This window comes from Paracoccus versutus, from assembly GCF_000763885.1.
GTDB classification, from domain to species: Bacteria; Pseudomonadota; Alphaproteobacteria; order Rhodobacterales; family Rhodobacteraceae; genus Paracoccus; species Paracoccus versutus.
In genome coordinates this window covers 1-55,741 of the sequence record NZ_JRKO01000004.1, presented here as the reverse complement: position 1 = coordinate 55,741, position 55,741 = coordinate 1, and the positions used below count along the sequence as shown (strand labels likewise).

General features: G+C 68.5%; 51 protein-coding genes. 34 read left to right on the top strand and 17 right to left on the bottom strand.

The window, feature by feature from the left end:
* Positions 1-92: 92 nt before the first annotated feature.
* Together IT40_RS28260 and IT40_RS02645 are read left to right on the top strand one after the other, a co-directional pair.
* Positions 93-254, top strand: a complete 162-nt coding sequence (locus tag IT40_RS28260) for a hypothetical protein (RefSeq protein ID WP_157034046.1) — start codon at positions 93-95, stop codon at positions 252-254.
* Between the two features lie 200 nt (positions 255-454).
* A complete protein-coding gene (locus tag IT40_RS02645; protein WP_036750223.1) occupies positions 455-1,288 on the top strand; it encodes an urea carboxylase-associated family protein in 834 nt (277 codons plus the stop codon).
* Here the strand turns inward: IT40_RS02645 and IT40_RS02640 are convergent.
* On the bottom strand, positions 1,285-1,977 hold the full coding sequence (locus tag IT40_RS02640; protein WP_036750220.1) for a metal-dependent hydrolase: 693 nt from the start codon (positions 1,975-1,977) through the stop codon (positions 1,285-1,287). The two genes, IT40_RS02645 and IT40_RS02640, sit on opposite strands and share 4 nt — an antisense overlap.
* Before the next feature lie 143 nt (positions 1,978-2,120).
* On the opposite strand from IT40_RS02640, the gene gatC reads away from it, so the two are divergent.
* Genes gatC through IT40_RS02620 form a run of 4 tightly spaced genes read left to right on the top strand, consistent with a single transcriptional unit; the run spans position 2,121 to position 5,195 of the window.
* Entirely contained in the window at positions 2,121-2,408 is a 288-nt protein-coding gene (gene gatC, locus IT40_RS02635; protein ID WP_010393062.1) for an Asp-tRNA(Asn)/Glu-tRNA(Gln) amidotransferase subunit GatC, read from the top strand.
* A complete protein-coding gene (gatA, locus tag IT40_RS02630) occupies positions 2,405-3,886 on the top strand; it encodes an Asp-tRNA(Asn)/Glu-tRNA(Gln) amidotransferase subunit GatA (protein ID WP_036750216.1) in 1,482 nt (493 codons plus the stop codon). The genes gatC and gatA overlap by 4 nt, the downstream gene beginning before the upstream one ends.
* 20 nt (positions 3,887-3,906) lie before the next feature.
* Complete coding sequence (locus IT40_RS02625; RefSeq protein WP_243700098.1) at positions 3,907-4,476, top strand: hypothetical protein; 570 nt, start codon at positions 3,907-3,909, stop codon at positions 4,474-4,476.
* On the top strand, positions 4,473-5,195 hold the full coding sequence (locus IT40_RS02620; protein WP_084196795.1) for an N-acetylmuramoyl-L-alanine amidase: 723 nt from the start codon (positions 4,473-4,475) through the stop codon (positions 5,193-5,195). Before IT40_RS02625 ends, IT40_RS02620 begins: the two co-directional genes overlap by 4 nt.
* On the opposite strand, the gene IT40_RS02615 is transcribed toward IT40_RS02620, so the two are convergent.
* Both IT40_RS02615 and IT40_RS02610 read right to left on the bottom strand, forming a co-directional pair.
* Positions 5,192-5,959 carry a 23S rRNA (adenine(2030)-N(6))-methyltransferase RlmJ gene (locus IT40_RS02615; protein WP_036750214.1) on the bottom strand — a complete coding sequence of 256 codons (768 nt, stop codon included), beginning with the start codon at positions 5,957-5,959 and terminating at the stop codon, positions 5,192-5,194. The genes IT40_RS02620 and IT40_RS02615 overlap by 4 nt on opposite strands.
* Positions 5,960-6,504: 545 nt before the next feature.
* Positions 6,505-6,735, bottom strand: a complete 231-nt coding sequence (locus IT40_RS02610) for a DUF1127 domain-containing protein (protein WP_036750211.1) — start codon at positions 6,733-6,735, stop codon at positions 6,505-6,507.
* Between the two features lie 328 nt (positions 6,736-7,063).
* On the opposite strand from IT40_RS02610, the gene IT40_RS02605 reads away from it, so the two are divergent.
* The 9 genes from IT40_RS02605 to murD all read left to right on the top strand — a co-directional run bounded on the left by IT40_RS02605 (position 7,064) and on the right by murD (position 17,924).
* Positions 7,064-8,167 carry an Mrp/NBP35 family ATP-binding protein gene (locus IT40_RS02605; protein ID WP_036750208.1) on the top strand — a complete coding sequence of 368 codons (1,104 nt, stop codon included), beginning with the start codon at positions 7,064-7,066 and terminating at the stop codon, positions 8,165-8,167.
* Between the two features lie 639 nt (positions 8,168-8,806).
* Positions 8,807-9,316: a division/cell wall cluster transcriptional repressor MraZ gene (gene mraZ / locus IT40_RS02600; RefSeq protein ID WP_036750205.1), complete on the top strand. Its 510-nt coding sequence runs from the start codon at positions 8,807-8,809 to the stop codon at positions 9,314-9,316.
* Between the two features lie 3 nt (positions 9,317-9,319).
* Positions 9,320-10,288, top strand: a complete 969-nt coding sequence (rsmH, locus tag IT40_RS02595) for a 16S rRNA (cytosine(1402)-N(4))-methyltransferase RsmH (RefSeq protein WP_036750203.1) — start codon at positions 9,320-9,322, stop codon at positions 10,286-10,288.
* On the top strand, positions 10,288-10,677 hold the full coding sequence (gene ftsL / locus IT40_RS02590; RefSeq protein ID WP_036750200.1) for a cell division protein FtsL: 390 nt from the start codon (positions 10,288-10,290) through the stop codon (positions 10,675-10,677). The genes rsmH and ftsL overlap by 1 nt, the downstream gene beginning before the upstream one ends.
* Entirely contained in the window at positions 10,674-12,479 is a 1,806-nt protein-coding gene (locus IT40_RS02585) for a peptidoglycan D,D-transpeptidase FtsI family protein (RefSeq protein WP_036750197.1), read from the top strand. Before ftsL ends, IT40_RS02585 begins: the two co-directional genes overlap by 4 nt.
* The gene (locus tag IT40_RS02580; RefSeq protein ID WP_240540277.1) at positions 12,479-13,978 is read left to right on the top strand and encodes a UDP-N-acetylmuramoyl-L-alanyl-D-glutamate--2,6-diaminopimelate ligase; all 1,500 of its coding nucleotides are present in this window, start codon (positions 12,479-12,481) and stop codon (positions 13,976-13,978) included. The genes IT40_RS02585 and IT40_RS02580 overlap by 1 nt, the downstream gene beginning before the upstream one ends.
* Complete coding sequence (locus IT40_RS02575; RefSeq protein WP_036750194.1) at positions 13,975-15,360, top strand: UDP-N-acetylmuramoyl-tripeptide--D-alanyl-D-alanine ligase; 1,386 nt, start codon at positions 13,975-13,977, stop codon at positions 15,358-15,360. Before IT40_RS02580 ends, IT40_RS02575 begins: the two co-directional genes overlap by 4 nt.
* Positions 15,360-16,442, top strand: coding sequence for a phospho-N-acetylmuramoyl-pentapeptide-transferase (gene mraY / locus IT40_RS02570; protein WP_036750191.1), 1,083 nt, complete (start codon positions 15,360-15,362; stop codon positions 16,440-16,442). Before IT40_RS02575 ends, mraY begins: the two co-directional genes overlap by 1 nt.
* Positions 16,443-16,523: 81 nt before the next feature.
* Complete coding sequence (gene murD, locus IT40_RS02565; RefSeq protein WP_036750188.1) at positions 16,524-17,924, top strand: UDP-N-acetylmuramoyl-L-alanine--D-glutamate ligase; 1,401 nt, start codon at positions 16,524-16,526, stop codon at positions 17,922-17,924.
* A 137-nt stretch (positions 17,925-18,061) separates the two neighbouring features.
* Here murD and IT40_RS02560 read toward each other — a convergent pair whose 3' ends face one another.
* Entirely contained in the window at positions 18,062-19,210 is a 1,149-nt protein-coding gene (locus IT40_RS02560) for an OmpP1/FadL family transporter (protein ID WP_036750186.1), read from the bottom strand.
* 169 nt (positions 19,211-19,379) lie between these two features.
* Between IT40_RS02560 and IT40_RS02555 the strand changes: the two genes are divergently transcribed.
* From IT40_RS02555 to IT40_RS02535, 5 genes are all read left to right on the top strand, one after another.
* Positions 19,380-20,351 (top strand): TDT family transporter, encoded by a 972-nt coding sequence (locus IT40_RS02555; RefSeq protein ID WP_036750183.1) that lies wholly within the window; start codon positions 19,380-19,382, stop codon positions 20,349-20,351.
* A gap of 69 nt (positions 20,352-20,420) precedes the next feature.
* Positions 20,421-21,869 carry an IMP dehydrogenase gene (guaB, locus tag IT40_RS02550; protein WP_036750180.1) on the top strand — a complete coding sequence of 483 codons (1,449 nt, stop codon included), beginning with the start codon at positions 20,421-20,423 and terminating at the stop codon, positions 21,867-21,869.
* A 96-nt stretch (positions 21,870-21,965) separates the two neighbouring features.
* On the top strand, positions 21,966-22,772 hold the full coding sequence (locus IT40_RS02545) for a lysozyme family protein (protein ID WP_036750178.1): 807 nt from the start codon (positions 21,966-21,968) through the stop codon (positions 22,770-22,772).
* A gap of 66 nt (positions 22,773-22,838) precedes the next feature.
* On the top strand, positions 22,839-23,990 hold the full coding sequence (locus IT40_RS02540) for an RsmB/NOP family class I SAM-dependent RNA methyltransferase (RefSeq protein WP_036750175.1): 1,152 nt from the start codon (positions 22,839-22,841) through the stop codon (positions 23,988-23,990).
* A 57-nt stretch (positions 23,991-24,047) separates the two neighbouring features.
* Positions 24,048-26,090 carry a PAS domain-containing hybrid sensor histidine kinase/response regulator gene (locus tag IT40_RS02535; protein ID WP_036750172.1) on the top strand — a complete coding sequence of 681 codons (2,043 nt, stop codon included), beginning with the start codon at positions 24,048-24,050 and terminating at the stop codon, positions 26,088-26,090.
* A 21-nt stretch (positions 26,091-26,111) separates the two neighbouring features.
* Here IT40_RS02535 and IT40_RS02530 read toward each other — a convergent pair whose 3' ends face one another.
* Positions 26,112-26,696, bottom strand: a complete 585-nt coding sequence (locus IT40_RS02530) for a hypothetical protein (RefSeq protein ID WP_036750169.1) — start codon at positions 26,694-26,696, stop codon at positions 26,112-26,114.
* 242 nt (positions 26,697-26,938) lie between these two features.
* On the opposite strand from IT40_RS02530, the gene recA reads away from it, so the two are divergent.
* The 4 genes from recA to IT40_RS28255 all read left to right on the top strand — a co-directional run bounded on the left by recA (position 26,939) and on the right by IT40_RS28255 (position 32,081).
* Positions 26,939-28,009, top strand: a complete 1,071-nt coding sequence (recA, locus tag IT40_RS02525; protein WP_036750166.1) for a recombinase RecA — start codon at positions 26,939-26,941, stop codon at positions 28,007-28,009.
* A 227-nt stretch (positions 28,010-28,236) separates the two neighbouring features.
* On the top strand, positions 28,237-30,894 hold the full coding sequence (gene alaS, locus IT40_RS02520; protein WP_036750164.1) for an alanine--tRNA ligase: 2,658 nt from the start codon (positions 28,237-28,239) through the stop codon (positions 30,892-30,894).
* Positions 30,891-31,181 (top strand): DUF1330 domain-containing protein, encoded by a 291-nt coding sequence (locus IT40_RS02515; RefSeq protein ID WP_036750161.1) that lies wholly within the window; start codon positions 30,891-30,893, stop codon positions 31,179-31,181. Before alaS ends, IT40_RS02515 begins: the two co-directional genes overlap by 4 nt.
* 678 nt (positions 31,182-31,859) lie before the next feature.
* The gene (locus tag IT40_RS28255) at positions 31,860-32,081 is read left to right on the top strand and encodes a hypothetical protein (RefSeq protein ID WP_147307240.1); all 222 of its coding nucleotides are present in this window, start codon (positions 31,860-31,862) and stop codon (positions 32,079-32,081) included.
* Positions 32,082-32,647: 566 nt separating this feature from the next.
* On the opposite strand, the gene glmS is transcribed toward IT40_RS28255, so the two are convergent.
* Both glmS and glmU read right to left on the bottom strand, forming a co-directional pair.
* Entirely contained in the window at positions 32,648-34,465 is a 1,818-nt protein-coding gene (gene glmS, locus IT40_RS02505) for a glutamine--fructose-6-phosphate transaminase (isomerizing) (RefSeq protein WP_036750155.1), read from the bottom strand.
* Between the two features lies 1 nt (position 34,466).
* Positions 34,467-35,807 carry a bifunctional UDP-N-acetylglucosamine diphosphorylase/glucosamine-1-phosphate N-acetyltransferase GlmU gene (gene glmU / locus IT40_RS02500; protein ID WP_036750152.1) on the bottom strand — a complete coding sequence of 447 codons (1,341 nt, stop codon included), beginning with the start codon at positions 35,805-35,807 and terminating at the stop codon, positions 34,467-34,469.
* A gap of 104 nt (positions 35,808-35,911) precedes the next feature.
* On the opposite strand from glmU, the gene IT40_RS02495 reads away from it, so the two are divergent.
* On the top strand, positions 35,912-36,586 hold the full coding sequence (locus tag IT40_RS02495; protein ID WP_036750150.1) for an HAD-IA family hydrolase: 675 nt from the start codon (positions 35,912-35,914) through the stop codon (positions 36,584-36,586).
* 43 nt (positions 36,587-36,629) lie between these two features.
* On the opposite strand, the gene bfr is transcribed toward IT40_RS02495, so the two are convergent.
* On the bottom strand, positions 36,630-37,115 hold the full coding sequence (gene bfr, locus IT40_RS02490; protein ID WP_036750146.1) for a bacterioferritin: 486 nt from the start codon (positions 37,113-37,115) through the stop codon (positions 36,630-36,632).
* Positions 37,063-37,353, bottom strand: a complete 291-nt coding sequence (locus IT40_RS27245) for a (2Fe-2S)-binding protein (protein WP_072461009.1) — start codon at positions 37,351-37,353, stop codon at positions 37,063-37,065. The genes bfr and IT40_RS27245 overlap by 53 nt, the downstream gene beginning before the upstream one ends.
* 120 nt (positions 37,354-37,473) lie before the next feature.
* Here IT40_RS27245 and queA point away from each other — a divergent pair, with 120 nt between their 5' ends.
* The 4 genes from queA to lpdA are packed head-to-tail and all read left to right on the top strand — an operon-like array spanning position 37,474 to position 41,849.
* The gene (queA, locus tag IT40_RS02485) at positions 37,474-38,529 is read left to right on the top strand and encodes a tRNA preQ1(34) S-adenosylmethionine ribosyltransferase-isomerase QueA (protein ID WP_036750143.1); all 1,056 of its coding nucleotides are present in this window, start codon (positions 37,474-37,476) and stop codon (positions 38,527-38,529) included.
* Positions 38,529-39,773 (top strand): MFS transporter, encoded by a 1,245-nt coding sequence (locus tag IT40_RS02480; RefSeq protein ID WP_036750140.1) that lies wholly within the window; start codon positions 38,529-38,531, stop codon positions 39,771-39,773. The genes queA and IT40_RS02480 overlap by 1 nt, the downstream gene beginning before the upstream one ends.
* Positions 39,774-39,830: 57 nt before the next feature.
* Complete coding sequence (locus IT40_RS02475) at positions 39,831-40,412, top strand: DUF924 family protein (protein WP_036750138.1); 582 nt, start codon at positions 39,831-39,833, stop codon at positions 40,410-40,412.
* Positions 40,413-40,457: 45 nt separating this feature from the next.
* Positions 40,458-41,849 carry a dihydrolipoyl dehydrogenase gene (gene lpdA / locus IT40_RS02470; RefSeq protein WP_036750134.1) on the top strand — a complete coding sequence of 464 codons (1,392 nt, stop codon included), beginning with the start codon at positions 40,458-40,460 and terminating at the stop codon, positions 41,847-41,849.
* An 88-nt stretch (positions 41,850-41,937) separates the two neighbouring features.
* Here lpdA and IT40_RS02465 read toward each other — a convergent pair whose 3' ends face one another.
* The 5 genes from IT40_RS02465 to IT40_RS02445 all read right to left on the bottom strand — a co-directional run bounded on the left by IT40_RS02465 (position 41,938) and on the right by IT40_RS02445 (position 48,115).
* A complete protein-coding gene (locus IT40_RS02465) occupies positions 41,938-43,107 on the bottom strand; it encodes a M20 aminoacylase family protein (RefSeq protein WP_036750131.1) in 1,170 nt (389 codons plus the stop codon).
* 173 nt (positions 43,108-43,280) lie between these two features.
* Positions 43,281-45,476: a TonB-dependent siderophore receptor gene (locus IT40_RS02460; RefSeq protein WP_036750128.1), complete on the bottom strand. Its 2,196-nt coding sequence runs from the start codon at positions 45,474-45,476 to the stop codon at positions 43,281-43,283.
* A gap of 483 nt (positions 45,477-45,959) precedes the next feature.
* Complete coding sequence (locus IT40_RS02455) at positions 45,960-46,601, bottom strand: thiamine diphosphokinase (protein WP_036750125.1); 642 nt, start codon at positions 46,599-46,601, stop codon at positions 45,960-45,962.
* A complete protein-coding gene (locus IT40_RS02450; protein WP_036750123.1) occupies positions 46,598-46,810 on the bottom strand; it encodes a DUF2842 domain-containing protein in 213 nt (70 codons plus the stop codon). Before IT40_RS02450 ends, IT40_RS02455 begins: the two co-directional genes overlap by 4 nt.
* 12 nt (positions 46,811-46,822) lie before the next feature.
* Positions 46,823-48,115: an adenylosuccinate synthase gene (locus IT40_RS02445; protein WP_036750121.1), complete on the bottom strand. Its 1,293-nt coding sequence runs from the start codon at positions 48,113-48,115 to the stop codon at positions 46,823-46,825.
* Between the two features lie 291 nt (positions 48,116-48,406).
* Between IT40_RS02445 and IT40_RS02440 the strand changes: the two genes are divergently transcribed.
* Complete coding sequence (locus IT40_RS02440; RefSeq protein WP_036750118.1) at positions 48,407-48,628, top strand: hypothetical protein; 222 nt, start codon at positions 48,407-48,409, stop codon at positions 48,626-48,628.
* A 62-nt stretch (positions 48,629-48,690) separates the two neighbouring features.
* Here IT40_RS02440 and IT40_RS02435 read toward each other — a convergent pair whose 3' ends face one another.
* Complete coding sequence (locus IT40_RS02435; RefSeq protein ID WP_036750115.1) at positions 48,691-49,674, bottom strand: P1 family peptidase; 984 nt, start codon at positions 49,672-49,674, stop codon at positions 48,691-48,693.
* 139 nt (positions 49,675-49,813) lie between these two features.
* Here IT40_RS02435 and msrA point away from each other — a divergent pair, with 139 nt between their 5' ends.
* The gene (msrA, locus tag IT40_RS02430) at positions 49,814-50,398 is read left to right on the top strand and encodes a peptide-methionine (S)-S-oxide reductase MsrA (protein WP_072461000.1); all 585 of its coding nucleotides are present in this window, start codon (positions 49,814-49,816) and stop codon (positions 50,396-50,398) included.
* Positions 50,399-51,268, top strand: coding sequence for a 50S ribosomal protein L11 methyltransferase (locus IT40_RS02425; RefSeq protein WP_036750109.1), 870 nt, complete (start codon positions 50,399-50,401; stop codon positions 51,266-51,268).
* A 126-nt stretch (positions 51,269-51,394) separates the two neighbouring features.
* Here the strand turns inward: IT40_RS02425 and IT40_RS02420 are convergent, their stop codons facing one another.
* Positions 51,395-51,589: a DUF1127 domain-containing protein gene (locus IT40_RS02420; protein ID WP_036750106.1), complete on the bottom strand. Its 195-nt coding sequence runs from the start codon at positions 51,587-51,589 to the stop codon at positions 51,395-51,397.
* A 239-nt stretch (positions 51,590-51,828) separates the two neighbouring features.
* Complete coding sequence (locus IT40_RS02415; RefSeq protein ID WP_036750104.1) at positions 51,829-52,548, bottom strand: 16S rRNA (uracil(1498)-N(3))-methyltransferase; 720 nt, start codon at positions 52,546-52,548, stop codon at positions 51,829-51,831.
* Positions 52,549-52,564: 16 nt separating this feature from the next.
* On the opposite strand from IT40_RS02415, the gene ubiA reads away from it, so the two are divergent.
* A complete protein-coding gene (gene ubiA / locus IT40_RS02410; RefSeq protein WP_036750101.1) occupies positions 52,565-53,536 on the top strand; it encodes a 4-hydroxybenzoate octaprenyltransferase in 972 nt (323 codons plus the stop codon).
* Positions 53,537-53,598: 62 nt separating this feature from the next.
* Positions 53,599-55,741: OmpA family protein (locus IT40_RS02405; protein ID WP_244273984.1), on the top strand; the 2,143-nt coding region annotated here is incomplete at its 3' end.

Sequence of the window (55,741 nt, the reverse complement as noted above, 5' to 3'; positions counted from 1 at the left end):
TTTGACGCCGCGTCGCAGAGGTAGATTTTTCTGCGGCGCGGCATTATCTTTTTCGGTGGGGAAGAGCATCACTTCGACCCGGAGACCTTCGGATGAAAACCCTTGCCGAGACCCAAAAAACCAGCGCCAACCTGGCCGTGCTGAAGCCGGCCAAGTCGGCGGATCGCGCGGCCCTGGCCGTGCTGGAGCAGATGTACGGCTATTTCAGCTTCGATCCGATGCCGATGGAAGCCGACATTCGCCAGGCCGCCTGAAGCGCGGCCACCTTGTCCGCACGCGCGGGCCTTCCAGCGCGGCTTCCCGGCCGCGCTCTTGTTTTTCGGGTATTTGGGAAGCGGTGAAAGGCTGGCCGTTTTTCCGTTTCCCAAATACCCATGCGGCAGGGCCGGCAGGCGCGCTGTGCAAGGTGTGCGCAAGCCTTGCGATGCCGAGGACGCGCGCATAGCATCGCGCCATGATCCGAACCATTCCCGAAGATGCCGCCGAGCGCCGGGCCATTCGCCCGGTCATCTGCTATCCGAACCATACCCTTCCCGATCCGGACCTGCCCGGCTTGCAGGCCGTTCGCCTGACGGCGCGCAAATCCGGGGAATGCCTGGTGCCCCCGCGCGAGGCGCGTTGCTTTCACGTGCCGGCCGGGCATTTCTTTCGCATCACCAGCGTCGAGGGGCCGCAGGTCGGCGACCTGAACCTGTGGTCCGCCGCCGATCCGCGCGAACGGTTCTATTCCGGCAAGACCCGCGCGCTGCACGGCACCCATCTGACGCGCGGCCATCGCATGTGGTCCAGCTTTCCGCATCTGCGCCCGATGGCCACCGTGACCGAGGATACGCTGGAATGGTATGGCATCGACGAATACGGCGGCTCGGTCCACGACGTGATCGGCACGCGCTGCGACCCCTATACCCATCGCCTGCTGAGCGGGCAGGACTATCACCATTGCTGCCATTCCAACCTGGTCAACGCGCTGATGGCCGAGATGGGCCTGTCGCGCGAGGCGGCCGAGCCCCTGGTGCATGACGTGCTGAACGTCTTCATGTGCACGGGCTTCACCCGCGACACCGGGGAATATTTCATGAAGGCAAGCCCGGTGCGCCCCGGCGACCATATCGAGTTCTTTGCCGAGATCGACCTGATCGGCGGGCTTTCGGCCTGTCCGGGCGGCGATTGCGGCAGCGCGCATTCCAGCGACGCCGCCGCCTGCCATCCGCTGCTGGTCGAGATCTTCGCGCCGGCCCGGCCCGCGGGACGGGCAGAGCCGGGGCCGAGCGCCTATCGCTGGCCCTAAAGCGAGATCGGCAGCATCACCTCGGGCTCGATCACCTGCACGCCCGGCAGGCCGGCCTTCAGCACCTCGGCATCCTGCGCCAGCAGCGGGAAGGTCTTGTAATGGCAGGGGATCACGGTCTTGAAGTCGAAATACTTCCGCGCCGCCCAGGCCGCCCGGTCCATGTCCATGGTGAAATGCCCGCCGGCGCAGAGGATGCCGATGTCGGGCCGGTGATATTCGCCCATCCACGCCATGTCGGCCATGATGTCGGTATCGCCCGAGACATAGATCACATGGCCTTCGCCCGCGATCATGAAGCCCGACTCGTGGCCGGCATAGACAGGCCCCTCGGCGCCCTCGAAGGACGAGGAATGGCTGGCATTCACCATCGTCACCCTGGCCCCGCCCAGATCGACCGTGCCGCCCTTGTTGAAGCCGATGCCCTCGATGCCCTCGTGCTTCATCCAGGTCGAGACCATGTCGTAGATGCCGACGGCGGGAATCCCCAGTTCCTTGGCGATCGAGACGGTGTCGCCGGTATGGTCGCCGTGGCCATGCGTCACCAGGATATGGGTGGCGCCGGCGATGGCCTCGTCGCGGCTGTCCTCGGGGAACATCGGATTGCCCGAAAGCCAGGGGTCGATCAGGATCACCGCCTGTTCGATCTCCAGCCGGAAGCCGGAATGGCCAAGCCAGGTCAGTTTCATGGAAGGGCTCCTTTTCTTGCGCTGCCGCATCCTGCCAAGCCGGGCGGCGCCCGTAAAGTTCCGCCGCAAGGTTCCGCCTGCGCGGGTGCTTGCCCCGCCCCGGCCGCCCCGGTAAAACCCGGCGCAAGCGAAAGGAGCCTCCCATGGCGATCACCGAGGACGAAGCCCGCAAGGTCGCGCATCTGGCGCGGATTGCGGTCAAGGACGCCGACCTGCCCGCGCTGGCGCAGGAGCTGAACGGCATCCTGCATTTCATGGAACAGCTGAACGAGGTCGATGTCGAGGGCGTCGAGCCGATGACCGGGGTCGAGCCGATGCGCCTCAAGCGCCGCCAGGACGTCGTCACCGATGGCGAGATGCAGGATCTGATCCTGAAGAACGCGCCCGATGCGCGCGAGGGCTTCTTTGCCGTGCCGAAGGTGGTGGAATGAGCGACCTGAACAAACTGACCATCGCCCAGGCCCGCGACGGGCTGCGCAAGGGCGATTTCACCAGCACCGAGCTGACCGAGGCCTGCCTCGGCGCCATCGACGCCGCCGGCGCGCTGAACGCCTATTCTCACAAGACCCCGGAAAAGGCCCGCGAAATGGCGGCGGCGGCCGACAAGCGCATCGCCGCGGGCGACGCGCCCGCCATGTGCGGCATCCCGCTGGGCATCAAGGATCTGTTCTGCACCCGCGACGTGCCGTCCCAGGCCGCGAGCCGGATCCTGGAAGGCTTCCTGCCGCAATATGAATCGACGGTGACGCAGAACCTGTGGGATGCGGGTGCGGTCATGCTGGGCAAGCTCAGCATGGACGAATTCGCCATGGGCTCGTCCAACGAAAGCGCCTGCTATGGCCCGGTGGTCAACCCGTGGAAGGTGGACGACCGGCAGCTGACGCCCGGCGGCTCCTCGGGCGGTTCGGCGGCGGCGGTGGCGGCGGACCTGTGCCTGGCCGCGACCGGCACCGATACCGGCGGCTCGATCCGCCAGCCGGCGGCCTTTACCGGCACCGTCGGGCTGAAGCCGACCTATGGCCGGGTCAGCCGCTGGGGGGTGATCGCCTTTGCCAGCTCGCTGGACCAGGCCGGGCCGATGACCAAGTCGGTCCGCGACGCCGCGATCATGCTGGGCGCCATGGCCTCGGTCGATGCCAAGGATTCGACCAGCGCCGAACGCCCGGTGCCGGATTACGAGGCCGCTCTGACCGGCGACATCCGCGGCCGTCGCATCGGCATTCCGCGCGAATACCGCATGGAGGGCATGTCGGACGAGATCGACGCGCTCTGGCACAAGGCGGCCGAGATGCTGCGCGACGCCGGTGCCGAGGTGGTGGACATCACCCTGCCGCATACGAAATACGCGCTGCCGGCTTACTATGTGATCGCGCCGGCCGAGGCGTCGTCGAACCTCGCGCGCTATGACGGGGTGCGCTATGGCCGCCGCGCCAGGCTGGGCGCCGGCGACGGCGTGGTCGAGATGTATGAAAAGACCCGCGCCGAGGGCTTCGGCCCCGAGGTGCAGCGCCGGGTGATGATCGGCACCTATGTGCTGTCGGCGGGCTTCTACGACGCCTATTACAACCGCGCCCGCAAGGTCCGCGCGCTGATCAAGCGCGACTTCGACCAGGTCTTTGCCGATGGCATCGACGCGATCCTGACGCCGGCCACCCCCAGCGCCGCCTTTGGCCTGGGCGAGATGTCGGGCAAGGATCCGGTCGAGATGTATCTCAACGACGTCTTTACCGTCACGGTGAACCTGGCCGGGCTGCCGGGGATTTCGGTGCCGGTGGGGCTGGATCGGCAGGGCCTGCCGCTGGGAATGCAGCTGATTGGCCGGCCCTGGGACGAAGGCGGGCTCTTGAACCTTGCGCAGAGCCTCGAATCTGCGGCAGGATTTGCGGCGAAACCCTCGCGCTGGTGGTGAGCGGCCTCAAACCGGAGAGAATGATGCGGAACCTGGCGATCCTGGCCCTGCTTGGCCCCGTTCTTGCCCTGGCCGGCTGCGGCGAGAATACGGGCTGGAACCCGAATTACAGCGCCATGCACAATGGTTCGCCCTATGCGGAATACCTGCAAGCGCGCGAGGTCGCGCTGCATGGCAAGGGCCCGGTGCCCAAGGTGATCCCGATCGCCCTGCCGGCGCAGGCGCCCACCGCAGCCCAGATCGCCGGCACGGCGGCAAAGCCGCGGGCCCAGGCAGCCGCCCAAGCCGCGCCTGCCGCGGCAACAGCGCCGCCGGTGCGGGCACCGGCGGCGACGCAGGCCGCGACGCCCTCGCTGGTGCGTTATGCGCAGCAGGAAACCCAGGCGCCGGGCACGCGGAAATACCAGCGCAGCGGCAGTTCCGAATCGGCGGCGGCGCGGGCCTGCCGCAGCTATGCCAGCGCGGATGTGGCGCAAAGCGCCTTCCTCGCGGCGGGCGGGCCGGTGATCGACCCGCGCGGGCTCGACCCGGACGGCGATGGTTTCGCCTGCGGCTGGGATCCGCGCCCGCTGCGCCAATCCGGGCTTTGAGCCCTTCGCCCAATCACGGCGACCGGCGCGGGCAACAGCCTTCGCTGGTCGTGATCCATTACACCGGCATGGCGGACGGCCCCTCGGCCCGCGCCCGGCTCTGCGATCCCGGCGCCGAGGTCAGCGCGCATTGGCTGGTCCACGAGGACGGGACGACCGAGGCGCTGGTGCCCGAGGACCGCCGCGCCTGGCACGCGGGCGCCGGTGCGTGGCAAGGGCGCGAGGACGTGAATTCGCGCAGCATCGGCATCGAACTGGTCAATCCCGGCGACCGGCCCTTCCCCGAGCCGCAGATGGCGGCGCTCGAGGCGCTGCTCGGCGCCATCATGGCGCGCTGGTCCATCCCGCCCCAGGGCGTGATCGCCCATTCCGACATGGCGCCGGGGCGCAAGATCGACCCCGGCCCGCGTTTCGACTGGCGCCGGCTGGCCTTGCAGGGGCTTGCAGTCTGGCCCGAGGGGCCGGGCCCCGACCTGCCGCTGGCCGACAGCCTGGCCCGCATCGGCTATCCCGAGGATCCGGCGCGCCTCGCCGCCTTCCGCCTGCACTTCCGCCCCTGGGCCGATGGTCCCGAGGACGAAACCGACCGCCGGCTGGCCGCGGCGCTGGCTTATCGCGAGCTTCTTTCGTGCCCAAATATCCCGCAGGGGGAGGCCGCCGCGGCAGCGGCGGACGGGGGACGCGAAGTCCCCCCGCAACGATCCAACAAGCGGTCCTAGAAAAGCGCCTCGATTCGCCGGGCCTCGGTCTCCAGCCCATAGGGCGCATTCAGCACCACCATGCCCGAGCCGACCATGCCATGGCCGGGCCGCGCCGGCGGGAATCGCACCTCCGAGACCAGCGCCTCGGGATGGTTGCGGCGCAGCGCCTCGACCATGGGCGCATGGCGGCTGTCGGCCAGGATCGGATACCACAGCGCGATCACGCCGACGTTCCACTTGCGCGCCAGCTTGGCGACATGGCGCGGGATGGCGTCGTAATCGGCCTTGACCTCATAGCTGGGGTCAATCAGCAGCAATCCGCGCCGCGGCGTGGGCGGGCAGATCGCCTGCGCCATCTGGAACCCGTCCTGCCGGTGCAGATGCGCAAAGCCTGCGACCTCGGCCAGCGCCTGGTGCTCGGCCGGGTGCAGCTCGGCCAGATGCGCCACGTCGCCAGGGCGCAGGAAATGCCGCGCGATCAGCGGCGAGCCGGGATAGGCGGTCGCGCCATGACGGGCGCGCACCGCCTCCAGCGCAAGGCGCAGCGGGTGATCCGTGGGCAGCCAGTTTTCGGAAAGCGCGCGGGTGATGCCGGCGGCCGCCTCGCCGGTCTTTTCCGCCTCGGGCGCCGACAGGTCGTAAAGGCCGCGCCCGGCATGGGTTTCCAGATAACTCAGCGGCTTCGGCTTGGCGGTCAGATAGGCCAGCACCCAAGCCAGCAGCGCGTGCTTGTGCAGGTCGGCCAGGTTCCCGGCGTGATAGGCGTGCTGATAGGACAACATGTCCCGCGATTAACCCGATGGCCCGGAAATGAAAAGCGGCGGCGCCCAGGGAGGAGGAGGGGGCACCGCCGCGCAACGCTGGCCCAGGGAGGAGGAGGGGCCGCGTATGGGGTGCGGCAATGGCAGGGAGGAGGAGGCCATTACCGCTAGCTGACGGTCCCAGGGAGGAGGAGAGGACCGTCGCATTCCGTTCCGCCTTGCGGCGGTGTTTTGGCGGCGCCCTCCAGGGAGGAGGAGGGGAGGGCGCCGCGCAGAACGGGAAGCCCAGGGAGGAGGAGGGGCTTCGCCGTGTCGGTTTGGCGGCGCCTCCGGGAGGAGGAAAGAGGCTGCCGCCGGACCGCGAGACCCAGGGAGGAGGAGGGGTCTCGCCGTATGGGGTGGCGGCATCCCCAGGGAGGAGGAGGGGGAGCCGCCGGAACCGTGAAGCCCAGGGAGGAGGAGGGGCTTCACCGTATCTGAGCGGCGGCATCCTCAGGGAGGAGGAGGGAGGATGCCGCCTGAACCCGGACCCAAGGGAGGAGGAGTGGGTCGGGTGTTCTATTCGTTTACTTCGTGCCCCAGGCGGCTTCGTAAGCCACGCTGCGGATGTTGCCGCGGTTCAGGCCCAGGTCGGCCAGTTCGCGGTTGGACAGGTCGCCCAGTTCGCGCAGGGTCTGGCGATAGACCGCCCGGCGGGCCATATGGTCACGGACATTGGCCACGAATTTCGCGATCGCGCCGTTGCCGGCGATGTCGTTGCGGTGCATACCGCCATGGATCAGATCGAGAACAGCCATTTCATTCACTCTTTCGTCTTGCGGATGGCGCGGTCGGTTTTCCCTGTCGCGCTGTTGAGACGAACATGGTCCCTTTTCTGCATCTGCACAATGGCCGCGGGCGAGATGCTGCTATGCAGAATCTACATGGCTGTTTCTGGGACACTGTTACAAAGCGTTAATAATCCGTGAATTTTTCAGCCTTTTTACAAGCTGGATCAAGTTTCCCTAGCAGATCGGTCGTATTTTACGCGGGGTCACAGGGGGTTAGCGGTATCAGCCCGCAAGCCCGGCTTGCCCATCCCCGCGCGAATTGCGATGCTGCGGGCGCTTTGATGCGGGGGTAGCCATGACCATCTCACGGGAACGTGTGCTTCAGGAACTTGCCCAGATCGCGGTTCCGGGGGGCGGCAACCTGGTTTCGGCCGATCTGGTGCGCGCGCTCAACGTCGAATCGGGCGCGGTGCGATTCGTCATCGAGGCGGCCGATGCGGCCTCTGCCCGCGCGCTGGTCCCGGTCGAGGCCGAGGCGCAGCGCCGGCTGTCCGCCCTGCCGGGGGTGGAGAAGGTGCAGATCGTCACCACCGCCCCGACCGCGCCGCGCGGCGGTGCCCCGCAGGTCGCGGCCCGTTCGGGCGGCGAGGCACCGCCCAGCCTGAAGATCGGCCGCCACCCCACGCCCCAGGCCGGCCCCGCGCCGGTCAGCGGCGTGGCGCGAATCCTGGCCGTCGGCTCGGGCAAGGGCGGGGTCGGGAAATCGACGCTGACCTCGAACCTGGCGGTGGCGCTGGCGCGCAAGGGGCGGCGGGTCGGCTTGCTGGACGCCGACATATACGGTCCCTCGCAGCCGCGCATGCTGGGCCTGACCGGGCAGCGCCCCACCAGCGACGGCCAGATGATCGAGCCGCTGCACGCCCATGGCGTCACCGTCATGTCGCTGGGCCTGATGATGAAGGAAGGCGAGGCGGTGGTCTGGCGCGGCCCGATGCTGATGGGCGCGCTGCAGCAGATGCTGAACCAGGTGAAATGGGGCGAGCTGGACGTGCTGCTGGTCGACCTGCCACCCGGCACGGGCGACGTGCAGCTGTCGCTGTGCCAGAAGGCGCAGGTCAGCGGGGCGATCATCGTCTCGACCCCGCAGGACGTGGCGCTGATCGACGCCCGCCGCGCCATCGACATGTTCGACAAGCTCAAGACCCCGGTGCTGGGGCTGGTCGAGAACATGTCCACCTATATCTGCCCCAATTGCGGCCACGAGGCGCATCTGTTCGGCCATGGCGGCGTCGCCGCCGAGGCCGCGGCGCTGGACCTGCCCTTCCTGGGCGAAATCCCGTTGAACCTGGACCTGCGGCTTGCGGGCGATGCCGGCACGCCGATCGCGGCCGGCGACGGGCCGGTGGCGCAATCCTTCGTCCGGCTGGCCGAGCGGCTGATCGCCGGCGGCATGGCCTGACCCGGCCTTTCGCACCCGGCCGGGAAAACACGGGAAGCGGGTCCGGGAAATCATGGGAACGGCCCCTGGATTCCGAATCACCGCGGCGTGATTGCCCGTGAAGGCCGGTCGAATCGGCAAGCTTTCCCCTTTTTCGACGAAAGAATCGCCCCTTCACCCGGTCGCGTGGGACGATTCTGGGAAATGGTGGGATTTATTTGCCACATCGGCGCTCCATACTACATCTAGTGGCTGTTCTATCCCTGCATCCGATACCTTCCCCTGTGATCGCGCCGGTGTGAATTTGTTCGCGCCGCGTTCGCCGGCAATAGCCCGCCTGCGCCCAGGTTCCGACCAAACAAATCCATTGCGTCCCATGAATTCCCATGGCATCCCTTGGCTCACGGAACGGGCTCGAGGGGCGCCAAGACCCCAAAAGGCGACAAGCAGCTTTCATACAGGCAACCCGTTTCCGAATGACCTCTGCGGCGCGCGAGCAGCACCTCCCCCAGGTGGCGCGAAACGCAGGGCGCGATCCCCGAAACTACGGGGCCCAGAGATGGGAACGAGGGCGGCGGATCGGGCAGTGGCAGCAGCCCGGTCCGCCTTTCCTTTTCGGGCAAACCGGAAAGGTCGGGACAGTGAAAGGAGGGCGCGCCGTTGGCACGCCGTTTCAGAGGGTCGGAAGAGGTCAAGGTGGACGCGAAGGGTCGCGTTTCCATCCCGGCCAAGTTCCGCCGGGTCTTTGAAGCCTCCGATCCCGACTGGCAGGCCGGCAAGCGCGCACAGCTGGTCATCGTCTACGGCACCCGCGACTGGAACTGGCTGCAGCTTTTCACCATCGAGGCGATGGAAGAGATCGAGGACGGCATCGCCCGCATGCCGCGCGGCTCGGCCGCCCGCAACCTTCTGGAAAACATCTACCAGGGTCACGCCGACGAGGCCGAGATCGACGGCGACGGCCGCCTGGTCCTGCCGCAGAAGCTGCGCGAGAAGATCGGCCTGACCGACAGCGCCTTCTTCATCTCGGCCGGCGACAGCCTGAAGGTCTGGACCCCCGAGGCCTATGCCGAGGAAGAGCGCGCGCTGGAAGCCCGCGTGCCGGAACTGGAGCCGGGCGCCGATCCGCTGTCGCTGCTGGCCCCCGCCGCGGCGAAGGACGAGGGCTAGGGCATGGTCGAGGCTCCGCATATCCCCGTCCTGCTTGGCCCGCTGTTGCGGGCCGTTCAGCCTGTGACGGGCACCTGGGTCGACGGCACCTTCGGCGCCGGCGGCTATGCCCGCGGCCTGCTGGAACAGGGCGCCGACCGGGTGATCGGTATCGACCGCGACCCGGCGGTCTTTCGCATGGCCGAAGCCTGGGCGGGCGAATATGGCGACCGGCTGCGGTTGGTCCAGGGTACGTTCTCGGATCTCGACAGGCTGGCCGGCGGGCCGGTCGACGGCGTGGTGCTGGACCTTGGCGTCAGCTCGATGCAACTCGACCAGCCCGAGCGCGGCTTTTCCTTTTTGCGCGACGGGCCCTTGGACATGCGCATGGGCGGCGAGGGGCCGACGGCGGCCGACCTGCTGAACAGAGCCCCCGAATCGGTCATCGCCGACGTGCTCTATCTCTACGGCGAGGAGCGCGCCTCGCGCCGCATCGCCAAGGCCATCGTCGCTGCCCGGCCGCTGAGCCGCACCGGCCAGCTTTCCGACATCGTCGCCGGCTGCCTGCCGCGCGCGAAGCCGGGGCAGAGCCATCCCTCGACCCGCGCCTTCCAGGCGATCCGCATCTGGGTGAACGACGAATTCGGCCAGCTGGTCGCCGGGCTTGCGGCGGCCGAACGGGCGCTGCGGCCGGGCGGCAAGCTGGCCGTGGTCAGCTTCCATTCGCTCGAGGACCGGATCGTCAAGCGGTTCATGCAGGCGCGCTCGAACAGCGCCGGCGGCGGCAGCCGTTATGCGCCCGAGGCCGCGCGCGAAGAGCCGGCCTTCACGCTGCCCTTCCGCCGCGCCATCGGCGCGGACGAGGCCGAGCTGGCGGCGAATCCGCGCGCCCGCTCGGCGTTGTTGCGGGTCGGCATCCGCACCGCGGCGCCGGCCGGCCGGGTCGATCCGGCGGGGCTGGGCCTGCCGCTGCTGTCGGAAAGGGGGGCGTGATGCGTTCGGTGCTTTACCTTCTGACCGCGCTTTCGGTGATGGGGCTGGCCTTCTGGGCCTATCGCGAGAATTACCGCACTCAGGCTGCCATCAGCGAGATGAGCGACATCCAGCGCCAGATCGGCCGCCTGCGCGAGGATCTGGGCGTTCTGCGCGCGGAATGGGCCTATCTGAACCGCCCCGAGCGCCTGCGCCAGCTGGTCGACCTGAATTTCGAGCGGCTGAAGCTGGTGCCCTTCGGTTCCGACCAGTTCGTGGACGTGGGGCAGGTGGCCTTCCCGGCGCCCCGGTCGCCCGAGCCCGCCCCCGGTTCCGCTGCCGATGCCGATCTGCCGGTCGAACGTCCCGCCGGCTTCCCGCCCCGCAGACCACAGGAGAGCACGCCATGATCCGCACCCCGCTGCGCCCGCTGGCCCGCATCCTTCGCGCCCGCGAAACAGGCGAGAACCCCGATGCCATCGAGGCCGAGAACCGCGCCCAAAGGCATGCCGCGATCCAGGAAAGGGCGCGCGGCAGCGCCCGGACCCGGCTGTTCTTCATGTCCTGCGCCTTTGCGCTGGCCTTTGGCACCGTGGGCGCCAAGATGGGCGTGCTGGCCGCCAGCCAGCCCAGCGAGCCGCGGGTCCAGACCACCGGCGCGCAGATCATCTCGCAGCGCGCCGACATCACCGACCGGCAGGGGCGGGTGCTGGCCACCAACCTGCTGACCCATTCGCTTTACGCCCATCCCCAGCAGATGGTCGAGCCCGAGCGCGCGGCGCGCGAACTGGTCCGCATCTTCCCCGACCTGGAGATCGAGCGGCTGCAAAAGGACTTTACCGGCAAGCGCACCTTCGTCTGGATCAAGAAGAAGATCAGCCCCGAACAGATGCAGGCCGTGCATGACATCGGCGAGCCGGGGCTGCTGTTCGGCCCGCGCGAGATGCGGCTTTACCCGAATGGCCATATCGCCGCGCATATCCTGGGCGGCGCCACCTTCGGCAAGGAAGACGTGGCCAGCGCCGAGGTCGTCGGCGTCGCCGGCGTCGAAAAGGCCTTCGACCACTGGCTGCGCGATCCGGCCAATGACGGCGCGCCGCTGGCGCTTTCGCTGGACCTGACCGTCCAGGCCGCCATGGAGGAGGTGCTGGGCAACGGCATGAAGGTCATGAACGCCAAAGGCGCCACCGGCATCCTGATGGAGGTCAAGACCGGCGAGATCCTGGCCATGGCCAGCCTGCCCGATTTCGACCCCAACGACCGGCCGCGACCGCTGCTCAAGGGCGATCCCTCGGACAGCCCGCTGTTCAACCGCGCGGTGCAGGGACAGTATGAATTGGGCTCGACCTTCAAGATCTTCCCGGTGGCGCAGGCCATCGACCTCAAGCTGGTCAGCCCGGCCACGATGATCAACGCCAAGGCGCCGATGAAGATCGGCAAATACCTGATCAACGAGTTCCGGGGCCACAATTACGGCACGCTTTCGGTGACGGACATCATCGTGAAGTCGTCGAACGTCGGCACCGTCCGGGTGGCCCAGCTGCTGGGCGCCGAGCGGCAGAGGGATTTCCTGCAGAAGCTGGGCTTCTTCGAGCCGACGCCGATCGAGATGAGCGAGGCGCCGACCGGCAAGCCGCTGGTGCCCAAGCGCTGGCCCGCCGTGACCTCGGCCACCGTGGCCTTCGGGCACGGGCTGGCGGCCAGCCCGCTGCATCTGGCCGCGGCCTATGCGACGGTCGCGAACGGCGGCAAGCGGGTGATGCCGACGCTGATCCACGACCGCCGCCCGCGCGGCGGCGAGCAGGTGCTGTCGCCCGAGGCCGCGCAGATCGCCGTGCAGATGCTGCGCCAGGTGGTGGTCCGCGGCAGCGGCCGCAGCGCCAATGTCGAGGGCTACGAGGTCGCGGGCAAGACCGGCACCGCCGACAAGCCGCGCCCGACGGGGGGCTATTACGGCAACAAGGTGGTCTCGACCTTCGCCTCGGTATTCCCGGCCAGCGATCCGCAATATGTGCTGGTGCTGTCGCTGGACGAGCCCTCGACCATCGGCCCCGGCGGCGAAAGCCGCACCGCGGGCGCGACCTCGGCGCCGGTGGCGGCCGAGGTGATCCGCCGCGTCGCACCGCTCTTGGGCCTGCGCCCGGCCACCGAATCGCAATTGCCGATGGTTGAACGGCCTTTGCCCGATGGGCTAAAGCTCGTCTCGAACTGATGAGCGGAGGCTTCGTGACCGAGCGGGCGATGCGGCTGTCCCTTCTGGGGCTGAGGGGGGACAAGGGGCGCGACCCCGAGATAACGGGCCTTGCCGTGGATTCGCGGCAGGTCAGGCCCGGCCATCTGTTCGCGGCCCTGCCGGGTTCGGCCGCGCATGGGGGCGAGTTCATCCAATATGCGCTGCGCCAGGGCGCGGCCGCGATCCTGACCGACCGCAAGGGCGCCGAGATCGCCGCCGAGGTGCTGGCCGGCGCCGATGCCGCGCTGGTGGTGGCCGAGGATCCTCGCGCCGCGCTGGCGGGCGCGAGCGCCCTGTGGTTTGCCGCCCAGCCCGAGACGATGGTCGCCGTCACCGGCACCTCGGGCAAGACCTCGGTCGCCACCTTCACCCGGCAGATCTGGCAGGCGTTGGGCCACAAGGCGATCAGCCTGGGCACCATGGGCGTGCAGGGCGACTACCAGGCCAAGCTGGCCCATACCACGCCCGAGCCGATCACCCTGCACCGGGTGCTGGCCGAGGCGGCGGCTGCTGGCGTCACCCATGCGGCGATGGAGGCCAGCTCGCACGGGCTCGACCAGCGCCGGCTGGACGGGGTGCGGCTGAAGGCCGGCGCCTTCACCAATTTCAGCCAGGACCACCTGGATTATCACAAGGACTTCGACGAATATTTTGCCGCCAAGGCGCTGCTTTTCGATCATCTGCTGGACGAGGGCGCCGGGGCGGTCGTCAATATCGACGACCCGCGCGGCCGGCAGATGGCGGGGATCGCGCGCGAACGCGGCCTCGATCTGACGACCATCGGCAAGGACGCGGCGGCCGACCTGCGCATCCTGGGCCAGCGCTATGACGCGACCGGGCAGGACTTGCGCTTCAGCCTGCATGGCCAGGCGCATCTGGTGCGGCTGGCGCTGATCGGCGGCTTCCAGGCGGAAAACGTGCTGGCCGCCGCCGGCCTGGCCATTGCCGCCGGCGACGAGGCGCCCCGTGTGATCGAGACCCTGCCGGGGCTGACCACCGTGCGCGGCCGCATGGAACTGGCGGCGATGCGGGAAAACGGTGCTGCGGTCTTCGTCGACTACAGCCACAAGCCGGGCGCGCTGGCCTCGGCCCTGCAAAGCCTGCGCCCGCATGTCATGGGCCGCATCGTCGTGGTCTTTGGCGCCGGCGGCGACCGCGACCGGCTCAAGCGCCCGCTGATGGGCGAGGCGGCGCGGCAATTCGCCGACCTGGTCTATGTGACCGACGACAACCCGCGCAGCGAAGACCCGGCCGCGATCCGCGCCGAAGTGCTGGCCGGCGCCGGCCCCGAGGCCATCGAGGTCGGCGACCGCGCCGAGGCGATCCTGCGCGCTGTCGATGCCTTGCAGCCGGGCGACGCGCTGCTGATCGCCGGCAAGGGCCACGAGACCGGCCAGATCATCGGCAACGACGTTTATCCCTTCGACGATGCCGAGCAGGCCTCGGTGGCCGTCGCGGCGCTGGATGGCAAGATATGACGCTGTGGACCTCGCAGGATGCCGCCGCCGCGACCGGCGGCCGCGCCACCCGTGACTTTGCTGTCGGCGGCGTCTCCATCGACACCCGCACCATCCGGCCGGGCGACCTGTTCGTTGCCCTGCAGGCCGCCCGCGACGGCCACGACTTCGTCGCCCAGGCCCTGGAAAAGGGCGCCGGCGCCGCGCTGGTGAGCCGCATCCCCGAGGGCGTGGCCCCGGATGCGCCGCTGCTGGTCGTCCCCGACGTCCTGCAGGCGCTGGAGGCGCTTGGCCGCGCCGGCCGCGCCCGGATGGGCGGCAAGGTCATCGCCATCACCGGCTCGGTCGGCAAGACCTCGACCAAGGAGATGGCGCGCATCGCGCTTGCCGGGCAGGGCAGCATCCACGCGGCCGAGGCCAGCTACAACAACCATTGGGGCGTGCCCCTGACGCTGGCGCGCATGCCCCAGGACACCGATTTCGCCATCATCGAGATCGGCATGAACCATCCGGGCGAGATCGAGCCGCTGGCCCGCCTCGCCCGCCCGCATGTGGCCATGATCACCACCGTCGCCGCCGCCCACCTGGAGGCTTTCGGCACCATCGAGGGCATCGCCCGCGAAAAGGGCGCGATCTTTCGCGGTCTCATGCAGCCCGGCAGCGCCATCCTGCCCGAGGATCTGCCGGTCACGCAATTGCTGCGCGACTGCGCCGACGAGGCCGGCGCCATCGTCATCGGCTTCGGCCAGCAGGGCATGGCCCGGCCGCTGAAGGCCGAGACGGTGGACGGCATCACCCAGGTCCGCGCCCGCGTGCTGGGCGATGTGGTGGATTTCACCCTGGCGACTCCGGGCACGCATTTCGTCATGAACGCGGTCGGCGTGCTGGCGGCGCTGTCGGCCGCGGGGGCCGACGTGGCCCAGGCGGCGGCGCGCCTTTCCGACTGGCGCCCGCCGCTGGGCCGCGGCGCGGTCGAGGATCTGGGCGGCATCCGGCTGATCGACGATGCCTATAACTCCAACCCCACCTCGCTTTCGGCCGGGCTTGCGACGCTGGCGCGGCTGACCGGCGGGCGCCGGGTGGCGATCCTGGGCGACATGCTGGAACTCGGCCCGGACGAGATCGCGCTCCATGCCGGCATGGCCGCCGATCCCGCGATGCCGGCCGTCGACCTGGTCCATACCGCCGGCCCGCGCATGCGCGCCCTGCACGAGGCGCTGCCCCAGGCCCGCCGCGGGCGCCATGCCGAAACCGCCGCAGAACTGGCCGAGAGCGTGGCCGAACTGGTCGCGCCCGGCGATATCGTGCTCGTGAAGGGTTCGAAGTCCTCCAGGGTCTCGACGGTGGTTGACGCGCTGCGGCGGACGCGCCAAAGCACGCCCCCTGGCGAAAGGACAGCGTAATGCTCTATTGGCTCACGAACCTCTCCGACGGCGGGGATTTCTTCAACCTTTTCCGATATATCACCTTCCGGGCCGGGGGCGCCTTCTTCACCGCGCTGCTCTTCGGCTTCTTCTTCGGCCGGCCGCTGATCGACCTGCTGCGCCGCAAGCAGAAAAAGGGCCAGCCGATCCGCGACGACGGGCCGCAGAACCATTTCTCCAAGGCCGGCACCCCGACCATGGGCGGGCTGCTGATCCTCGCCGCGCTCAGCATCGGCACGCTGCTCTGGGCGCGGCTCGACAACGGCTATGTCTGGATCGTGCTTTTGGTCACGCTGGGCTTCGCCGCCATCGGCTTTGCCGACGACTATGCCAAGGTCACGAAGCAGCATCACGCGGGGCTCTCGGGCAAGGTGCGGCTGCTGATCGGGCTCTGCATCGCCGCCGCCGCCGGCGCCGCGGCCGCCTGGCTGCACCCGGCGGCGCTCAGCGGCGAGCTGGCGCTGCCCTTCTTCAAGGATGCGCTGATCAACCTGGGCCTGCTCTACGTGCCCTTCGCCGTGCTGGTGATCCTGGGCGCGGCCAATGCGGTGAACCTGACCGACGGGCTCGACGGGCTGGCGATCATGCCGGTGATGATCGCGGCCGGCAGCTTCGCGGTGATCGCCTATATGGTCGGCAACGCGAATTTCGCCAATTACCTCGGCGTGCATTTCGTGCCCGGCACCGGGGAGCTTGCGGTCTTCGTCGCGGCGCTGATCGGCGGCGGCCTGGGCTTCCTGTGGTATAACGCGCCCCCCGCCGCCGTCTTCATGGGCGATACCGGCAGCCTCGCGCTCGGCGGTGCCCTGGGCGCCATCGCGGTCGTCACCAAGCACGAGATCGTCCTGGCCATCGTCGGCGGGCTTTTCGTGGTCGAGGCGCTGTCGGTCATCATCCAGGTGCTCTATTTCAAGCGCACCGGCAAGCGGGTGTTCCTGATGGCCCCGATCCACCACCATTTCGAAAAGAAGGGCTGGGGCGAGGCGCAGATCGTGATCCGTTTCTGGATCATCGCGCTGATCCTGGCGCTGATCGGGCTTGCCACCCTGAAGCTGCGCTGACAGGCTTTCTCCGTTTTGCAAATACTCTCGGGGGGTCCGGGGGGCGAAGCGCCCCCGGCCTGCAACAGCGAAGGAAACAGCATGATCCCGGTCCAGGGCGTCCAGAACCAGACCATCGCCGTGCTCGGCCTCGGCCGCTCGGGCCGCGCCACCGCCGCCGCGCTCGCCGCGGGCGGCGCTCGGGTCGTGGTCTGGGACGACGGGCTGGACACCCGCGAACAGGCGGCGGCCGACGGCATGACCGTCCTCGACCTGACCCGCGACGCCAATTGGGACGGCATCTCGGCGCTGATCACCAGCCCCGGCATCCCGCATCTCTACCCCAAGCCGCACCCGGTCATCGCGAAAGCCTATGAACTCGGCGTGCCGGTCGACAACGACATCGGCCTGTTCTTCCGCAGCTTCGCCACGGCGGAATGGGAACGGTTCGACACCACCCCGCGCGTCATCGCCGTGACCGGCTCGAACGGCAAATCCACCACCACCGCGCTGATCCACCATATCCTGAAGGAAGCCGGCCGCCCGACCCAGATCGGCGGCAATATCGGCACCGGCGTGCTGTCGCTGGAACCCGCCCATGACGGCGAGGTGGTGGTGCTGGAACTCTCCAGCTACCAGACCGACCTGGCCCGCGCCCTGACCCCGGATGTCGCCGTCTTCACGAATCTTTCGCCCGACCATCTCGACCGCCATGGCGGCCTGGGCGGCTATTTCGCCGCCAAGCGCCGGCTTTTCGCCGAGGGCGGGCCGGACCGCGCCGTGATCGGCGTCGATGAGCCCGAGGGCCGCTATCTTGCCGGCCAGCTTGCCATGGCCCCTTCGGACGACCGGGTGATCCGCATCTCCTCGGGGCAGAAGCTCGATCATTTCGGCTGGTCGGTCTTTGCCCGCAAGGGCTTCCTTTCGGAATACCGCAAGGGCCGCCAGGCCGGTTCGATCGACCTGCGCGAGGTCAAGGGGCTGCCAGGCGAGCACAACCACCAGAACGCCTGCGCCGCCTATGCCGCGACCCGCGCCGTCGGCATCGCCCCGCGCGAGATCGAGCGCGCCTTCCACAGCTTCCAGGGCCTGCCGCATCGCAGCCAGACCGTGGCCGAGATCGGCGGCGTGGCCTGGGTCAACGACAGCAAGGCCACCAATGTCGATGCCGCCGCCAAGGCGCTGGCCGCCTTCCCGCGCATCCGCTGGATCGCCGGCGGCATGGGCAAGGACGGCGGCATCGAGGCGCTGGCCCCCTTCCTCGGCAATGTCACCAAGGCCTATCTGATCGGCCATTCCGCCCGCGACTTCGCGCTCCAGATCGGCCAGACCCCGCATGAGATCGCCGAGACCATGGAGCAGGCCGTCGCCCGCGCCGCGGCCGAGGCCCAGCCGGGCGAGACGGTGCTGCTTGCCCCCGCCGCCGCCAGCTTCGACCAATACCCGAATTTCGAAAAGCGCGGCGAGCATTTCACCGCCCTGGTCCAGGCCTTGCGCGGCTGATCTTCTCCTCGATCTTCTCTGTTCTGCAAATACTCATGCGACGGCGCCCGCCGGCGATGTTCCATGGGTATTTAAGCAACGAAGAAGCTGTGAAAATGGCCCCGGCGCGAGCCGGGGCCTTCAAGCTTTCGCCAATCTTAGAAGGAATAGCCGATGCGGACCCCGATGCCCCAGGCGTCGCCGTCATCCATCCTGGCGACCTCGCGCTTGTTGCCGCTGGGCCCGACGCCAAGGGTCGCGTCGCCCAGCTTGGTATAGTTGATGCCGGTGGTGATCTTGATGTTGTCCATGGTATAGACCGCCGCCAGCGTCACGCCCTTGCGGCCGTTGACCGGGGCCAACGGCGACACGGTGTCGCCTTCGCTCGGCTCATACAGGAACGAGATCGACCCCGACCAGTTCTCGGTGAACTTGCGTCCCACGCCGATGGTGTAGGTGGTCGTGTCCTCGACCTCGACCAGCGGCACGTCGCCCAGCGGGGTGGGCCGCGGGAAAACCAGGTTCTCCACCTTGAACTCGGACCACTTCACCCAGCGGATCGAGCCGAACAGCAGCGTGTCGGCAGCAATTCCCGTCTGGCCCTCCAGCGTCCAGCTGCGCGGAGTCTTCACTTCATAATCGTCGGCCGCGATTTCGGTGCCGCTGAACCCCTCGTGCATCTTGAAGTCGTGGGTGATCGGCGAATTGTAGGTCAGCGAGACCCGCGCGGCGATCTCTGGCATCTCATAAGCCACTCCCGCGACCCAGCCCATGCCCCAGGCGCCGTCCAGGTCGAGATCATATCCGCTTACGCCTGCCGGCGGGGCGCCGCCATATCCCGTGCCGCGCAGCCGAACCTTACCGTCGGCGTGCGAACCGCGAATGCCGCCATGCACCGAAAAGTTGTTGTCGAACTTGTAGCGCAGCAGCGCGGTGTAGGTGGTCGAATTGACCTCGACCGCCGTGCCGTCCAGCACATCCATCAACGGCGATGGAGCGGCGAGCATGGGATAGCGCACATCCGCGCCGAAGGGCTGCTCGACGATGATCGCGCCGGACAGGTTGTCGGTGAACTGGTGCTTGTAGGCGAGACCGAAGAAGCCGTAGCCCTGCGCCACGTCACCCGTCCCGAAGCCCGCGGCATCCGTGCCCTGCACGTCCGGGTTCACCCCGCCGAAGCTCAGTTCGGCGTAGTTTCCCTGCTCGAACAGCGGCGCCAGCGATTGCGGCGCGCGCTCGATCCCGCCGGCCAGAACGGGCGCGGCGCTTGCCAGCAGGGCGCCGATGCCGGTGACGATCCTTTTCATGGTTTTCCTCCCTAGCCAGGTTCGTGACGAACCCCTTGGTTCAACCTGCGGCAGCCTGCCCGCTTGCGTCAATCGCCGGCGCCCGGTAACGCGGCGTTCTGACGCATCCGGCCGCTCTGGCGTGGCCTGCCGGCAACGCTATGACATGAAGGATCAAGGGAGGTCCGTCATGCGCTTCGCCCCACCCCGGCTCAACCCGCCCGGCCTCTGGCGCCGGGTTCCGCCCGCGATCTTTCCGCCGCTGCTGGGCGCGCTGGGGCTTGCCCTGGCCTGGCGCGCGGCGACGGCGCGCTTCGGCCTGCCGCCGGGGCTTTCGGGGATGATGGTGGGCATGGTCGTCGCGGCCTGGGGCTTTGCGGTCCTGGCCTATGGCAGCAAGCTGTTTCGCCGCCCCGCCGTGCTGGTCGAGGAATTGCGCGTCCTGCCCGGCCGCGCCGGCATCGCGGCGGCGCTGGTCGGCATCTATGTCGCGGCGCAGCTGCTTGCCCCCTTTGCGCCGGCCCTGGCCCAGGGGGTGCTGGTCGCCGGCATGGCGGCGCATCTGGCCTTCTGGGCCGTGGCGATCCCGGTCATGGTCCGCATGCCGGGGCAGGGGCGGGTGACGCCGGTCTGGCAGCTGACCTTCGTCGGGCCCATCGTCGCCGCGCAGGCGGCCGCCGGCTTCGGCTGGACGGCGCTGGCCGAGGCGCTGTGGTGGCCGATGGCGGCCATGGCGGGCTTTGTCTGGGCCGTCAGCCTGTATCAGGCCCTGACCGAACGGCTGCCGGCGCCTTTGCGCCCGCTGCTGATGATCCACCTGGCCCCCATCGCCATGCTGGGCAATGTCGCCGCCGCGCTTGGCTGGCAGCAGGTGGCGCTGGGGCTGGCCTGGGCGGCGGCCGCGGCGCTGGTCCTGGCCGCCCTGCGCCTGCGCTGGCTGGTCGAGGCGGGGTTCTCGCCGCTTTGGGGCGCCTTCACCTTCCCGCTGGCGGCGACGGCGGGGCTGTGGACTGCGGTCTCGGGCTTTACGCCGGGCTGGGCGCTGCCGGCGCAGATCCTGCTGGTGACGGCAAGCCTGGTGGTGCTGCCGATCCTGTTCCGGGTCTGGCGCGCCTGGGCCAGCGGCGGGCTGGCCATGAAAACCAACGCGGCCATCGCCTGACGGTCTGGACATTCCCGCCGACGCGTGAAATGGGAAACTGCCAAACGAACCCCTGACAAGGATGCTCCCATGCAGATTCGTGAGGCTTTGACCTTCGACGATGTTCTCCTCGTTCCTGCGGCGTCCTCGGTGATGCCCTCGACCGCCGACGTGACGACCTATGTCACCAAGCAGATCCGCATGAACATCCCGCTGCTGTCCAGCGCCATGGATACCGTCACCGAAAGCCGCATGGCCATCGCCATGGCTCAGGCCGGCGGCATCGGCGTGATCCACCGCAACCTGACCGCCGAGCAGCAGGCCGACGAGGTCCGCCGGGTGAAGCGTTTCGAATCGGGCATCGTCTACGACCCGATCACCCTGACCCCCGACCAGACCATCGCCGACGCGAAGGCCCTGCAGGAGCGCTACAACGTCACCGGCTTTCCGGTGGTGGACGCGGCCGGGCGCGTGGTCGGCATCATCACCAACCGCGACATGCGCTTTGCCAACAGCGACGACATGCCCGTGCGGGCGGTGATGACCTCGGGCAACCTCGCCATCCTGCGCGAGCCGGCCGACCGGGCCGAGGCCATCGACCTGATGAAGGCCCGCCGTATCGAGAAGCTGCTGATCACCAATGCCGAAGGCAAGCTGACCGGCCTGCTGACGCTGAAGGATACCGAGAAATCGGTGCTGAACCCCCTGGCCTGCAAGGACGAGCTGGGCCGGCTGCGCGTCGCCGCCGCCTCGACCGTCGGCGACGAGGGCTACGAGCGCAGCCTGGCGCTGGTCGAGGCCGGGGTGGACCTGGTGGTGATCGACACCGCGCATGGCCATTCCGAAGGCGTGGCGCGCGCCGTTTCCCGCATCAAGGCGCATTCGAACGCGGTGCAGGTCATCGCCGGCAACGTGGCCACGGCCGATGCCGCGCGGGCGCTGGTCGATGCCGGGGCGGATGCGATCAAGGTCGGCATCGGGCCGGGCTCGATCTGCACCACGCGCATCGTCGCGGGCGTCGGCGTGCCGCAGCTGACCGCGATCATGGACGCGGCGCGCGGCGCGGGCGAGGTGCCGGTGATCGCGGATGGCGGCATCAAGTTCTCGGGCGATTTCGCCAAGGCCATCGCGGCGGGGGCGTCCTGCGCCATGGTCGGCTCGGCCATCGCCGGCACCGACGAAAGCCCCGGCGAGGTGATCCTGTACCAGGGCCGCAGCTTCAAGTCCTATCGCGGCATGGGCTCGCTGGGCGCCATGGCGCGCGGCTCGGCCGACCGCTATTTCCAGAAGGACGCGGCCAGCGACAAGCTGGTGCCCGAGGGGATCGAGGGGCAGGTGCCCTACAAGGGTTCGGCCGCCGCGGTGATCCATCAGCTGGTCGGCGGCCTGCGTGCCGCCATGGGCTATACCGGCAACGCCACCGTGGCCGAGATGCGCGGCGGCTGCCAGTTCGTGCGCATCACCGGCGCCGGGTTGAAGGAAAGCCACGTCCACGACGTGCAGATCACCCGCGAAAGCCCGAACTATCGGCTGGGCTGATCCGGCCTGCGGCGGGGCCGGCCACGGGCCCCGCTTACCGAATCTTAACCGCCCCGCGCTAGAGACGGCCAGAGAGTCCTTGTCTGTGGCCGTTTCATGTTCCGTCTTGTTGCAATTCTATATGTTCTGGCGCTGGTCCTGGCGCCCATCCGCGCGCTGGCGCTGCCCTCGGCCGATGTGTGCGAATGGGCCGCGCAGCAAGCCGCCGCGGAAAGCGGGGTTCCCGCCGACATCCTGGGCGCGCTGACGCTGACCGAGACCGGGCGCCGCCTGGACGGGCTGGTGCGCCCCTGGGCCTGGAGCGCCAATGCCGAGGGCGAGGGCACCTGGTTCGACGATCCCGCCAGCGCCGTCGCCTTTGCCCAGGATCGTCTGGCGCAGGGGCGCACCAATCTCGACATCGGCTGCTTCCAGCTGAACTATCGCTGGCACGGCGCGCATTTCTCGTCGGTGGCGCAGATGTTCGATCCGCTGGAAAACGCCCGCTATGCCGCCCGCTTCCTGCGCCAGCTGCATGACGAGACGGGCGATTGGCGGCAGGCGGCGGGGGCGTTCCATTCCCGCACCCCGGTCCATGCGCAGCGCTACCTGGCCCGTTTCGACACGCTGCTTCAGATGCTGCGCGAACGGGGATTTTCGGGCATGGCGGATTCGCCCGAGACCTATAACAGCTTCGCCGCGATCGGCACCGCCCGTCGCAGCCGGGTGCGCGAGCGGGTGATGCTGCTTGGCGCGCCCCTTGGCAGCGATGTGACGGGGCGGCCCGGCTCGTTGGCGGTGCTGGCCGCGGGACGTTCGCCCCTGGCGGCGGGGGGTGGGCCGATGATTGCGATCCGCCTGGCCGGGGCCGATGACGAAGGCGCCTTGCTCTGGCAGCCGGGGGCGGTGGCCCGGCGGGATTGACAAAGCCTCGCCGGCACCTTTTCTGGACCCCATCCGCCACCTTCCGCGCCTGGGACGCTGCCTGACATGACGCCCGCCGCCCGTGCCGCCGCGGCCATCGCCATCCTTGACCGCATCCTTGACGGGCAGGCCGCCGAAGCGGCGCTGATCCGCTGGGCGCGCGCCAGCCGCTTTGCCGGCTCGGGCGACCGCGCCGCGGTGCGGGATCTGGTCTTCGACGCCCTGCGCCGGCTGCGGTCGCGCGCCGCCCTGGGCGGGGCGCTGTCCGGGCGCGGGCTGCTGCTTGGCATGTGCCGCGACGAGGGGCTGGACCCGGACGCGCTTTTCACCGGCGAAGGCCACGGGCCGCCGCTGCTTTCGGATGCCGAGCGGGTGGCGGGGCACGCGCCCACGCCGGACGAGGCACTGGACCTGCCCGACTGGCTGCTGCCGCTGTGGCGCAAGGCGCTTGGCCCGGATGCCGAGCCCGTGGCGCTGGCCATGCGCGAGCGTGCGCCGGTCTGGCTGCGGGTCAACCTGCGCCGCGCCGATCCCGCCCGAGCCGTCGCCGCGTTGGCCGGGGAGGGCATCGCGGCCGTGCCCCATCCCGACCTGCCGACGGCGCTGCGCATCACCAAGGGCGCCCGGCGCCTGGCCGCCAGCCGCGCCTATCGCGAAGGGCTGGTCGAGTTGCAGGATCTGTCGCCGCAGATGGCCTGCGCGGCCCTGCCGGCGCGGGGCAGCCTGCTGGATTTCTGCGCCGGCGGCGGCGGCAAGGCGCTGGCGCTGGCGGCGCGGGGCGCAAGCCCGGTCGTCGCGCATGACATCGACGCGGCGCGCATGGCCGACCTGCCCGCGCGCGCCGAACGGGCGGGGGTGCGCATCCGTCTGGCGGCGCCCGGCCAGGTGGCGGGCCGCTTCGACACGGTCGTCGCGGACGTGCCCTGTTCGGGCAGCGGAACCTGGCGGCGCAGCCCGGATGCCAAATGGCGCCTGACCCGCGACGATCTGGATCGGCTTGCAAGCCGGCAAGCCTTGATCCTGGAGCAGGCGGCGGGCTTCGTCGCCGAAGGCGGGCACCTGGCCTATATGACCTGCTCAGTCCTGGCCGTCGAAAACGACGAGCAGGTGCAGGGTTTCCTGGCGCGCGATCCCCGGTTCGAGCAGATCCTGGCACGGCATTTTTCCCCGCTTTCGGCCTCGGACGGCTTTTATCTGGCGCTGATGCGCCGCCGTTAACCCTCTGTTAACGCGCATGCGCTATGCAGCGGAAAAATGCGGGTTGCGAGGGGCTGGATGAATTCGGAACGGGCGGAATCCCTGCGTGCGGCGCAAATCCTGTTGCCTTTCCTGACGCTGCCTGCGGTGGTCGGGGCGCTTTGGCTGGCCTTGCAGCCCCAGCATGCCGCGGGGGGCGCGACCTTCCTGGCGGTGGGGGCGGCCGTGACCGCCTGGTATCTGCTGGGGGGCGCGCTCTCGGTCCGCCATCTCTGGCGCGGGCTGGCGGTGCGGCGTGACCTGAACCAGGTGCTGCCGGCCGTCCTGGACCATGACCTGCCGGCCTTTGCCGTCGGGCCTGACGGCCTGGTCCTGGCGCAGAACCAGGTGGGGCTGGACAGGATCGGCGACCTGGTCGGCCGGCATGTGCAGGATGCGCTGGGCCGGCGCCATGCCGATCCGAAGACGCTTTGGAGCGACCTTGGCCTTGGGCTGGCGCGCAGCGGCAGGGTGCGCGCCGATCTGGGCGATGCCGGCGAATATCTGGTGACGCGGCGGGCCGGCTCGGCCATCCAGCTGTGGCAGGCGGCCGCGCCCGAGCGCCCGGCACCGCCCCCCGCCCCGCCGCCGCGGGCGGATGGGGACGATTTCGACCTGCTTCCCGTCTCGCTGCTGATCCTTGATCCGGCCGCCAATATCGTTCGCGCCAATGCTGCCGCCTGCGCCTTGCTGGGGGGGCCGGTGCTGGGCCAGAACCTGGCGACGCTACTGGACGGGCTGGGGCGGGAACTGGCGGGCTGGATCTCGGATGTCAGCGCCGGCCGCACGGTCGGCGGCAGCGAGGTGCTGCATGTCAGGGCCGAGGGCCCGGACCGTTTCGTGCAGCTGTCGCTGACCCGCGGCCGGGACGAACATGTGACCGCCGTGCTTTCCGATGCCAGCGCGCTCAAGACGCTCGAGGCGCAATTCGTGCAAAGCCAGAAGATGCAGGCCATCGGCCAGCTTGCCGGCGGCATTGCCCATGATTTCAACAACCTGTTGACCGCGATCACTGGGCATTGCGACCTGCTGATGCTGCGCCACGACAAGGCCGATCCCGATTATGCCGACCTGGACCAGATCAGCCAGAACGCGAACCGGGCGGCGGCGCTGGTCCGGCAATTGCTGGCGTTTTCGCGCAAGCAGACGCTCAAGCCGCAGATCATGGACCTGCGCGACACGCTTTCGGAGCTGACGCATCTGCTCAACCGGCTGGTGGGCGAGCGGATCGTGCTGACCTTCGACCATGATCCGGCCCTGCGGATGATCCATGCCGACCGCCGCCAGCTGGAGCAGGTGATCATGAACCTGGTGGTGAATGCCCGCGATGCCATGCCCGAGGGCGGCGACATCGCCATCTGCACCGACAATCTCCGGCTGGAGGCCAGGACCGAATTCGGCCGCGCCACCCTGCCGGCCGGGGACTATGTCCGCGTCCAGGTCTGCGACCAGGGCTGCGGCATCGCCGCCGATGACCTGGCCAAGATCTTCGAGCCCTTCTTCACCACCAAGCGCACCGGCGAGGGGACGGGGCTTGGCTTGTCCACCGCCTATGGCATCGTGAAGCAGACCGGCGGCTATATCTTCTGCGACAGCACGCCGGGCGAGGGCAGCTGCTTTTCCCTGTTCTTCCCGGCCCATGACCGCGGCAACCCCGAAGAGGTGCAGGCCCCGGCCCCCTCCGGGCCGATTCGCGCGCGCCGCGACGTCGAGGCGACGGTCCTGCTGGTCGAGGACGAGGCGCCGGTGCGGGCCTTTGCCAGCCGGGCGCTCAAGTTGCAGGGCTTTGACGTGCTCGAGGCCGCCTGTGCCGAAGATGCCTTGTCGCTGCTGGCCGACCGGCGGCTTGTGGTCGACGTCTTCGTGACCGACGTGGTGATGCCCGGCATGGACGGGCCGGCCTGGGTGCGCACCGCGCTGCGCGACCGGCCCGGCACGAAGGTCATCTTCATGTCGGGCTATGCCGAGGACATCTTTTCCGAGGGACGGCCGCCGGTGCCGGGTGCGGCCTTCCTTGCAAAGCCGTTCTCGCTTTCGGACCTGACCGCGCTGGTGGCGCGACAATTGGAGGGCGGTGGCTAGACCCCCTCGGGTGCGGGTGGATCAAAGCGTATCGTAAAGCGCGAAATCCCGCGCCATGACCTTGCGCAGCAGGGATTCCTGCTGGGCATTCAGGCTGACATCGACCGCCGGAGGCACGTTGACGCGGGGCAGGCTGATCGCGCAATCCAGCCGATCCTCGAGGAAATGGGTGAAGGCCTCCATGTCCTCGTAGCGAAAGATGCGATCGATGCGATCCGCTTCCGCGGTCAGGAAATCCGCCTGGGCGCCGACGCGGGCGATGTCGGGCCCTGCGGGATCGGCATAGGCCTGCGCGAAATCCGCGAAGTTGAGGCCGATCATGGCATGGTTCGGGTCTTCGCCGTCGTCGCGCAGGCGAAAGCGATACCAGCTGCGCAGCCATCCGATCGGTTCGCGCATCAGGGCGATGGTGGTGAATTTCTCGCCGGTGACGGAATGCAGCCAGGGCTCGATATGGCGGCGATAGGTGCGCAGATCGGCGTGCTTCAGCTCGGCCGGGCGCTGGACGGCGACATTGGCGAGGGGCTCGAGCGCGGTCTCGACCGCGGTGGATCCTGCTTTCGGCGTGGCCAGGAAAACCAGCCGTCTTTCCCAGAATATCAGCATTTCCTGCAAACTTTCAGCCATTGCGGCACGGCGCGGGATAGCCATTCGCCCTGGGAGTGTAAACCGTTTCTTAATCCTTTTGCGGCATCCTGGCCCAGGAAGGAGAGAGAGATCTTCCGATTCGCGAAGCAGGACTTGCATTTCCGCGCAATGATGCGCAAATAGGAACATCCCGTGAACAAAAGGGCGGGCGGGCGCTGATTGCCCCGGATGGCGGGGTGTGAAATAAGCATGAGGACCGCATGGCAGGGGCAACACTTTTCGACATGAACGACAAGCGATCCGCAGACAAGCAGAAGGCGCTGGACAGCGCGCTGGCCCAGATCGAACGGCAGTTCGGCAAGGGCTCGATCATGAAGCTGGGCGCCGACAACCCGGTGGCCGAGATCGAGGCCACTTCGACCGGCTCGCTGGGGCTCGACATCGCGCTGGGGATCGGCGGCCTGCCCAAGGGCCGGATCATCGAGATCTTCGGGCCGGAAAGCTCGGGCAAGACCACGCTGACGCTGCATGTCGTGGCCGAGGAGCAGAAGAAGGGCGGCGTCTGCGCCTTCGTCGATGCCGAACACGCGCTGGACCCGCAATACGCCAAAAGGCTGGGCGTCAACCTGGACGAGCTGCTGATCAGCCAGCCCGACACGGGCGAGCAGGCGCTGGAGATCGTCGATACGCTGGTGCGCTCGGGCGCGGTCAGCCTGGTCGTGGTCGATTCGGTGGCGGCGCTGACGCCGAAATCCGAGATCGAGGGCGACATGGGCGACATGCAGATGGGCAGCCAGGCCCGGCTGATGAGCCAGGCGATGCGCAAGCTGACCGCCAGCATCGGGCGGTCGAACTGCATGGTGATCTTCATCAACCAGATCCGCATGAAGATCGGGGTGATGTTCGGCAGCCCCGAGACGACCACCGGCGGCAATGCGCTGAAGTTCTATGCCTCGGTGCGCCTGGACATCCGCCGCACCGGCTCGATCAAGGACCGGGACGAGGTGACCGGCAATGCCACCCGGGTCAAGGTGGTGAAGAACAAGGTCGCGCCCCCCTTTCGCGAGGTCGAATTCGACATCATGTATGGCGAGGGCATCTCGAAGGTCGGCGAGTTGATCGACCTGGGCGTCAAGGCCGGCGTGGTCGAGAAATCGGGATCCTGGTATTCCTATGGCGACGAGCGCATCGGCCAGGGTCGTGAAAATGCCAAGCAGTTCCTGCGCGACCATCCCGACATGGCCTATGCGATCGAGGACAAGATCCGCGCCAGCCATGGGCTGGACTTCGGCGTCAAGGATGACGGCGACGAGGTGATGGCCGAAGACTGACCCCCCGATCGGGTCGGTGTCCGAGACGAGGCACGGGGGCTTTGCCCCCACGCTTCCTGCGCCCCTGGATGGGGCGCAGGAAGCGTTCCCCCAGGATATTTGCACAAGGAAGAAACTGCCGTCGGTGCCAGGCCATGCAGGATTGCTGGACAGCCGCCATGGCTGGGGCTAGACCGGGCGGCACACCGGTTCTGGCCGGAAAGACCGCTTTGCGATGAAGGCCCGATATGCCCAGCTTGAATGACATCCGCTCGACCTTCCTGAACTATTTCGAACGCAACGGCCACAGGGTCGTCGAGTCGAGTCCCCTGGTGCCGCGAAACGACCCGACCCTGATGTTCACCAACTCGGGCATGGTGCAGTTCAAGAACCTGTTCACCGGGGTCGAGACCCGCGACTACAAGCGCGCCACCACCGCGCAGAAATGCGTGCGCGCCGGCGGCAAGCACAACGACCTCGACAATGTCGGCTATACCGCGCGCCACCATACCTTCTTCGAGATGCTGGGGAATTTCAGCTTCGGCGATTATTTCAAGGAAGGCGCGATTCCCTTTGCCTGGGAGTTGCTGACCAAGGATTTCGGCATCCCCAAAAACAAGCTGCTGGTCACGGTCTATCACACCGATGACGAGGCGGCGGACATCTGGAAGAAGGTCGCGGGGCTTTCCGACGACCGCATCATCCGCATCCCCACCAGCGACAATTTCTGGCAGATGGGCCCGACCGGCCCCTGCGGCCCCTGCACCGAGATCTTCTATGACCATGGCGAGCAGATCTGGGGCGGCCCGCCCGGCTCGGCCGAGGAGGACGGCGACCGCTTCATCGAGATCTGGAACCTCGTCTTCATGCAGAACGAGCAGTTCGAGGACGGCTCGATGCGGGCGCTGGACATGCAGTCCATCGACACCGGCATGGGACTGGAGCGGATCGGCGCGCTCTTGCAGGGCAAGCATGACAATTACGACACCGATCTGATGCGCAGCCTGATCGAGGCCAGTGCGCATGCGACCAGCGCCGACCCCGACGGCCCCGGCAAGGTACATCACCGCGTCATCGCCGACCATCTGCGCTCGACCAGCTTCCTGATCGCCGATGGGGTCATGCCCTCGAACGAGGGGCGCGGCTATGTGCTGCGCCGCATCATGCGCCGCGCCATGCGTCACGCCCATATGCTGGGCGCCAAGGATCCGGTGATGCACCGCCTGGTCCCGGCGCTGGTGCGCGAGATGGGCGCCGCCTATCCAGAGCTTGGCCGCGCGCAGGCGCTGATCGAGGAGACGCTGAAGCTGGAGGAGACCCGCTTCAAGCAGACGCTGGACCGCGGCTTGCGGCTGCTGGACGACGAGCTGGCGAAGCTGCCCGAGGGGGCGAACCTGCCGGGCGAGGCGGCCTTCAAGCTTTACGATACCTATGGCTTCCCGCTGGACCTGACCCAGGACGCGCTGCGCGAAAAGGGCCGCGCGGTCGACACCGCCGGCTTCGATTCGGCGATGGCCGAGCAGAAGGCCAAGGCCCGCGCCGCCTGGGCCGGCTCGGGCGAGACCAAGGACGCCGCGATCTGGTTCGACATCGCCGAAGAACATGGCGCGACCGAGTTCCTGGGCTATGACACCGAGATCAGCGAGGGCCAGATCCTGGCGCTGGTGCAGGATGGTGCCGCCGTCGAGGAGGCGGGCGAGGGCCTGGCGGTGCAGATCGTGGTGAACCAGACGCCCTTCTATGCCGAATCCGGCGGCCAGGTCGGCGATACCGGGCTGATCAAGACCGAGACCGGCGCCGCGCGCGTGACCGACACGAAAAAGACCCGCGGCGTCTTCATCCATATCGCCGAGGTGACGCTGGGCACGATCCAGCGCGGCCAGGGCGCGCAGCTTTCCGTCGACCACGACCGCCGCAGCGCCATTCGCGCCAACCACTCGGCCACGCATCTGCTGCACGAGGCGCTGCGCCGCGCCCTGGGCGAACATGTCGCGCAGCGCGGCAGCCTGAACGCGCCCGACCGGCTGCGTTTCGACTTCAGCCACGCCAAGGCGATGACGCCCGAGGAACTGGTGCGGGTCGAGCGCGAGGTGAACGACTTCATCCGCCAGAACAGCCCGGTCGAGACCCGGATCATGACCCCGGACGACGCCCGCGCCCTGGGGGCGCAGGCGCTGTTCGGCGAGAAATATGGCGACGAGGTGCGCGTGGTCTCGATGGGCGATCTGCCGGGCTCGGGCAAGGGCACCGGCGGCCAGACCTATTCGCTGGAGCTTTGCGGCGGCACGCATGTCGCGCGCACCGGCGACATCGGCATGTTCGCGCTGACCTCGGAAACCGCATCCGCCGCCGGCATCCGCCGCATCGAGGCGCTGACCGGCCAGGCGGCGATGGACGAGTTGCGCCGCGTGGATGGCGAACTCAATGAAATCGCCGGCATCCTCAAGGCGCAGACCGGCGACGTGGTGAACAAGGTTCGCGCCCTGGCCGATGAGCGCAAGGCGCTGGCCAACGAGGTTGCGCAGCTCAAGCGCCAGCTGGCCATGGGCGGCGGCTCCGAGGACAAGCCGCGTGAGATCAACGGCGTCAAGCTGATCGCCCGCCGCGTCGAGGGGGTGAGCGGCAAGGAGCTTGGTCCGCTGGTCGACGAGATGAAGTCGCGGCTTGGTTCGGGCGCAGTGGTGGTGCTGGCCGAGGCGGACGGCAAGGCGACGGTGGCGGCCGGCGTGACCCCTGACCTGACCGGCCGGATCAGCGCCGTCGAACTGGTGCAGGCCGCGACGGTTGCGCTTGGCGGCAAGGGCGGCGGCGGCCGGCCCGACCGCGCCCAGGGCGGGGCGCCCAGCCTTGCCGCTGCCGACAGCGCGATCGCTGCCGTCGAAACCCTGATCGGAGAGAAAGCATGACCGCGCTGTGGATCGCCCATGTCAACGTGACCGACCCCGAGGCCTATGGCGAATATGCCCGGCTGGCGGGTCCGGCGATCGCCGCGCATGGCGGGGTCTTTCTTGCCCGCGGCTCGCGCTATGTACAGCTTGAAGGCAAGGACCGCGCCCGCAACGTGGTGGCGCGCTTTCCCAGCGTCGAGGATGCGGTGGCCTGCTATCGTTCGGCCGAGTATCAGGCGGCGCTGGACCACGCCCGAGAGGCGGCCGAGCGCGATCTTGTCATCGTCGAGGAAAACCCGGCTTAGCCGGTTTAGTCACCGCATTTGGTGGATCGGATCACCGATGAATCCATGTGGGTCCGACCTCCAGGGGTTGCCGATGCATTCGCACGGCGTGAGGACGCTCAGCGTCATCTTCACGCCCTGACAGTTGCGGAACCCCGCGGCTTCGATCCCGCCTTCGGCCGCGGCTAGTTGCAACATGCCGCGGCGCCAGTTCTATGCGGACAGATAGACGCGCGATGTGATCAGCCCCCGCCTTGATATAGAGTTCGGTCACGACCTATAGCGTGCGTTGAACTCCGGCAGGCCGAGGCAGGGCCTTTCGAAAGGGGTGACGGCCTGTCTGATGCTGGTCGCAGGCAGGCATTTCGCGCCGCGGATTTCGATCTTCCCGATCGGCATGCAGGAGATCCCCTGCGTAGCGCCGGGGCGCGCAAAGTCGGCAAGCGCCAGGCCGATGCCGAAGGCAGGGTCGGAAGCATACGGCTTGGGCGTCACCCGTGGCACAGCGTCCGGGTATCTCTTTCATGAGATCCCGTCGTGCCCTCTGGGCCCTCACGTTGCCGCCAGGTGACGCATGCCCTTTCGGGCGCTCGGAGGGCATGGGCCATGGGCACACCGGTCCTGGCCTTGGCCTGCCAACGAGAATGTTCCCAGCGTTCATCTGCGCCAGCTGGTCGCGCAGGGCGAGCAGCCTCGCGCATGCCACGCACCGCTGGCCGCGAGGCGAACTTGCTGGCCTCCGCGGCGTTGAGGGGTGCTTTTCGCATCGGCTGCGGCGTCCATCTGCGTGAGTTGATAGAAACCCGGCGTATTGCCAGCATCGGCCGTATTCTCGAAAGAGCCACGCATTTTCGCGCTATCTCCGGCGATCCCTGCGGATGCGTTGCCGCTAAGGAAAACTGCGCTTGGAAAGTTCTTTGAGCCGATATTACCCTGTTTGGCCGCCTTCTCTCAGAAGCGCACCGCCTTGCCGACATCCTGGCCGTTGAACCGGGCCAGCCCGCAAATGAACCCGCCATTGGCATCGCCCGCTTCTGCCGGCCGGCACATGAGTTTTGCCGCCCCGACAACATATCGCCTTCCTGATAGCGGATGCCGCGCCGGTTCACCGCAAGAACCGAATCGTTCTCGACCCCGGCGGCATAGGGATCGGCGTGTGCCTCCTGAAGCCCGATATTGCGGGACAAGCATCCGCGCAGCGCGGGAATCAAGGCTAAGCCGCAGGTCTGTCGCCCGGCAAAGACCTGCAATACCGCGGTCGGCCGGGGTTCCGGTTCTTCCGCAAGAATAGCTCTCGAACGGGTTCGGATCATCGAGCAGGGCACGGCCCTGCAAAGCTCCAGGTGGTGCAGTAGCGCCGCCGGTAACTCTGACGGCCCAATCGATATATTGCCCGGTCCAGCAGCGCCGCTCGATCCCCGGCTTCTCGATGGGACGTTGCAAGCTTGGTTAAACGTAACTTCCCGTACCCCGACTGCCGACCCGCCCTATTCCACCGTCACCGATTTCGCCAGGTTGCGGGGCTGGTCCACGTCGGTGCCCTTCGCCACCGCGGTATGATAGGCCAGATATTGCATCGGCACCGCGTAAAGGATGGGCTGGAACAGCCCGCCGCCCGCGGGCATCGCCAGCCCGGCCCGCATGCCATGGCCGCCGGTCTCCAGCCCCTCGGCATCCGAGATCAGGAGCACCTGCCCGTGGCGCGCCATCACCTCCTGCATGTTCGAGACGGTCTTTTCGAACAGCGCGTCGCGCGGCGCCAGCACCACCACCGGCACGTTGCGGTCGACCAGCGCGATCGGGCCGTGCTTCAGCTCGCCCGAGGCATAGCCCTCGGCATGGATATAGCTGAGCTCCTTGAGCTTCAGCGCCCCCTCCAGCGCCACCGGGTAAAGCGCGCCGCGGCCCAGATACAGCACGTCCTGCGCCTCGCCGAGCCAGCCGGCCAGGCGTCGGCATTCGTCGCTGACCGCCAGCGCCTGGTTCAGCAGCCCCGGCAGCGCGCGCAGGTCCGCCAGATGCGCGGCCAACTCGGCCTCCGAGATGCGGCCGCGATCCCGCGCCGCCTTCAAGGCCAGCACCGCCAGCACCGCAAGCTGGCAGGTGAAGGCCTTGGACGAGGCGACGCCGACCTCGATCCCGGCCAGCGTCGGCAGGGCGATGTCGGCATCGCGCGCGATGGCCGAGGTGCCCACGTTCACCACCCCCACCGTGCGCGCCACCTTGTCGCGGGCGTAATGCAGCGCGGCCAGGGTGTCCGCCGTCTCGCCCGACTGGCTGACGAAGAGCGCCCAGCTTTTCGGCGAAAGCGGCGGTTCGCGATAGCGGAACTCGGAGGCCACGTCGAGGTCGCAGGGCAGGCCGGCCAGCCCCTCGAACCAGTAGCGGGCGACATGGGCGGCATAGAAGGCGGTGCCGCAGCCGACCAGCACCAGCCGGTCCACGTCGCGGAAATCCAGCGCCTCGGGCAGCACGATCCGGTCGCCCTTGATGTAGTGGTTCAGCGCGTCGCCCAGCACCACCGGCTGCTCGGCGATCTCCTTGGCCATGAAATGCCGGTAGCCGGCCTTGTCGATCTGGGTCGCGCCCACGTCGATCTGCTGGATCTCGCGATTGGCGGGGCGGCCTTCGGCGTCGAAGATCTCGGCCCCCGCGCGGCGGATGATGGCGTGGTCGCCGTCTTCCAGATAGGTGATGCGGTCGGTGAAGGGCGCCAGCGCCACCGCGTCCGAGCCAAGGAACATCTCGCCCGTGCCATGGCCCACGGCCAGCGGGCTGCCCTTGCGGGCGGCGATCATCAGGTCGGGCTCGCCCTCGAACAGGAAGGCCAGCGCAAAGGCGCCGTGCAGGCGCGCCAGCGTGGCCCGCGCCGCCTCGACGGGCGAAAGGCCCTGGTCCATGTGCCAGGCGGTCAGCAGCGCCACGGTCTCGGTATCGGTCTGCGATTCCGGCTGCATCCCCAGCCGCGTGACCTCGTCGCGCAGCTCGCGGAAGTTCTCGATGATGCCGTTATGGACCACGGCGACCGGGCCGCGGCGATGGGGATGGGCGTTGGCCTCGGTCGCGGCGCCATGGGTGGCCCAGCGGGTATGGCCGATGCCGGCATGCCCGGTCAGCGGCTCATGCACCAGCCGGTCGGACAGGTTCACCAGCTTGCCCACGGCGCGGCGGCGGTCCAGCCGCCCCGAGGCGTCCACGGTCGCAACACCGGCGCTGTCATAGCCGCGGTATTCCAGCCGTTTCAGCGCCTCGACCAGTTGCGGCGAAACCTCGTGATCGCCCAGGATTCCGATGATGCCGCACATGTCAGTTCCCCTTTTTCTGGCGCAGGGCCTGCATCAGCCGCGTGGCGAGGCCCGGCTTCACCACCTGCTTGGCGCGTCCCAGCGCCAGCGCGTCGTCCGGCACGTCCTGGGTGATGACCGAGCCCGAGCCGGTCATCGCCCGCGCCCCCACCCGGACCGGCGCGACCAGCATGGTGTCCGAGCCGATGAAGGCATGGGCGCCGATCTCGGTCCGATGCTTGCTGACACCGTCGTAATTGCAGGTCACGGTGCCGGCGCCGATATTCGTCGCCTCGCCGACATGGGCATCGCCCAGATAGGTCAGGTGGCCGACCTTGACGCCTTCGTCCAGCACCGAATTCTTGATCTCGACGAAATTGCCGACATGCACGTCGCCGCCCAGTTCCGCGCCGGGGCGCAGCCGGGCAAAGGGGCCGACCGTGGCGCCGGCGCTGACATGACAGCCCTCCAGGTGGCAGAAGGGCAGGATCTCGGCGCCGCTTTCCACGGTCACGCCGGGGCCGAAGACCACGTTCTGCCCGATCACCGCGTCGCGGCCGATGCAGGTGTCCAGCGCGAACCAGACCGTCGCGGGGTCGCTCAGCGTCACGCCGTCCTCCAGCGCCTGGGCGCGGGCGCGGGCCTGGAAGGCGGCCTCGGCCTGCGCCAGTTCGGCACGGGTGTTGATGCCCAGCGTCTCGGCTTCGTCGCAGGTCACGACCTCGACCCGGTGGCCGGCGGCGCGGGCCAGTCCGGGGATGTCGGTCAGGTAATATTCGCCCGCCGCATTGCGGTTGCCGATCCGGGGCAGGAATTCGCGCAGCAAGGCCGCATCCGCCGCCAGCACGCCGGAATTGACCAGGCGGATCGCCCGCGTCGCCTCGTCGGCATCCTTGTATTCGACGATCCGCTCCAGCCCCTCGGGGCCGGTGACGAGGCGGCCGTAGCGGCCGGGGTCGGCAGCCTCGAAGCCCAGCACCACCACATCGGCGGGATGGGCGGCAAGGCTTGCCAGCGTTTCCTGCCCGATGAAGGGGGTGTCGCCGTAAAGCACGATCACCCGGCCCGCGAAACCCTCCAGCGCCGGCAGGGCCTGGCTGACGGCATGGGCGGTGCCCAGCTGTTCCTGCTGCAGGGCGATCTGCGCCTCGGGGTCGAGCTTGGCCACGGCCTTGGCCACCGCCTCGGCGCCATGGCCGGCGACGACGACCACCGCCTCGGGTTCCAGCGTCCGGCCGGCGGCAAGCGCATGGGCGACCAGCGGCAGGCCGCCCAGCCGGTGCAGCACCTTGGGCAGGTCCGACTGCATGCGGCTGCCCTGTCCGGCGGCCAGCACGATCAGCGCGACGGGTTTATCGGTCATCTCTGCCCTCTTGCCTGTTCCTTATCCTTGCCGGGCGTTCTACCTAGAGGGCGGCAGCCGGGAAAGACCCCGGCAGATCAAACATCTTGACGGAAGGTTACAGCATGGTGGGAACGGTGGTCTTCGATCTGGACGGCACGCTGGCCGATACCTCGGGCGACTTGATCGCGGCGGCCAATGCCTGCTTTGCGGCGCGCGGCCTGGGCGCGCTGCTGGACCCGGTCGAGGATGCGCTGATCGCCTTTCACGGCGGCCGGGCCATGCTGCGCGCCGGCTATGGCCGCCTGCCCGGCGACAGGCTGCTGCCGCCCGGCGCCGAGGACGAGGATTATCCGCGCCTGCTGGCCCATTACGGCGAGGCGATCGCCATCCATACCCGGCTTTACCCCGGCGCCGAGGCGGCGCTGGACCGGCTGGCCGCGGCCGGCCACCGCCTTGCGGTCTGCACCAACAAGCCCGAGGCCCTGGCCGAGACATTGCTGCGCGAACTGGGCATCCGCGACCGCTTTGCCGCGATGATCGGCGCCGACACGCTGCCGGTGCGCAAGCCCGACCCGCGACCCTATGCCGCAGCGGTCGAGGCCGCGGGCGGCATGGTGGCGCAATCCTTCCTGGTCGGCGACACCGAGACCGACCGCAGGACCGCCGCCGCCGCCGGCGTGCGGGTGGCCCTGGTCGCCTTCGGCCCCGAGGGCGAGGCGCTGCGCCGGCTGGCGCCCGAGGCGATGCTGGCGCATTTCGACGACCTGCCGGGGCTGGCCGCCGATTGGCTGGGCTGAGCCGGGATCGAAGGGGGCCGCAAAGACCCCCCGGTCCAGGGCCCTATTCCGCCTCGTCGGCGGATTTGGCGTTGAGTTGGCCGTAGTTCTGCGCGCCGATCTCTTCGTAGAGGCCCAGCTGGGTTTCGAGGAAGTCGATATGCCCCTCTTCGTCGGTCAGGAGCGAATCGAACAGGTTCTTGCTGACGTAATCCCCGACCTTGTCGCAATATTCCCGCGCCTCGATGTAAAGCGTGCGGGCGTCGTATTCGGCCGCCAGGTCGGATTCCAGCGTTTCCTTGAGGTTCTGGCCGATCCGCAGGGGATCCAGCTTTTGCAGGTTCGGATGGCCTTCCAGGAAGATGATTCGCTGGATCAGGCGGTCCGCATGATGCATTTCCTCGATGGATTCGCCGCGGGACTTGTCGGCGATCTTGCCGTAACCCCAGTCCTCTTGCAGGCGATAATGCAACCAGTACTGGCTGACCGCGGTGAGTTCAGACCGTAGCGCTGCGTTGAGATACTCGATGACCTTTGCGTCGCCCTTCATGGCTTACCCCTGTGCGGTTGGCTTTCAGCCCCCGCAGGATCGGGGGCACAGCCAGATTATCGCATCCGCGCATGGTGTCCAGAAACAATGGCATACAGCCCCCGCAATCGGCCCGCTTGCCGAGTGCGTGGTAGATCTTGCCAGGGGTGATGATCGTCTCGGGGTCGGCGGCACGCATCCAGTCAATCGCGGCCTTGATGTCGTGGTCGGAAATCTGGGTGCAGTGGCAGACGATCATTTACTCACCTCGGTTGGCCAAAACTTACTCATTCCCTCGGATAAGTAAAGCCCGAGTTTTTCACTTTGTGATGACCGCCTGCCTTGACGCCCCTCGGCGGCCCGGACAGAACCTAAGCCCATGAAGCTGGACGATTTCGACTTTCACCTGCCCGAGGGGCTGATCGCGACCCGCCCGGCGCGGCCGCGCACCGCCGCGCGGCTGCTGCTGGCCCAGGGCGATTCGATTCGCGACCTGCACGTGCGCGACCTTGCCGACCTGCTGGGGCCGGGCGACCTGCTGGTGCTGAACGACACCAAGGTCATCCCGGCGCGGCTGACCGGAACCCGCGCGCGCCCGACCCCGCAGGGCGAGGCGGTGGCGAAGGTCGAGGTCACGCTGCTGGAGCCCGCGGCCGATGGCTGGAAGGCGCTGGCCAAGCCGCTGCGCAAGCTGAAGCCCGGCGAGGTGATCCGCTTTGGCGAGGCGCTGTCGGCCGAGGTGGCCGGGATTTCCGAAGGCGAGCTGACCCTGCGCTTCGACGCGACGGGCGCGGCGTTCGACGCCGCGCTGGCCCAGGTCGGCGCCATGCCGCTGCCGCCCTATATCGCCGCGCTGCGCGCCCCGGACGATGCCGACCGTCAGGATTACCAGACCGTCTGGGCGCGGCGCTCGGGCGCCGTTGCCGCGCCGACCGCCAGCCTGCATTTCGACGACGCCCTGCTTGGTCAGCTGGCGGCGCGCGGCGTGCGCTTCGCCCATGTCACCCTGCATGTCGGCGCCGGCACCTTCCTGCCGGTCAAGGTCGAGGACGTGACGACGCACAAGATGCACGGCGAATGGGGCGAGGTCACGCCCGAGGCGGCCGCCGCGATCAACGCCACCCGCGCCCAGGGCGGGCGGGTGATCCCGGTCGGCACCACGGCGCTGCGGCTGATCGAATCGGCCGCCGCCCCGGACGGAATCGTGCATCCGTTCCAGGGCGTTACCGAAATCTTCATCTATCCCGGCTATCGCTTTCGCGTGACGGATGCGCTGATGACCAATTTCCACCTGCCGAAATCGACGCTGCTGATGCTGGTCAGCGCCCTGATGGGCCAGGACCGCATCCGCGGCATCTATCATCACGCGGTGGAATCGGGCTATCGCTTCTTCAGCTATGGCGACGCCTCCCTGCTGATTCCGAAGGATCCGTGATGCTGACCGTCCTGCGCACCACCTGGCCGCTGCTTCTGGGCATCCTGCTCTTGATGGTCGGGAACGGGATGCAGGGCACGCTGCTGGGCATCCGCGGCAAGATCGAGAACATCTCGACCACCCAGATGTCGGTGGTGATGGCCGCCTATTTCGGCGGCTTCCTGCTGGGTTCGCGCGTGGTGCCCGAACTGATCCGCAAGGTCGGCCATGTCCGGGTCTTTGCCGCGCTCGGCTCGCTGATCTCGTCGGTGCTGATCCTCTATGCGGCGGCGCCGCACTGGATCGCCTGGGCGCTGATGCGGCTGCTGATCGGCTTCTGCTTCTCGGGGGTCTACATCACCGCGGAAAGCTGGCTGAACGCCGGCACCACCAACGAGAACCGCGGCCAGGCCATGTCGGCCTATATGATCATGCAGATGCTGGGCATCATCACGGCGCAGTTCCTGATGAATACGGCCGACCCGGCGGGCTACCTGCTGTTCGTGATCCCCTCGGTGCTGGTCAGCTTCTCCTTCCTGCCGATCCTGCTTTCGACCCAGCCCGCGCCGCAATTCTCGACGCTGAAGCGGATGAGCTTCGGCAGCCTGTTCCGCGCCTCGCCGCTGGGCTGCATTGGCATCTTCCTGATGGGCGGGGTGTTCTCGGCGCTGTTCGGCATGGCCTCGGTCTGGGGCTCGACCAAGGGGCTCTCGGTGCGCGAGATCTCGGCCTTCGTGGCGGCGATCTATGCCGGCGGGCTCTTGCTGCAATATCCGATCGGCTGGCTTTCGGACCACGGCGACCGGCGCTTCATCGTGCTGGGCCTGTCGGTGCTGGGCGCGGTGGTCAGCCTGGCCACGGTGACGCTGCAACCGGGGATCTGGGGCCTGCTGCTGGGCGCGGCGCTGATCGGCGGCGTGGCCAATCCGGTCTATTCGCTGCTTCTGGCCTATACCAACGACTTCCTGGACCAAAGCGACATGGCCGCCGCATCAGCGGGCCTGCTGTTCATCAACGGCGTCGGCGCCATGGCCGGGCCGCTCATCACCGGCTGGCTGATGTCGCTCCTGGGCCCGGACGGGTTCTGGGTCTATATCGGCCTGCTCCTGGCGATGCTGGCCTTCTATGCCGGCTGGCGCCGCACCCGCCGCCCGACCCCGGTCCTGGACCAGAGCTTCGCCGTCATCGCCCCCTCGGCCACCCCCGTCGCGGTCGAGGCGGCGCTGGAAACCGCCAGTTCCGACGACGGCGACAAACCCGCCTGAACGGCTTGCGACCCGCCCCCGGCTCTGCGACCATCGGTCAAAACGGAGGGCAAGGCCATGACCGACACCGCGACACCCGAGGAGATCAACCGCTTCTGGCTCGAGGAGGTCGGCGAGAAGGGCTGGTATGAGCGCTCGGACGCGCTGGACGAAACCGTCCGCCGGCGCTTCCAGCCGGCCTGGGAACGCGCCGCCGACCTGGTGCCCGGCTGGGCCGCCACGCCCGAGGGGATGCTGGCCGGGCTGATCCTGACCGACCAGTTCCCCCGCAACATGTTCCGCGATGACGCCCGCGCCTTCGCCACCGATCCCCTGGCCCGCAGCCTGGCCCGCGAGGCGGTCGACAGCGGCCTGCACCTGCGCATCGAACCGCCCGCCCGGCAATTCGTCTACCTGCCCTTCGAACATTCCGAGGATCTGGCCGACCAGGAGCGCGCGGTGGCCCTGTTCGCCGAGTTCATGCCGGGCGAGAACCTGCGCCATGCCGAGCTGCACCGCGACACCATCGCGAAATTCGGCCGCTTCCCCTGGCGCAACGCGGCGCTGAACCGCGTGCCCACCCCGGCGGAAATCCGCGTCATGGAGGCCGGCGGCTATGGCGCGCTGGTCGCGGGCAAGCTGTCGCTTGCTGACGTCTGAAAATTGGTTTAACGCTGAACTATCTTTTCTGAGAGGGGGATTCCCATGGCGCAAAGCTTCGACATGGTGGTGATCGGTTCCGGCCCTGGCGGCTATGTCTGCGCCATCCGCGGCGCGCAGCTGGGCCTCAAGGTGGCCTGTATCGAGCGCGAGCATCTGGGCGGCATCTGCCTGAACTGGGGCTGCATCCCGACCAAGGCGCTGCTGCGCTCGGCCGAGGTCTTTCACCTCATGCACCGCGCCAAGGAATTCGGCCTTTCCGCCGACAAGATCGGCTATGACCTCAGTGCCGTGGTGCAACGCTCGCGCGGCGTGGCCAAGCAGCTCGCCGGCGGCGTCGGCCACTTGCTGAAAAAGAACAAGGTCACCGTCATCATGGGCGAGGCCAGCCTGATCGCCCCCGGCAAGATCAGCGTCAAGACCGACAAGGGCGCCGAGGAAGTGACCGCGAAATCCATCGTGCTGGCCACCGGCGCCCGCGCCCGCGAACTGCCGGGGCTGGAACCCGACGGCGACCTGGTCTGGAACTACAAGCACGCCCTGCAGCCGCCGCGGATGCCGAAAAAGCTGCTGGTGATCGGCTCGGGCGCCATCGGCATCGAATTCGCCAGCTTCTTCAACACGCTGGGGGCCGACACCACCGTGGTCGAGGTGATGGACCGCGTGCTGCCGGTCGAGGATGCGGAAATCTCGGCCCTGGCGAAGAAGCAATTCGTCAAGCAGGGCATGAAGATCCTGGAAAAGGCGGCAGTCAAGAAGCTGGACCGCGCAAAGGGCAAGGTCACCGCCCATATCGAGACCGGCGGCAAGACCGAGACGCATGAATTCGACACGGTGATCTCGGCGGTCGGTATCGTCGGCAACGTGGAAAACCTCGGCCTTGAAAAGCTGGGCGCCAAGATCGACCGCACCCATGTCGTGACCGACGAATATTGCCGAACCGGCGTCGAGGGGCTCTATGCCATCGGCGACGTCGCCGGCGCGCCCTGGCTCGCCCACAAGGCCAGCCACGAAGGCGTCATGGTGGCGGAACTGATCGCCGGCGGGCACCCGCATCCGATCAAGCCGAACTCGATCCCCGGCTGCACCTACTGCAACCCGCAGGTGGCCTCGGTCGGCCTGACCGAGGAAAAGGCCAAGGCCGCGGGCCATGAGGTCAAGGTCGGCCGCTTCCCCTTCATCGGCAATGGCAAGGCCATCGCTCTGGGCGAGCCCGAGGGCCTGATCAAGACCGTCTTCGACGCCAAGACCGGCGAGTTGCTGGGCGCCCACATGGTCGGCGCGGAAGTGACCGAGCTGATCCAGGGCTATGTCGTCGGCCGCACGCTGGAGACCACCGAGGCCGAGCTGATGGAGACGGTCTTCCCGCACCCGACGCTGTCCGAGATGCTGCACGAGGCCACGCTCTCGGCCTATGGCCGCGCCATCCACTTCTGAAACGACAAGGGGGCTTCACGGCCCCCTGCTTCTTTCGTGCCCAAATATCCCACGGGGGTCCGGGGGTGTGAAACCCCCGGCGCGACGATCACGCCGGCAGCGGCATCCGCGCCTCGATCATCCCGGCATACCAGCTCGACCCGGCCGGGATCGCATTGTCGTCGAAATCATAGGCCGGGTGATGCACCATCGCCGTGTCGCCGTTGCCGACGAAGATATAGGCGCCGGGGCGTTCGTTCAGCATGTAGCTGAAATCCTCGCCGGCCATCAGCGGCTCCATTTCCATGTCCACCGCGCCCGCCACCTGCCGTGCGACCTCGGCCGCGAAACCCGTCGCTTCGGGATGGTTCATCGTCACCGGATAGCCGCGCTCATAGGTGACCTCGGCCATGGCGCCGAAGGCGGCGGCGGTATGGGTGGCGACGCGCCTGATGCCCTCTTCCAGCTGGTCGCGCACCTCTGGCGCCAGGCTGCGGGCGGTTCCCTTCAGCTTCACCACCTGCGGGATGACGTTATGCGCGGTCGAATCGCTCTGGACCACGCAGACCGAGACGACGCCGCTTTTCAGCGGATCGACATTGCGCGCGACGACGGATTGCAGCGAGACGATGACCTGCGCCGCGACCAGCATGGTGTCGACCGCCTCATGCGGCTTGGCGGCATGGCCGCCCTTGCCGGTGATGACGATGTCGAACTGGTCGGCGGCCGCCATCATCGCGCCCTCCCGGATGGCGAAGCTGCCCACCGGATAGCCGGGCATGTTGTGCATGCCGTAGAATTCCTGGATGCCCCAGCGCTCGACCAGCCCGTCCCGGACCATGGCGAGGCCGCCCGCGCCCCCCTCTTCGGCGGGCTGGAAGATCACCACGGCGGTGCCGTCGAAATTGCGCGTCTCGGCCAGGTATTTCGCCGCGCCCAGCAGCATGGCGGTATGGCCGTCATGGCCGCAGGCATGCATGACCCCCGGCGTCTTCGAGGCGTATTCCGCCCCGGTCTGCTCGTTGATCGGCAGCGCGTCCATGTCGGCGCGCAGCCCGATCACCCGGCCGCTGGCATTGCTGCGGCCCCGGATGACGCCGACCACGCCGGTGCGGCCGACGCCCTCGGCGACCTCGTCCAGGCCGAAGCTGCGCAGCAGCTCGGCCACGCGGCCGGCGGTGCGGTGGACCTGGTAGTCGAGTTCGGGGTTCTGGTGAAAGTCGCGGCGCCAGGCGGTGATCTCGGGCAGCAATTCGGCAAAGCGGTTCTTGACGGGCATGGACGATCTCCTTCGGCCCGCAGGTTACGCCTTTCGCCAAGCGCCGCAAGGCCGTGCGGGCGCCCGCGCCCCGCGCGCGCCGGGGAGGAAACGAAAAAACCCCGGCAAGTGCCGGGGTTTTCGCCATGACGGCCATATCCGGGGGGTGACGGCCGGAGAGCCGGCCGCCCCGTTCAGAACTTCGCCCGCAGCGTCAGCTCGGCGCTGCGTTCGTCGCCATAGACCACGGTGTCGTAGAAGCCGGTCGTGGCATAGTATTTCTCGTTGAGGATGTTGTTCACGCTGAGCGTCAGCTCGGTCTTGTCCGTCACCTGGTAAGAGGCGTTCAGGTCGAAGACGGCATAGGAACCCTGATGCACGTTGACGTTGACATCCGTGTCGAAATCCATGCTGTCGGTGCCGCTTTGCCAGCGCATCGCCCCGCCCACCGTCAGCTTGTCGTCGAACATGCCCGCCAGCCGATAGTCGGTCGCCAGCTTCAGCGTATGCTTGGGCTGGTCGGCGGCGAAGCGGTTGCCGTCCTTGTCCTTCGAGGTGCGGAAGGTATAGCCGGCCGAGACGTTCCAGCGGTCGTTGATCGCCCCCGCCGCCTCAAGCTCGAACCCGCGGGTGGTGGTGCCGTCGATGCTTTCGTAGATGTCGCGCAACCGGGTCTCGTCATAGCCCACCCAGTTCGCCACGTCCTTCTGGTCGGTCTTGAAGATCGCCGCCGAGGCATACATCGCCCCGCCCATCAGGTCGGCCTTGACGCCCAGTTCGTAGTTCCAGCCATAGGTCGGGTCGAGGTAGTCGCCGTTGATGTCCTGGGCGATCTGCGGCTTGTAGATGCTGGTGACGCTGCCGTAGGCGGTATAGGTCGGGTTCAGGTCGTAGGTGAAGCCGAGATAGGGCGTGATCTCGCCGCTATAGCTGTATTCATGTGTCGGGCTGCCCAGCGAGCCCTCGGTGCCCTTCCACCAGTTGGCGCGGGCGCCGGCGATGACCGAGAGCGGCTCGGCGACCTGGATCTTGGTGGTGGCATAGAGCCCGTATTGCCGCTGCTTGCTGGTCCAGCTGCTGGTCACCTCGTCCGAGAAGCCGGGGCGGGGATAGCTTCCGTCCCAGTCGAAGACATTGCCGACCGGAGCCAGCGTGTCCAGATCGACCGCGTGGCCGTAGTAGTTGCTCTTGAAATCCGAAGCCATGGCCCCGACGACGAACTGGTGGTCGCGGCCAAAGGCCTGGAAGTCGCCGTTCAGCACCGCGTTCAGCGACGACACCTTGGTGGTGCCATTGTATTTCGCTGCCCAGGGGCTGAGGCCAAGGCCGGTTTCCCGGTCGGGCGCGCCGGTGATCCAGGCCAGCTCCATATCCGCCTCGCTGCGGATATGGGTGGCGACCACGCGCGCTGTCCAGCCGTTCTGGAATTCGTGCTCGAGCGAGGCGAAGGCCTCGGTCCGCTCGGTATCGACATAGGTCCAGTCCGCGCCCAGGGTCGATCCCCAGTCCCAGTCGATCAGCCCGCCATCGGCATAATAGGGCGGCAGGCCGCCCCAGGTGACGTTGTCGGCCTTGGACTTCTGATAGGTAAGGCCGGTGCTCAGCAGCGTGCTTTCGCCCAGGTCCACGTCCAGCGCGCCGAACAGGACATATTTGTCCTTGTGATAGCCGTCCAGCATGCCGTCGCGGCTGTCCACGACGCTGACCAGCCGGCCGCGCACGCTGCCGGTTTCGTTCAGCGGCCCCGACACGTCGGATTCGGCGCGCGCGCCCTTGGGATAGGCCAGCGAGACGGCGGCCTGGTTCTGAAACTCCTCGGTCGGGCGCTTGCGGATGAAGTTGATCGAGGCGCCCGGCTCGCCCGCGCCCTGCATCAGCCCGGTGGCGCCGCGCACGATTTCGACATGGTCGTAAAGCGCCATGTCGGTGTTGTTGTCGCCGAAGGTCCAGGCGCCGTTGCGCGGTGCGGGCACGCCGTCATATTGGTAGGCGTCGATGTAGAAGCCGCGCGAATAGTAGTTGATGCGGTCGCTTTCGAACGCCTGCACGGTGATGCCGGTCGCCGCGTCCATCGTCTCGGCGACGGTGGTGATGTTGCGGTCCTTCATCTGCGCGTCGGTGATGACGCTGGTGGATTGCGGCGTCTCCTTCTGGCTCAGCACAAGGCCGGTGGCCGAGCGCATCCATTCCGTGGTCCAGCTTTCGGTGCCCTCGGTCTGGGTGCCGGGGGCGGCGGTGATCGTCACCTCGTCCAGGGTGACGGTGCCGGCGGTGCCTTCCTCGGTCTCTTGCGCCATGGCCGGGCTGGCCAGAAGCGCCAGGATGCCGGCGGAAAGCGCCGTCGTCAGCCGCGCATGCGCGGCGAAGGGGATCAGGGGTCGATGTGTCATGGCAAGCCATCCGATGGGGTTCGGGTGCTGACTGGCGCATGGCTGGCTGATAAGCCCGCTATTCCCGCCGCGAGGGCCGGCGATCAAGCAGAGTCGTCGGCCGGCAAGGGCTTGTGCCGGCTTGTGACAATCCCGCAACAGGGCGTTCAACCAGGCGTTGCCGGCCCGGCCGGCACCAGATGGCCCCATCTCGCGATGGACCGGGGGCGGGGGCAGGTGCCCGGCGGGATGGATCGGCGAGGAGATGGGCCGCGATCAGCCGCCGGCTATGGGGGTGCTGCGGGTTCTTGAAGGCCTGTCGGCGGCTGCCGGTCTTGACGAAGCGGCCCAGATGCGCGGTGGCCCCTGTCGGCGACGGGTTGCGCGAGGCCATGGACCCGCGGATCCGGGCGCGTTCAATGGCGCGGTCGCAGGAGTATTTGGGGAACAGAGAAGCACCCGCCTGGCGCCTGGGAACGGGTATTTGGGAAACGGTGAAAGCCGTCAGAGCGCGCGCGCGAGCGTCGGCAGTTCCGAGCGCGGCAGGATCAGCAGCATCGGGCCCTCGCATTCCAGCGTGACCGGGCCCGTGGCCTCGTTCGAGGTGCCGCTGAGGCCGGTGGGGGCGAAGGCGAGCCCGTCGAGGGGCCATTTGAGCCCGGAGGAGCGGCCGCTGGCCGGGGCCATCGCGAAGAGCGAGACCCGCGTGCCGGGCGCGAGGTCCAGCGCGAGGCGCGGGGGCGCGAGCGTGATCACGTCCTCGCCGGCGACCAGCAGGCAGGGCGGGCCGATGCGGCGGGCGATGACGCCCAGGGCCGACAGGAAATGGTCGTGGCGCGCGCCGGAGAAGCCGAGCGCGACGACGAAGGGCGCGTCGAGGTTGGACAGGCATTTCTCGAAATCGGTGCTGTCCTGTTCGGCGATGGGGTGCTGGTTCGCCAGGGGGATCTCGGACCGGGCGCGGGCCGAGATGCTGTCGAAATCGCCCCAGACCGCCGCCGGCATCAGCCCGTGGCTGAGCGCGGTATCGGCGCCGCTGTCGGCGGCGGCCACCACCGGCGCGAGCCGCAGCGCCAGGTCGAGGTCGGCGCGGCCGACCGGCGCCCCGCCGATCAGCGTGACCGGGCGGGCGCTGCTGAGCCTCATTCGCCCTTGCCGATGCCGGTGAAGACCTTGCGGAAGGGCAGGGCCCAGAGGATGCCCAGGGCGACATAGACCGCAAGCTCGACCAGGATCGGCTGGCGGCCCCAGGTGCGGTCCATCCAGTTCACCAGGCTGACCGCCACCAAGATATAGAGCGGCAGCCCGACCAGCAGGATCACCAGCGACCAGCGTTTGCGCGTCTTGAGGTCCATGTCCTGTCCGGGTCAGTCCGCGAAGGGGTCGGTCACGAGGATGGTATCGTCGCGCTCGGGCGAGGTCGAGAGCAGCGCGACGGGGCACTGGATCAGCTCTTCGATGCGGCGGACGTATTTGATCGCATTGGCGGGCAGGTCGGCCCAGCTGCGCGCGCCCTGGGTCGATTCCTGCCAGCCCTCCATCTCCTCGTAGACGGGGGTCGCCCTGGCCTGCAGCGAGGCGGCGGTGGGCAGGTGGTCGTAATGCTGGCCGTCCACCTGATAGCCGGTGCAGATCTTGAGCGTCTGGAACCCGTCCAGCACGTCGAGCTTGGTCAGCGCGATGCCGTCCACGCCGGAAATGGCGCAGGTCTGGCGCACCAGCACCGCGTCGAACCAGCCGCAGCGGCGCTTGCGCCCGGTGACGGTGCCGAATTCGTGGCCGCGCTCACCCAGGCGCTGGCCGTCGGCATCGTCGAGTTCGGTCGGGAACGGGCCTTCGCCGACGCGGGTGGTATAGGCCTTGACGATGCCCAGCACGAAGCCGATCGCCGAGGGGCCGAGCCCGGTGCCGCTGGCCGCCATGCCCGACATGGTGGTCGAGCTGGTCACATAGGGGTAGGTGCCGAAGTCGATGTCCAGCAGGCTGCCCTGCGCGCCCTCGAACAGGATGCGCTTGCCGGCCTTGCGGTAGTCGTTCATCACCTTCCACACCGGCTGGGCGTATTGCAGCAGCTTCGGCGCGATCTCCAGCAGCTTTGCGCGCAGTTCCGCCCGGTCGATGGGCGCGGCGTCCAGGCCCTGGCGCAGCGCGTCGTGATGGGCCAGCAGGCGGTCGAGGCGCGAATCCAGCGTCTCTTCGTCGCCCAGGTCGGCGACGCGGATGGTGCGGCGGCCGACCTTGTCCTCATAGGCCGGGCCGATGCCGCGGCCGGTGGTGCCGATCTTGCTGGCGCCCGCGGCCTCTTCGCGCAGCTTGTCGAGATCCTGGTGCAGCGGCAGGATCAGCGGCGTATTCTCGGCGATCATCAGGTTGGCGGGCGAGATCTCGACCCCCTGCGCGGCGAGCTTGTCGATTTCCGAAAACAGCGCCCAGGGGTCCAGCACCACGCCATTGCCGATGACCGCCATCTTGCCCTTGCGCACGATGCCCGAGGGCAGGAGCGACAGCTTGAAGACCTGGTTGCCGATGACCAGCGTGTGGCCGGCGTTGTGGCCGCCCTGGAAGCGCGCGATCACATCGGCGCGTTCCGACAGCCAGTCGACGATCTTGCCCTTGCCTTCGTCGCCCCATTGCGCGCCGACGACCACCACATTGGCCATTGTGCTTACCCCTTGCGGTCATGAATGCCGCGAACCGTATAATGGCCGAAGCCCTTGGGGGAAAGCGCATTCCGTTCGGTCGACGGATTCCGCCGGGGCCGCCCTGGGTCTGGCGCAGACCTTGCGCCGGGCGGCGCCGGCCATGCCGGGCCGACCGCCTTTGCGTCGCGCGGCCGGCCACGCCCATGCTGCAATGCAGCGTTGCAAAAGATGCCATGGCGGGCTGGGCGAAACCGCCCTAGATTGAACGGCAGGGGAGGAAACCATTCGCCAATACCGAAAGGGTTTCCCATGGCTATCATTGCAAGCAATCGTCCTCGGATCGGTCTCGCGGCGCTGTATTCCGGCTTTCGCGACTGGCTGGCGCGCGGGACCGAGGCCTATATCCGCCAGCAGTCGCGCCGCGCCGAGATCGAGGTTCTGAAGGCGAAATCCGACGCCGAACTGGCCAAGATGGGCCTGACCCGCGACCGGATCGTGCAATACGTCTTCAGCGACCGCATCTGGTTCTGACCGGCGCGGGCGCGACGATGCGCCCGGCGGGTTGATCCCTTCGATTCGCCCTGCTGGCGGAATTACCCCTCGCGCCAGCAGGGTTGCAGGTCGCCCGGCCGCGGGCTTGCCGCATGGACGCCGCGCGCGATGGCGCGGGCCAGCGTGCAGGCGGCGGCATGGCCCAGCAGGAACGGCGACAGCGCCGGATCGGGCAGGGGCTTGGCCCCCGTCGAGACGGCAAAGACCAGGTCGCCGTCGAAGGGCGTGTGGCTGGGCACGATGGCGCGGGCCATGCCGTCCTGCGCCGCCGTCGCCAGCCGCGTCAGCCCGGCCTTGTCGAGCGCCGCATCGGTGGCGACGATGGCGATGGTCGTGGCCTCGCCCAGCCGTTTCGCCGGGCTTGGCTCATGCCCGGCCGGGTAGGGGCCGGCTAGGCCCAGCCCGCCGAATTCGTCCCCCAGCTCCCAGGGCGCGGCCCAGAACTGCCGGGACTCGCCCGCCGTCACCGATCCCAGCGCGTTCACCACCACCAGCGCGCCGACGGTGATGCCGCCCTCCAGCATTGCCGAGGCCGAGCCGAGCCCGCCCTTCCAGCGATGCGTCATCGCGCCGGTGCCCGCGCCCTCGCTGCCCAGGGCGAAATCGGCCCCGGCGGCCTCCAGCGCCGCACGGCCCAGTCCGGGATAGGGGTTGGCGCCCCAATCCTTGTCGCCGCCGTTCAGCAGGTCGAAGACGATGGCGCCGGGCACGATGGGCACCCGCACCGGCCCGATCTCGAAACCGCGGCCCATGGCGCGCAACCCGTCCGAGACGCCGTCGCAGGCGGCCAGGCCAAAGGCCGAGCCGCCCGACAGCACCAGCGCGTCCACCCCCTGCACCAGCTTGTCGGGGGCCAGCAGCTCGGTCTCGCGCGTGCCGGGGGCGCCGCCCATGACGTTGAAGCCGCAGGCGAAGGGCGCCTCGCCAAGCAGCACCGTCGCACCCGAGCGCAGGGCGTCGTCGCGGGCATTGCCGACCCGCAGGCCGGCGACATCGGTGATCAGGTTTCGCGGTCCGGGTCGCATCGGGGTCTCCTGCGAGGGGGATCGACCTGCAATCTGCACGACGCGCGCCCCCGGCCGCAACCCGCGCCCGCATTCCGGCGTTGCACGGTCGGACCGCCGCGCCTACCTAATGCGGCAGGACATGCGAAAGGACTGCACCATGAGCGCCCCCATCCACAGGATCTTCGGCCGGCCGCTGGATGCCGAAATGCCGAAAGGCTATGACCAGGCGATCTTCGGCATGGGCTGTTACTGGGGCGTCGAGCGGCTGTTCTGGCAGCAGGAGGGCGTCTGGCTGACCGAGGTCGGCTTTGCCGGCGGCACGGCCGAGAACCCGAGCTACAAGCAGGTCTGCGCCGGCGGCACCGGCCATGCCGAGGTGGTGCGCGTGGTCTATGACAGCTCGCGCGTCAGCTATGAGCGGCTGTTGCAGATCTTCTGGGAAAACCACGACCCGACCCAGGGCAACCGCCAGGGCAACGACGTGGGTTCGCAATACCGCTCGCTCATCATGGTGTTCAACGACAGCCAGAAGGCGGCGGCGGAGCTCAGCAAGGCCGATTACGGCAACCGGCTGGCGGTGCAGGGCTATCCCGACATCACCACGCAGATCATCCCCGCCGGTCCCTTCTGGCGGGCCGAGGACGACCACCAGCAATATCTGGACCGTTATCCGAATGGCTATTGCGGCTTGCGCGGCACGGGTGTCAAAGCCCCGCTGACCGATACAGCCGAGGGATATTGAATGGCGACCTGGACCGCGCTGACCCACACCAAAGGCCGCGAGGCGGCCGAGGCGCTTGCCGAGGCGGGCGAGGATCTGACCCCCGAGCCCGTCGGCAGCGGCGTCTTCGAGATCGAGGATGGCTCGGACCGCTGGGAGGTGGGGCTTTACTTCACCGAGGCCCCGGACGAGGTGGGGCTGGCGCTGCTGGCCGCCGCCTGGGACGCGCCGCCCTTTGCGGTCTCGGAACTGCCCGAGGTGGACTGGGTCGCCCATGTCCGGCGCGAACTCACGCCGGTCGAGGCCGGGCGCTTCTTCGTCCATGGCGGCCATGACGCCGACAAGGTGCCCGAGGGCGCCGAGGCGCTGCTGATCGAGGCGGCGATGGCCTTCGGCACCGGCCATCACGCCACGACCAAGGGCTGCCTGCTGGCGCTGGACCGCATGATCGCCGAGGGCGCCGCGCCGCGGCGCATCGTCGATGTCGGCTGCGGCACGGCGGTCCTGGCCATGGCGGCGGCGCGGGCGTTCCCGGTGATCGTGCTGGCCGGCGACATCGACCCGCAGGCGGTGGACGTGGCCCGCGCCAATGTCATCGCCAACGGGCTGGACGGGCGCGTCGAATGCGTCGAGGCGGTGGGCTTCGACCATCCGCTGATCGAGAATGCGGCGCCTTTCGAACTGGTCTTTGCCAATATCCTGAAGCAGCCGCTGATCGACCTGGTGCCGGACATGGCGCGCCATGTCGCGCCGGGCGGCAGGGCGATCCTGTCGGGCATCCTCGCCACCCAGGCGGATGAGGTGATCGCGGCCTATGCGGCGGGCGGGTTGGCGCTGGAGCGGCGCGACGACCTGGGCGAATGGTCCACCCTGGTCGTCCGGCGCGACTGATCGCCGCAAGCGCCCGGCCGAAAATACTGAAGGCGGCCTTGCGGGGCCGCCTATTCGTCTTGCCCATCCGGGCCGGGAAAGGGCCTGCGGGCTTGCCGCAGCCGTTTTCGCGTCTTCAACCGCTGCTTAGCGGGCGCGCGCAATCCGTTCGATATCGCCGCGGCACAGACCGATATCGTCCAGCTCGCGATCCGAAAGACGGCTCAGCGCGTTCCGTGTCACCCGCGCATCGTTCCAGGCCGACAGCGTCGCCCAGATTTTCGAGCCAATACCGATAGAGCCCGCCCCGCCATGGATGCGGTTCGTGTCAATCGCCGACATAGTTTTTCACCTTGAGATCATTGCCCGCTCATCGGGCGCTTCGTTGATGCATCAGCATATAGGCCGGGCAGTTTGCGAAAACCACGGACAAACCGGCATCTCTGCCATGCAGCTTGTGCATAAGAGACCGGAATTCCTGACTTTTTGCGGCAAGGGCCTGGAAATCATGCTGCGGTGCAATATTCTCCCGCGCGGAGCCGGTTTCCAGCGGGAAGATTGCGCGTTTCAGACCGGATCGTTCAGCGCCAGTCGCCCAGGGCCGACTGCCAAAGCGCCAGTGACGCAACGGCAGCCGTATCGGCGCGCAGGATTCGCGGCCCCAGGGCGACGGGCGTGACGCAATCCATCGCCGAAAGCCGCCTGCGCTCCGATTCGGACCAGCCGCCCTCGGGGCCGATGAGAATCGCCCAGGGGCCGCGCGGCAGGCCGGACAATACCTGCGCCGGCCCTGCCAGCGCCTCGTCGGCCCACAGGATGCGCCGCCCGGCGTCCCAGCCGTCCAGCAGCCGCGACAGCGGCACCAGGTCGCAGACCTCGGGGACATAGGTGCCGCCGCATTGCTCGGCCGCCTCGACGGCATGGGCTTGCAGGCGGTCCTGGCGAATGCGCTCGGAATTGGTATGGTCGGTCTGGACGGGCAGGATGCGGGCGGCGCCCATCTCGGCCGCCTTTTCCACGATGAAATCGGTGCGCGCCTTCTTGATCGGTGCAAAGACCAGCCACAGGTCGGGCGGGTTCAGCTGCGGCGCGGTTTGCCGCAGCGCCTCCAGCGCGCCGCCGCGCTTGGCGATGCGTTCGATCCGCGCCAGCCATTCGCCGTCGCGGCCGTTGAAGACCAGGATCTCGTCCCCCGCGGCCTGCCGCATGACCGAGGAAAGGTAATGCGCCTGGTCGGGATTCAGCTCGACGCCTTGTCCCTCGGCCAGCGGGTGATCTATGAACAGTCTGATTTTCGCCATGATGGGGCGCAGCCTAATGCAGACCGACCGTCAGACGCCAGAGGGGCAGACGCCAGAGGGCCCAAGCACCGTCGCCGACGCGCCGCCCGACAATTGGGTGGACCGCCATGCGCCGCCGGACTGGAGGCCGTGGCTGCGCCTGTCGCGCGCCGACCGGCCGATCGGCACCTGGCTTTTGCTGCTGCCCTGCTGGTGGGGCATCGGGCTGGCGATGATCGCCGACGGGCCGGAATGGCGCGACCTGTGGATCGCCGTGGCCTGCGGCGTGGGCGCGGTGCTGATGCGCGGCGCCGGCTGCACCTGGAACGACATCACCGACCGCGACATCGACGACAAGGTGGCGCGCACGCGCTCGCGCCCGATCCCCTCGGGGCAGGTGACGGTCCGCGGGGCGCTGGTCTGGCTGGTGGCGCAGTCGCTGGCCGGCCTTGCCATTCTGCTGACGCTGGGGGGCGCGGCCATCGCGCTGGGCGTGGCCTCGCTGGCGCTGGTGGCGGTCTATCCCTTTGCCAAGCGCTTCACCTGGTGGCCGCAGGTCTTCCTGGGCCTGGCCTTCAACTGGGGCGCGCTGCTGGCCTGGGCGGCGCATACCGGCAACCTGGCCCCGGCGCCGGTGCTGGCCTATCTGTCGGGCATCGCCTGGACGATCTTCTACGACACCATCTATGCCCACCAGGATGCCGAGGACGACGCGCTGATCGGCGTCAAGTCCACCGCCCGGCTGTTCGGCGCCGACACGCCGCGCTGGCTGGCGGGCTTCGGCACCGCCTCGGTGCTGCTTCTGGGGCTGGCGGTGATGGCGGCCGCGCCCCAGGGGCTGGGCCTGACCTTCGGCCTGCTGGGCGTGGTCGGTTTTGCCGCGCATCTGGCCTGGCAGCTGTGGCGCTTCGACATGACCGACAGCGCCGGCTGCCTGCGGCTGTTTCGCAGCAACCGCGACGCCGGGCTGGTGGTTGCGCTGTTTCTTGCCTTGGCGGGGCTGGTCTGATTGCGAAAACCCGGCGCAGGGTTTACATGCGGCGGGTCGGTAACAGTCCCAAGGTTCCCCGGATGGCTCATCCCCAGCGGCAAGCGCGTCGTGGCCCTGTTCTTGTCGCCAGCCTGATCGCCCTTGCGGCGGCCGCCGGCCTGTCGTTCCTGGGCGCCCGCGCGGCCGCGGATTTCATCCAGACCCGCTCGGCCCAGGATCTGCGCGCCGCCCTGGCCGATTACGAATGGGTAGAGGTCAGCACCGACGGCCTGCAGGTGCGGCTGGAGGGCATCGCGCCCGACGAGGTGCAGCGTTTCCGCGCCCGCGCGCGCGCCGAAACCGTGGTCGATGCCGGCCGGGTGATCGACCGGATGCAGGTCGCCGCCGCCGCCGAACTGGCCACCCCCGCCTTCGAGATCGAGCTTTTGCGCAACGACCGGGGCGTTTCGATCATCGGCCTGGTCCCGGCGACGCTGGACCGCGCCGCGCTGGTCGAGCGGCTGAAGCGCCAGACCGGCGTGGCCCAGGTCTCGGACCTGATGGAAAGCGCCGACTACCCGGTTCCCGAGGCTTGGGAGGATGCCTTTGCCTTCGGCCTCAGGGCCGCGCAGCTGGCCAAGCGGGCCAAGGTCTCGATCGCGGCGGGGGCGGTCTCGATCCGCGCCATCGCCGACAGCCCGCGCGAGAAACGCGACCTGGAGATGGCGCTGAACCGCGCCAGGCCGGCCTCGGTGACGCTGACCGCCGACATCACCGCGCCGCGGCCGGTGATCGCGCCCTTTACCCTGCGCTTCGTCAAGGATGGCGCGGGCGCCCGCTTCGACGCCTGCGCCGCCGACACCGAAAGCGCGCGCGACCGCATCCTGGAGGCCGGGCGCGCTGCCGGCGTGCCGGACGCGGCGCCCTGCACGCTGGGCCTGGGCGCGCCCTCTCCGCATTGGGCCGATGCCGCCGTCCCTGCCATCCGCGCCGTCGAGGCGCTGGGGGCGGGCTCGGTCACGATCTCGGATACCGATGTGGCGCTGCTTGCCCCCCCCGAGGTCGCGGCGGCAGCCTTCGACGAGACGGTGGGCCGGCTTGAGGCGGCGCTGCCCCCGGCCTTCACGCTGGCCGCCCGGCACGAAAAACCCGGCGAGGTCCAGGCGGGACCGGCCGAGTTCTCGGCCATGGTCGATGCAGGCGGCGTCAGCCTGCGCGGCCGCATCACCGACGAGCGGATGCGCGACGCGGTGGAAAGCCTGGCGCGGGCGCGTTTCGGCCAGGTGGACAGCGCGCTGCGCAGCGATGCCTCGGTCCCCGAGGGCTGGACCTTGCGCGCCATCGCCGCGCTCGAGGCGCTGGACGGGCTGGTGCGCGGCGAGGCCAAGGTGACGCCCGAGCTGGTGCGCATCAGCGGCGTCTCGGGCAGCCAGACCGCCTCGGACATGGCGGCGGCGCGGCTGGCGCAGCGGCTGGGTGCGGGCGCGCGCTATGAGCTGGCGATCCGCTACGACCGGCGCATGGACCCGCTCCTGGGCCTGCCCTCGGGCGTCGAATGCGTCGACCGGCTGAACGCGGCGATGCAGCAATCCGAGATCGGCTTCGAGCCGAACAAATCCGTCATCGCCGGCGATCCGGGACCGACCCTGGCGCTTCTGGCCGAGACGATGAAGCTTTGCGCGGATTTCCGCATCGAGATCGGCGGCCATACCGACTCGCAGGGGTCCGAGGGCTTCAACGCCGAATTGTCGCGCGCCCGCTCGCAGGCGGTGCTGGCGGCGATGACCGAGGCCGGGATGGACACCCGCAACATGACCGCCAAGGGCTATGGCGAAAGCCGGCCCATCGCCGATAACGACAGCGATGCCGGGCGCGAGGCGAACCGGCGCATCGAGTTCATGCTGCTGGCCGACGATCCGGTCGTGACCGAGGCGCCGGCCCCCGCCGAACTGGTCAAGGGCGTGACCGACAGTCCCGAAAGGGTGGCGGCGCGGGCCGCGCAAGCCGCGCGCCATGCCGCGACCGCCGCCATCGGCCCGGCGCTGGGCGTGCCCACCGACCCCGAGGCGGCGCTGTTCGCCGCGACCGAGCCGGTGCGGCTGCTGCTGTCGGGCGTCGATCCCGCGCGCGTCGCCAGCCGGCCGGCGCAAGAGGCCGCGCTGCCGGAACTGCCGGCGCTGCGGGCCGCGACCCAGCCCGCGGCCAGCCTGCTGCCCCCGCCCGCCGAGCCGGTCGATCCCGTCG

Bases quoted from the DNA above. Each gene is read 5' to 3' on its own strand.
- IT40_RS02535 (WP_036750172.1), top strand. From the start codon at position 24,048: ATGAATTCGGAACGGGCGGAATCCCTGCGTGCGGCGCAAATCCTGTTG.
- IT40_RS28255 (WP_147307240.1), top strand. From the start codon at position 31,860: ATGCCACGCACCGCTGGCCGCGAGGCGAACTTGCTGGCCTCCGCGGCG.
- IT40_RS02480 (WP_036750140.1), top strand. From the start codon at position 38,529: ATGCTGACCGTCCTGCGCACCACCTGGCCGCTGCTTCTGGGCATCCTG.
- IT40_RS02435 (WP_036750115.1), bottom strand. From the start codon at position 49,674: ATGCGACCCGGACCGCGAAACCTGATCACCGATGTCGCCGGCCTGCGG.
- alaS (WP_036750164.1), top strand. From the start codon at position 28,237: ATGCCCAGCTTGAATGACATCCGCTCGACCTTCCTGAACTATTTCGAA.
- IT40_RS02455 (WP_036750125.1), bottom strand. From the start codon at position 46,601: ATGAGGCTCAGCAGCGCCCGCCCGGTCACGCTGATCGGCGGGGCGCCG.
- gatA (WP_036750216.1), top strand. From the start codon at position 2,405: ATGAGCGACCTGAACAAACTGACCATCGCCCAGGCCCGCGACGGGCTG.
- IT40_RS02560 (WP_036750186.1), bottom strand. From the start codon at position 19,210: ATGAAAAGGATCGTCACCGGCATCGGCGCCCTGCTGGCAAGCGCCGCG.
- IT40_RS02445 (WP_036750121.1), bottom strand. From the start codon at position 48,115: ATGGCCAATGTGGTGGTCGTCGGCGCGCAATGGGGCGACGAAGGCAAG.
- IT40_RS02440 (WP_036750118.1), top strand. From the start codon at position 48,407: ATGGCTATCATTGCAAGCAATCGTCCTCGGATCGGTCTCGCGGCGCTG.
- IT40_RS02580 (WP_240540277.1), top strand. From the start codon at position 12,479: ATGAGCGGAGGCTTCGTGACCGAGCGGGCGATGCGGCTGTCCCTTCTG.
- IT40_RS02585 (WP_036750197.1), top strand. From the start codon at position 10,674: ATGATCCGCACCCCGCTGCGCCCGCTGGCCCGCATCCTTCGCGCCCGC.
- IT40_RS28260 (WP_157034046.1), top strand. From the start codon at position 93: ATGAAAACCCTTGCCGAGACCCAAAAAACCAGCGCCAACCTGGCCGTG.
- guaB (WP_036750180.1), top strand. From the start codon at position 20,421: ATGCAGATTCGTGAGGCTTTGACCTTCGACGATGTTCTCCTCGTTCCT.
- ubiA (WP_036750101.1), top strand. From the start codon at position 52,565: ATGCAGACCGACCGTCAGACGCCAGAGGGGCAGACGCCAGAGGGCCCA.
- IT40_RS02460 (WP_036750128.1), bottom strand. From the start codon at position 45,476: ATGACACATCGACCCCTGATCCCCTTCGCCGCGCATGCGCGGCTGACG.
- IT40_RS02545 (WP_036750178.1), top strand. From the start codon at position 21,966: ATGTTCCGTCTTGTTGCAATTCTATATGTTCTGGCGCTGGTCCTGGCG.
- IT40_RS02645 (WP_036750223.1), top strand. From the start codon at position 455: ATGATCCGAACCATTCCCGAAGATGCCGCCGAGCGCCGGGCCATTCGC.
- murD (WP_036750188.1), top strand. From the start codon at position 16,524: ATGATCCCGGTCCAGGGCGTCCAGAACCAGACCATCGCCGTGCTCGGC.
- rsmH (WP_036750203.1), top strand. From the start codon at position 9,320: ATGGTCGAGGCTCCGCATATCCCCGTCCTGCTTGGCCCGCTGTTGCGG.
- IT40_RS02575 (WP_036750194.1), top strand. From the start codon at position 13,975: ATGACGCTGTGGACCTCGCAGGATGCCGCCGCCGCGACCGGCGGCCGC.
- IT40_RS02515 (WP_036750161.1), top strand. From the start codon at position 30,891: ATGACCGCGCTGTGGATCGCCCATGTCAACGTGACCGACCCCGAGGCC.
- glmS (WP_036750155.1), bottom strand. From the start codon at position 34,465: ATGTGCGGCATCATCGGAATCCTGGGCGATCACGAGGTTTCGCCGCAA.
- IT40_RS02530 (WP_036750169.1), bottom strand. From the start codon at position 26,696: ATGCTGATATTCTGGGAAAGACGGCTGGTTTTCCTGGCCACGCCGAAA.
- IT40_RS02450 (WP_036750123.1), bottom strand. From the start codon at position 46,810: ATGGACCTCAAGACGCGCAAACGCTGGTCGCTGGTGATCCTGCTGGTC.
- glmU (WP_036750152.1), bottom strand. From the start codon at position 35,807: ATGACCGATAAACCCGTCGCGCTGATCGTGCTGGCCGCCGGACAGGGC.
- IT40_RS02465 (WP_036750131.1), bottom strand. From the start codon at position 43,107: ATGCCCGTCAAGAACCGCTTTGCCGAATTGCTGCCCGAGATCACCGCC.
- IT40_RS27245 (WP_072461009.1), bottom strand. From the start codon at position 37,353: ATGATCGTCTGCCACTGCACCCAGATTTCCGACCACGACATCAAGGCC.
- gatC (WP_010393062.1), top strand. From the start codon at position 2,121: ATGGCGATCACCGAGGACGAAGCCCGCAAGGTCGCGCATCTGGCGCGG.
- recA (WP_036750166.1), top strand. From the start codon at position 26,939: ATGGCAGGGGCAACACTTTTCGACATGAACGACAAGCGATCCGCAGAC.
- queA (WP_036750143.1), top strand. From the start codon at position 37,474: ATGAAGCTGGACGATTTCGACTTTCACCTGCCCGAGGGGCTGATCGCG.
- IT40_RS02495 (WP_036750150.1), top strand. From the start codon at position 35,912: ATGGTGGGAACGGTGGTCTTCGATCTGGACGGCACGCTGGCCGATACC.
- IT40_RS02425 (WP_036750109.1), top strand. From the start codon at position 50,399: ATGGCGACCTGGACCGCGCTGACCCACACCAAAGGCCGCGAGGCGGCC.
- IT40_RS02475 (WP_036750138.1), top strand. From the start codon at position 39,831: ATGACCGACACCGCGACACCCGAGGAGATCAACCGCTTCTGGCTCGAG.
- IT40_RS02555 (WP_036750183.1), top strand. From the start codon at position 19,380: ATGCGCTTCGCCCCACCCCGGCTCAACCCGCCCGGCCTCTGGCGCCGG.
- IT40_RS02625 (WP_243700098.1), top strand. From the start codon at position 3,907: ATGATGCGGAACCTGGCGATCCTGGCCCTGCTTGGCCCCGTTCTTGCC.
- IT40_RS02640 (WP_036750220.1), bottom strand. From the start codon at position 1,977: ATGAAACTGACCTGGCTTGGCCATTCCGGCTTCCGGCTGGAGATCGAA.
- IT40_RS02605 (WP_036750208.1), top strand. From the start codon at position 7,064: ATGACCATCTCACGGGAACGTGTGCTTCAGGAACTTGCCCAGATCGCG.
- IT40_RS02415 (WP_036750104.1), bottom strand. From the start codon at position 52,548: ATGGCGAAAATCAGACTGTTCATAGATCACCCGCTGGCCGAGGGACAA.
- IT40_RS02610 (WP_036750211.1), bottom strand. From the start codon at position 6,735: ATGGCTGTTCTCGATCTGATCCATGGCGGTATGCACCGCAACGACATC.
- msrA (WP_072461000.1), top strand. From the start codon at position 49,814: ATGAGCGCCCCCATCCACAGGATCTTCGGCCGGCCGCTGGATGCCGAA.
- bfr (WP_036750146.1), bottom strand. From the start codon at position 37,115: ATGAAGGGCGACGCAAAGGTCATCGAGTATCTCAACGCAGCGCTACGG.
- IT40_RS02615 (WP_036750214.1), bottom strand. From the start codon at position 5,959: ATGTTGTCCTATCAGCACGCCTATCACGCCGGGAACCTGGCCGACCTG.
- IT40_RS02420 (WP_036750106.1), bottom strand. From the start codon at position 51,589: ATGTCGGCGATTGACACGAACCGCATCCATGGCGGGGCGGGCTCTATC.
- lpdA (WP_036750134.1), top strand. From the start codon at position 40,458: ATGGCGCAAAGCTTCGACATGGTGGTGATCGGTTCCGGCCCTGGCGGC.
- mraY (WP_036750191.1), top strand. From the start codon at position 15,360: ATGCTCTATTGGCTCACGAACCTCTCCGACGGCGGGGATTTCTTCAAC.
- IT40_RS02540 (WP_036750175.1), top strand. From the start codon at position 22,839: ATGACGCCCGCCGCCCGTGCCGCCGCGGCCATCGCCATCCTTGACCGC.
- ftsL (WP_036750200.1), top strand. From the start codon at position 10,288: ATGCGTTCGGTGCTTTACCTTCTGACCGCGCTTTCGGTGATGGGGCTG.